The organism is Microbacterium sp. MYb54, from assembly GCF_002979515.1.
Lineage (GTDB): Bacteria > Actinomycetota > Actinomycetes > Actinomycetales > Microbacteriaceae > Microbacterium.
Window position 1 is genome coordinate 1 of sequence record NZ_PCPA01000022.1, and the last position, 55,032, is coordinate 55,032.

The 55,032-nt window shown below is 67.7% G+C and carries 58 protein-coding genes, 1 tRNA gene and 1 riboswitch; of the genes, 13 read left to right on the plus strand and 46 right to left on the minus strand.

Going from position 1 to position 55,032, the window contains the following annotated elements; genetic code table 11:
• Nucleotides 1-415 precede the first annotated feature (415 nt).
• Nucleotides 416-1,804 carry a CoA transferase gene (locus CQ040_RS17275; protein ID WP_105528076.1) on the plus strand — a complete coding sequence of 463 codons (1,389 nt, stop codon included), beginning with the start codon at nucleotides 416-418 and terminating at the stop codon, nucleotides 1,802-1,804.
• Here the strand turns inward: CQ040_RS17275 and CQ040_RS17280 are convergent.
• From CQ040_RS17280 to CQ040_RS17295, 4 genes are read right to left on the minus strand one after another with little or no spacing between them, the layout of a single operon-like run.
• Entirely contained in the window at nucleotides 1,789-2,583 is a 795-nt protein-coding gene (locus CQ040_RS17280; protein ID WP_105528077.1) for a DUF4184 family protein, read from the minus strand. The two genes, CQ040_RS17275 and CQ040_RS17280, sit on opposite strands and share 16 nt — an antisense overlap.
• Before the next feature lie 12 nt (nucleotides 2,584-2,595).
• The gene (tyrS, locus tag CQ040_RS17285; RefSeq protein WP_181157000.1) at nucleotides 2,596-3,897 is read right to left on the minus strand and encodes a tyrosine--tRNA ligase; all 1,302 of its coding nucleotides are present in this window, start codon (nucleotides 3,895-3,897) and stop codon (nucleotides 2,596-2,598) included.
• 28 nt (nucleotides 3,898-3,925) lie between these two features.
• The gene (locus CQ040_RS17290) at nucleotides 3,926-4,774 is read right to left on the minus strand and encodes a hypothetical protein (protein WP_105528079.1); all 849 of its coding nucleotides are present in this window, start codon (nucleotides 4,772-4,774) and stop codon (nucleotides 3,926-3,928) included.
• Nucleotides 4,771-5,415 carry a SatD family protein gene (locus CQ040_RS17295; RefSeq protein ID WP_105528080.1) on the minus strand — a complete coding sequence of 215 codons (645 nt, stop codon included), beginning with the start codon at nucleotides 5,413-5,415 and terminating at the stop codon, nucleotides 4,771-4,773. Before CQ040_RS17295 ends, CQ040_RS17290 begins: the two co-directional genes overlap by 4 nt.
• Before the next feature lie 60 nt (nucleotides 5,416-5,475).
• Here CQ040_RS17295 and CQ040_RS17300 point away from each other — a divergent pair, with 60 nt between their 5' ends.
• The gene (locus CQ040_RS17300; protein WP_105528081.1) at nucleotides 5,476-6,072 is read left to right on the plus strand and encodes a DUF1349 domain-containing protein; all 597 of its coding nucleotides are present in this window, start codon (nucleotides 5,476-5,478) and stop codon (nucleotides 6,070-6,072) included.
• Nucleotides 6,073-6,137: 65 nt separating this feature from the next.
• On the opposite strand, the gene argH is transcribed toward CQ040_RS17300, so the two are convergent.
• The 20 genes from argH to CQ040_RS17405 all read right to left on the minus strand — a co-directional run bounded on the left by argH (nucleotide 6,138) and on the right by CQ040_RS17405 (nucleotide 28,997).
• Nucleotides 6,138-7,568 (minus strand): argininosuccinate lyase, encoded by a 1,431-nt coding sequence (gene argH / locus CQ040_RS17305; protein ID WP_028503598.1) that lies wholly within the window; start codon nucleotides 7,566-7,568, stop codon nucleotides 6,138-6,140.
• Nucleotides 7,568-8,497: an ornithine carbamoyltransferase gene (gene argF, locus CQ040_RS17310; protein ID WP_105528082.1), complete on the minus strand. Its 930-nt coding sequence runs from the start codon at nucleotides 8,495-8,497 to the stop codon at nucleotides 7,568-7,570. Before argF ends, argH begins: the two co-directional genes overlap by 1 nt.
• On the minus strand, nucleotides 8,494-9,699 hold the full coding sequence (locus tag CQ040_RS17315) for an acetylornithine transaminase (protein WP_105528083.1): 1,206 nt from the start codon (nucleotides 9,697-9,699) through the stop codon (nucleotides 8,494-8,496). The genes argF and CQ040_RS17315 overlap by 4 nt, the downstream gene beginning before the upstream one ends.
• Nucleotides 9,696-10,613: an acetylglutamate kinase gene (gene argB / locus CQ040_RS17320; protein ID WP_105528084.1), complete on the minus strand. Its 918-nt coding sequence runs from the start codon at nucleotides 10,611-10,613 to the stop codon at nucleotides 9,696-9,698. The genes CQ040_RS17315 and argB overlap by 4 nt, the downstream gene beginning before the upstream one ends.
• Complete coding sequence (argJ, locus tag CQ040_RS17325) at nucleotides 10,610-11,767, minus strand: bifunctional glutamate N-acetyltransferase/amino-acid acetyltransferase ArgJ (RefSeq protein ID WP_105528085.1); 1,158 nt, start codon at nucleotides 11,765-11,767, stop codon at nucleotides 10,610-10,612. The genes argB and argJ overlap by 4 nt, the downstream gene beginning before the upstream one ends.
• Entirely contained in the window at nucleotides 11,764-12,816 is a 1,053-nt protein-coding gene (argC, locus tag CQ040_RS17330; protein WP_105528086.1) for an N-acetyl-gamma-glutamyl-phosphate reductase, read from the minus strand. Before argC ends, argJ begins: the two co-directional genes overlap by 4 nt.
• A gap of 239 nt (nucleotides 12,817-13,055) precedes the next feature.
• A complete protein-coding gene (locus tag CQ040_RS17335) occupies nucleotides 13,056-15,206 on the minus strand; it encodes a bifunctional hydroxymethylpyrimidine kinase/phosphomethylpyrimidine kinase (RefSeq protein WP_105528087.1) in 2,151 nt (716 codons plus the stop codon).
• On the minus strand, nucleotides 15,203-16,051 hold the full coding sequence (thiM, locus tag CQ040_RS17340) for a hydroxyethylthiazole kinase (RefSeq protein WP_105528115.1): 849 nt from the start codon (nucleotides 16,049-16,051) through the stop codon (nucleotides 15,203-15,205). Before thiM ends, CQ040_RS17335 begins: the two co-directional genes overlap by 4 nt.
• Nucleotides 16,042-16,136: riboswitch (TPP riboswitch) on the minus strand. Its footprint overlaps the gene before it by 10 nt.
• Before the next feature lie 6 nt (nucleotides 16,137-16,142).
• Nucleotides 16,143-17,105 carry an NAD-dependent epimerase/dehydratase family protein gene (locus tag CQ040_RS17345; RefSeq protein ID WP_105528088.1) on the minus strand — a complete coding sequence of 321 codons (963 nt, stop codon included), beginning with the start codon at nucleotides 17,103-17,105 and terminating at the stop codon, nucleotides 16,143-16,145.
• 45 nt (nucleotides 17,106-17,150) lie between these two features.
• Nucleotides 17,151-17,402, minus strand: a complete 252-nt coding sequence (locus CQ040_RS17350; RefSeq protein ID WP_105528089.1) for a hypothetical protein — start codon at nucleotides 17,400-17,402, stop codon at nucleotides 17,151-17,153.
• A 552-nt stretch (nucleotides 17,403-17,954) separates the two neighbouring features.
• A complete protein-coding gene (gene pheT, locus CQ040_RS17360; RefSeq protein ID WP_105528091.1) occupies nucleotides 17,955-20,465 on the minus strand; it encodes a phenylalanine--tRNA ligase subunit beta in 2,511 nt (836 codons plus the stop codon).
• On the minus strand, nucleotides 20,465-21,505 hold the full coding sequence (gene pheS, locus CQ040_RS17365) for a phenylalanine--tRNA ligase subunit alpha (protein ID WP_105528092.1): 1,041 nt from the start codon (nucleotides 21,503-21,505) through the stop codon (nucleotides 20,465-20,467). The genes pheT and pheS overlap by 1 nt, the downstream gene beginning before the upstream one ends.
• 42 nt (nucleotides 21,506-21,547) lie before the next feature.
• The gene (locus CQ040_RS17370; RefSeq protein WP_028503587.1) at nucleotides 21,548-22,450 is read right to left on the minus strand and encodes an amino acid ABC transporter permease; all 903 of its coding nucleotides are present in this window, start codon (nucleotides 22,448-22,450) and stop codon (nucleotides 21,548-21,550) included.
• A complete protein-coding gene (locus CQ040_RS17375; RefSeq protein WP_028503586.1) occupies nucleotides 22,447-23,094 on the minus strand; it encodes an amino acid ABC transporter permease in 648 nt (215 codons plus the stop codon). The genes CQ040_RS17370 and CQ040_RS17375 overlap by 4 nt, the downstream gene beginning before the upstream one ends.
• Before the next feature lie 81 nt (nucleotides 23,095-23,175).
• On the minus strand, nucleotides 23,176-24,087 hold the full coding sequence (locus CQ040_RS17380; protein WP_028503585.1) for a glutamate ABC transporter substrate-binding protein: 912 nt from the start codon (nucleotides 24,085-24,087) through the stop codon (nucleotides 23,176-23,178).
• A 49-nt stretch (nucleotides 24,088-24,136) separates the two neighbouring features.
• Nucleotides 24,137-24,883, minus strand: a complete 747-nt coding sequence (locus CQ040_RS17385; RefSeq protein WP_105528116.1) for an amino acid ABC transporter ATP-binding protein — start codon at nucleotides 24,881-24,883, stop codon at nucleotides 24,137-24,139.
• A 254-nt stretch (nucleotides 24,884-25,137) separates the two neighbouring features.
• Entirely contained in the window at nucleotides 25,138-26,088 is a 951-nt protein-coding gene (locus tag CQ040_RS17390) for a TAXI family TRAP transporter solute-binding subunit (RefSeq protein WP_105528117.1), read from the minus strand.
• Nucleotides 26,089-26,096: 8 nt separating this feature from the next.
• On the minus strand, nucleotides 26,097-27,473 hold the full coding sequence (locus CQ040_RS17395; protein WP_105528093.1) for a HAMP domain-containing sensor histidine kinase: 1,377 nt from the start codon (nucleotides 27,471-27,473) through the stop codon (nucleotides 26,097-26,099).
• A gap of 3 nt (nucleotides 27,474-27,476) precedes the next feature.
• The gene (locus tag CQ040_RS17400) at nucleotides 27,477-28,148 is read right to left on the minus strand and encodes a response regulator transcription factor (protein WP_105528094.1); all 672 of its coding nucleotides are present in this window, start codon (nucleotides 28,146-28,148) and stop codon (nucleotides 27,477-27,479) included.
• Between the two features lie 36 nt (nucleotides 28,149-28,184).
• Nucleotides 28,185-28,997, minus strand: coding sequence for an RNA methyltransferase (locus CQ040_RS17405; protein ID WP_105528118.1), 813 nt, complete (start codon nucleotides 28,995-28,997; stop codon nucleotides 28,185-28,187).
• A gap of 57 nt (nucleotides 28,998-29,054) precedes the next feature.
• Between CQ040_RS17405 and CQ040_RS17410 the strand changes: the two genes are divergently transcribed.
• Nucleotides 29,055-29,519, plus strand: a complete 465-nt coding sequence (locus tag CQ040_RS17410; protein ID WP_105528095.1) for a DUF2809 domain-containing protein — start codon at nucleotides 29,055-29,057, stop codon at nucleotides 29,517-29,519.
• Nucleotides 29,520-29,527: 8 nt separating this feature from the next.
• Here CQ040_RS17410 and rplT read toward each other — a convergent pair whose 3' ends face one another.
• The 3 genes from rplT to infC form a co-directional block, all read right to left on the minus strand.
• On the minus strand, nucleotides 29,528-29,914 hold the full coding sequence (gene rplT, locus CQ040_RS17415) for a 50S ribosomal protein L20 (RefSeq protein WP_028503579.1): 387 nt from the start codon (nucleotides 29,912-29,914) through the stop codon (nucleotides 29,528-29,530).
• Between the two features lie 35 nt (nucleotides 29,915-29,949).
• On the minus strand, nucleotides 29,950-30,144 hold the full coding sequence (rpmI, locus tag CQ040_RS17420) for a 50S ribosomal protein L35 (protein ID WP_017828564.1): 195 nt from the start codon (nucleotides 30,142-30,144) through the stop codon (nucleotides 29,950-29,952).
• 72 nt (nucleotides 30,145-30,216) lie between these two features.
• A complete protein-coding gene (gene infC, locus CQ040_RS17425) occupies nucleotides 30,217-30,843 on the minus strand; it encodes a translation initiation factor IF-3 (protein ID WP_105528096.1) in 627 nt (208 codons plus the stop codon).
• Nucleotides 30,844-31,097: 254 nt separating this feature from the next.
• On the opposite strand from infC, the gene CQ040_RS17430 reads away from it, so the two are divergent.
• On the plus strand, nucleotides 31,098-31,496 hold the full coding sequence (locus CQ040_RS17430; protein WP_105528097.1) for a DUF1844 domain-containing protein: 399 nt from the start codon (nucleotides 31,098-31,100) through the stop codon (nucleotides 31,494-31,496).
• 150 nt (nucleotides 31,497-31,646) lie between these two features.
• Here CQ040_RS17430 and CQ040_RS17435 read toward each other — a convergent pair whose 3' ends face one another.
• The 7 genes from CQ040_RS17435 to CQ040_RS17465 form a co-directional block, all read right to left on the minus strand.
• Nucleotides 31,647-32,060, minus strand: a complete 414-nt coding sequence (locus CQ040_RS17435) for a hypothetical protein (RefSeq protein WP_105528098.1) — start codon at nucleotides 32,058-32,060, stop codon at nucleotides 31,647-31,649.
• Between the two features lie 22 nt (nucleotides 32,061-32,082).
• A complete protein-coding gene (locus tag CQ040_RS17440) occupies nucleotides 32,083-32,880 on the minus strand; it encodes an SseB family protein (RefSeq protein ID WP_105528099.1) in 798 nt (265 codons plus the stop codon).
• A complete protein-coding gene (gene priA / locus CQ040_RS17445; RefSeq protein WP_017828559.1) occupies nucleotides 32,864-33,610 on the minus strand; it encodes a bifunctional 1-(5-phosphoribosyl)-5-((5-phosphoribosylamino)methylideneamino)imidazole-4-carboxamide isomerase/phosphoribosylanthranilate isomerase PriA in 747 nt (248 codons plus the stop codon). Before priA ends, CQ040_RS17440 begins: the two co-directional genes overlap by 17 nt.
• Before the next feature lie 103 nt (nucleotides 33,611-33,713).
• Complete coding sequence (gene hisH / locus CQ040_RS17450; RefSeq protein WP_105528100.1) at nucleotides 33,714-34,349, minus strand: imidazole glycerol phosphate synthase subunit HisH; 636 nt, start codon at nucleotides 34,347-34,349, stop codon at nucleotides 33,714-33,716.
• Nucleotides 34,346-34,963, minus strand: coding sequence for an imidazoleglycerol-phosphate dehydratase HisB (gene hisB, locus CQ040_RS17455; protein ID WP_105528101.1), 618 nt, complete (start codon nucleotides 34,961-34,963; stop codon nucleotides 34,346-34,348). The genes hisH and hisB overlap by 4 nt, the downstream gene beginning before the upstream one ends.
• A complete protein-coding gene (locus CQ040_RS17460; RefSeq protein WP_105528102.1) occupies nucleotides 34,960-36,045 on the minus strand; it encodes a histidinol-phosphate transaminase in 1,086 nt (361 codons plus the stop codon). Before CQ040_RS17460 ends, hisB begins: the two co-directional genes overlap by 4 nt.
• 55 nt (nucleotides 36,046-36,100) lie before the next feature.
• On the minus strand, nucleotides 36,101-36,469 hold the full coding sequence (locus CQ040_RS17465) for a LysM peptidoglycan-binding domain-containing protein (protein WP_105528103.1): 369 nt from the start codon (nucleotides 36,467-36,469) through the stop codon (nucleotides 36,101-36,103).
• A gap of 290 nt (nucleotides 36,470-36,759) precedes the next feature.
• On the opposite strand from CQ040_RS17465, the gene lexA reads away from it, so the two are divergent.
• Both lexA and CQ040_RS17475 read left to right on the plus strand, forming a co-directional pair.
• Nucleotides 36,760-37,446 carry a transcriptional repressor LexA gene (lexA, locus tag CQ040_RS17470; protein ID WP_028503570.1) on the plus strand — a complete coding sequence of 229 codons (687 nt, stop codon included), beginning with the start codon at nucleotides 36,760-36,762 and terminating at the stop codon, nucleotides 37,444-37,446.
• Between the two features lie 179 nt (nucleotides 37,447-37,625).
• Entirely contained in the window at nucleotides 37,626-39,494 is a 1,869-nt protein-coding gene (locus tag CQ040_RS17475; RefSeq protein ID WP_105528104.1) for a prolyl oligopeptidase family serine peptidase, read from the plus strand.
• A gap of 10 nt (nucleotides 39,495-39,504) precedes the next feature.
• Here CQ040_RS17475 and smpB read toward each other — a convergent pair whose 3' ends face one another.
• The 3 genes from smpB to ftsE form a co-directional block, all read right to left on the minus strand.
• Nucleotides 39,505-39,981 (minus strand): SsrA-binding protein SmpB, encoded by a 477-nt coding sequence (gene smpB / locus CQ040_RS17480; RefSeq protein ID WP_028503568.1) that lies wholly within the window; start codon nucleotides 39,979-39,981, stop codon nucleotides 39,505-39,507.
• A 62-nt stretch (nucleotides 39,982-40,043) separates the two neighbouring features.
• Nucleotides 40,044-40,958 carry a permease-like cell division protein FtsX gene (gene ftsX / locus CQ040_RS17485; RefSeq protein ID WP_105528105.1) on the minus strand — a complete coding sequence of 305 codons (915 nt, stop codon included), beginning with the start codon at nucleotides 40,956-40,958 and terminating at the stop codon, nucleotides 40,044-40,046.
• Complete coding sequence (gene ftsE / locus CQ040_RS17490) at nucleotides 40,955-42,058, minus strand: cell division ATP-binding protein FtsE (protein WP_105528106.1); 1,104 nt, start codon at nucleotides 42,056-42,058, stop codon at nucleotides 40,955-40,957. Before ftsE ends, ftsX begins: the two co-directional genes overlap by 4 nt.
• A gap of 183 nt (nucleotides 42,059-42,241) precedes the next feature.
• On the opposite strand from ftsE, the gene CQ040_RS17495 reads away from it, so the two are divergent.
• Both CQ040_RS17495 and CQ040_RS17500 read left to right on the plus strand, forming a co-directional pair.
• The gene (locus CQ040_RS17495; protein ID WP_105528107.1) at nucleotides 42,242-43,186 is read left to right on the plus strand and encodes a DUF2510 domain-containing protein; all 945 of its coding nucleotides are present in this window, start codon (nucleotides 42,242-42,244) and stop codon (nucleotides 43,184-43,186) included.
• A 212-nt stretch (nucleotides 43,187-43,398) separates the two neighbouring features.
• Nucleotides 43,399-44,508: a DUF2510 domain-containing protein gene (locus CQ040_RS17500; RefSeq protein WP_105528108.1), complete on the plus strand. Its 1,110-nt coding sequence runs from the start codon at nucleotides 43,399-43,401 to the stop codon at nucleotides 44,506-44,508.
• Between the two features lie 54 nt (nucleotides 44,509-44,562).
• Here the strand turns inward: CQ040_RS17500 and prfB are convergent, their stop codons facing one another.
• Complete coding sequence (prfB, locus tag CQ040_RS17505; RefSeq protein WP_028503564.1) at nucleotides 44,563-45,672, minus strand: peptide chain release factor 2; 1,110 nt, start codon at nucleotides 45,670-45,672, stop codon at nucleotides 44,563-44,565.
• A gap of 121 nt (nucleotides 45,673-45,793) precedes the next feature.
• Here prfB and CQ040_RS17510 point away from each other — a divergent pair, with 121 nt between their 5' ends.
• Nucleotides 45,794-47,053: an MFS transporter gene (locus CQ040_RS17510; RefSeq protein ID WP_105528119.1), complete on the plus strand. Its 1,260-nt coding sequence runs from the start codon at nucleotides 45,794-45,796 to the stop codon at nucleotides 47,051-47,053.
• On the plus strand, nucleotides 47,050-47,610 hold the full coding sequence (locus tag CQ040_RS17515; RefSeq protein WP_105528109.1) for an NUDIX hydrolase: 561 nt from the start codon (nucleotides 47,050-47,052) through the stop codon (nucleotides 47,608-47,610). The genes CQ040_RS17510 and CQ040_RS17515 overlap by 4 nt, the downstream gene beginning before the upstream one ends.
• Before the next feature lie 11 nt (nucleotides 47,611-47,621).
• Here the strand turns inward: CQ040_RS17515 and CQ040_RS17520 are convergent, their stop codons facing one another.
• Genes CQ040_RS17520 through CQ040_RS17550 form a run of 7 tightly spaced genes read right to left on the minus strand, consistent with a single transcriptional unit; the run spans nucleotide 47,622 to nucleotide 52,099 of the window.
• Nucleotides 47,622-48,041, minus strand: a complete 420-nt coding sequence (locus CQ040_RS17520) for a pilus assembly protein TadG-related protein (RefSeq protein ID WP_105528110.1) — start codon at nucleotides 48,039-48,041, stop codon at nucleotides 47,622-47,624.
• Between the two features lie 17 nt (nucleotides 48,042-48,058).
• Nucleotides 48,059-48,490: a TadE family protein gene (locus CQ040_RS17525; protein ID WP_258131548.1), complete on the minus strand. Its 432-nt coding sequence runs from the start codon at nucleotides 48,488-48,490 to the stop codon at nucleotides 48,059-48,061.
• On the minus strand, nucleotides 48,483-48,881 hold the full coding sequence (locus CQ040_RS17530) for a TadE/TadG family type IV pilus assembly protein (protein ID WP_258131547.1): 399 nt from the start codon (nucleotides 48,879-48,881) through the stop codon (nucleotides 48,483-48,485). The genes CQ040_RS17525 and CQ040_RS17530 overlap by 8 nt, the downstream gene beginning before the upstream one ends.
• 1 nt (nucleotide 48,882) lies before the next feature.
• Complete coding sequence (locus CQ040_RS17535; RefSeq protein ID WP_105528112.1) at nucleotides 48,883-49,095, minus strand: hypothetical protein; 213 nt, start codon at nucleotides 49,093-49,095, stop codon at nucleotides 48,883-48,885.
• A 21-nt stretch (nucleotides 49,096-49,116) separates the two neighbouring features.
• Complete coding sequence (locus CQ040_RS17540) at nucleotides 49,117-50,055, minus strand: type II secretion system F family protein (RefSeq protein ID WP_105528113.1); 939 nt, start codon at nucleotides 50,053-50,055, stop codon at nucleotides 49,117-49,119.
• Entirely contained in the window at nucleotides 50,052-50,906 is an 855-nt protein-coding gene (locus tag CQ040_RS17545; protein WP_105528114.1) for a type II secretion system F family protein, read from the minus strand. Before CQ040_RS17545 ends, CQ040_RS17540 begins: the two co-directional genes overlap by 4 nt.
• Nucleotides 50,903-52,099 carry a CpaF family protein gene (locus tag CQ040_RS17550; RefSeq protein ID WP_258131545.1) on the minus strand — a complete coding sequence of 399 codons (1,197 nt, stop codon included), beginning with the start codon at nucleotides 52,097-52,099 and terminating at the stop codon, nucleotides 50,903-50,905. The genes CQ040_RS17545 and CQ040_RS17550 overlap by 4 nt, the downstream gene beginning before the upstream one ends.
• Nucleotides 52,100-52,210: 111 nt before the next feature.
• Between CQ040_RS17550 and CQ040_RS17555 the strand changes: the two genes are divergently transcribed.
• Nucleotides 52,211-52,292 (plus strand) — tRNA-Leu (locus tag CQ040_RS17555).
• A 95-nt stretch (nucleotides 52,293-52,387) separates the two neighbouring features.
• A complete protein-coding gene (locus tag CQ040_RS17560) occupies nucleotides 52,388-53,167 on the plus strand; it encodes a DedA family protein (protein ID WP_181157005.1) in 780 nt (259 codons plus the stop codon).
• A gap of 37 nt (nucleotides 53,168-53,204) precedes the next feature.
• Here the strand turns inward: CQ040_RS17560 and CQ040_RS17565 are convergent, their stop codons facing one another.
• Nucleotides 53,205-54,014 (minus strand): Ku protein, encoded by an 810-nt coding sequence (locus CQ040_RS17565; protein ID WP_028503543.1) that lies wholly within the window; start codon nucleotides 54,012-54,014, stop codon nucleotides 53,205-53,207.
• Between the two features lie 74 nt (nucleotides 54,015-54,088).
• Between CQ040_RS17565 and ligD the strand changes: the two genes are divergently transcribed.
• The coding region (gene ligD / locus CQ040_RS17570) for a non-homologous end-joining DNA ligase (RefSeq protein WP_219844767.1) at nucleotides 54,089-55,032 on the plus strand (944 nt) is incomplete at its 3' end.

Sequence of the window (55,032 nt, forward strand, 5' to 3'; positions counted from 1 at the left end):
TGTTGAGTTCTCAAGGATCGGATGCTCCCACGACCCAGCCATCACAGCCAGGCCCGCAGGGCAACTTCTCTATCTTAGCCACCCTGTCTCGCTTGTCAAATCGGCGCGCCGTGCGAATCTTCGATCCGCTGCGCAGCTGATGACAGCCGCAGATGGGGTGGATCTCCCATCCTAGACGCAAGCGTCTGAACTCTCAAGTGAGAGAGGATCGGGAGGTGGTTCTCCGCTTGAGGGGGGTGAAGCTCTTGGCTCCTCCGCTTCCCTGTGGGGCGAACAAGTAATAAGTTACGCGGATCCCAGGGTTCTGGCAAATCGGGCCACACCCCCCGGGCGTGTCGTCACGACCTACGTCGTGGTTTCCTCCGGATCAGAGCTGGTTTTCACCGCTACGGACCGCTCGGAGTACGATCGCGCCATGCAGTCGCCCGCGGATCGCCCCCTTTCACGCCGCTATCCCGTACGCACCGAGAGCAACGATCTCGAACGAGCTCGCGCCGGGACATTCGTGCTCGATCGTGTCCGGAGCGAACTCGGGTTCTCCACCGAGCATGGATCCTCACCGGAGCATCCTGCCGTCCCACTTCCCTCACACCTGGCCACGGGCGAGCTCGCCTGGGCGAGCGTCGGCGCCGTCGCTCTCGCCATCGGGCGCTCCCCCGCATCCGTCGACCCCGAGCGGATCGCCACGGCGTACCGTAGCGACAGGTTTCTGACTATCGACGGCGCCGCTCCCCCGGTATGGTCTCCGTTCTCCGGCTTCTGGCGCACCTCAGACGGGTGGGTGCGCACTCACGGCAACTATCCGCACCATGCAGCCGGTCTCCGCAAGGGCCTGCACCTGCGTGACGATGCCGACGCCTCGTCCGTCCGCGATGCACTCGCCGAGCAGAGCACCGCGGAGTCGGTCTCCTCGATCACGGCGGCCGGTGGCCTGGCGGTGCCGGTCGCGCCCGAGGACCCCGCAGCCGACGAGTCGCTCCGCGAGCGACCACTGCTCGAGATCAGCCGAGTCGATGTGCCGATTGGTGCACGCTCGCGATCTGCCGCTGCGGCTACTCGGCATCAAACGCCCCTCCCCCTCGACGGCATCCGCGTTCTAGACCTGACCAGGGTCATCGCCGGCCCCGTCTGTTCGCGGACGCTCGCGCTCCTCGGAGCCGACGTCCTGCGCATCGATCCGCCTCATCTGCCGGAGCCGGAATGGCAGCATCTGGACACCGGGCACGGCAAGCGGTCGGCGCTGCTGGATGCTCATTCGTCCCGACTGCAGGAGTTGCTCGCCGACGCCGACGTGGTCGTGCTCGGGTACCGTCCCGCTGCGCTCGAGCGTCTGGGGCTGCACCCGGTCGACCTCGCGCGTCGATATCCGGGCCTGATCGTCGCGCAGCTCAGCGCCTGGGGCACCGAGCATCCCGATCGCGCCGGATTCGACAGCCTCGTGCAAGCCGCATCCGGAATCTCGCTCATCGAGTCGCCGGACGGCGAGACCCCGGGTGCTCTTCCCGCACAGGCACTGGACCACAGCGCCGGGTATCTGCTGGCCGCTGCGGTGACGTCGCTGGTGAGTCGTCGTTCCCGAGAAGGCGGATCCTGGTACGTCAGCACCTCACTCCGCCGAGTCGCTGCGGAGCTTCTCGGCATGCCGCGTCGGACAGAGCCCGGAGCCGGCGCCGAGTTCGACACCGGACGGCATCTCGCACGATTCGACGTCGGTGGGAAGGTCCTCGTGACCGCGCGACCGGCACTGCCCGGCTACGAGTTCGGCGCGCCGCACGCCTGGGCGTCGGATCAACCCGTCTGGTGACGGCGTCCGCGCACGGTGAGCACGATGCAGAGCACCAAAGTGATCGCTCCCCACAGAGCGCACGCGGGAGGAAGCACCCGGTAGGCGAGGTGCTGAAGGGTGAACTCCGCATCGAGCGGTCCGAACGCGATGAGTCCCCCGACCCATGCGCCGACGAGGAGCACCGGAAGCGACACCCACCACGCGACACGGATCGCCGGCGCAAGTGACTGCGTGACACCGGGGCGCGGTTCGCTCCGGCGGAGCCAGAGCAGCGCCCAGATGCCGATGATGACGAGACCGATCACGCTCGAGCCATGCTGAAGCCATTTGAAGCCGGGCATCGGCCCCCACATCGCATCGAGACCCGGGACCAGCTGCACGCCTGAGCGGCCCTCATGCGTGAAGAGGTCCCAGACGATGTGCGAAAGCACTCCGATCACGAACGACACCGCGAGCAGGACCGGATACATGCGCTTCTGCCCCACACCGACCGCGGCGCCCGCCGCTGCGACACCGCCGTCGTTCCAGTCCTTCGGAAGACGTCGCGCCAGCCACAGCGGAGCGAGCTCGGGAATCGCCGGGCGCAGCACGACTCTCCAGAGCAGGAACAGGACGAAGGCGATCAGCGCCGTCCAGACGACGTTGCCGAACGTGTGGGTGAACGAGTAGTTCAGACCGACACCCCGCACGAACAGCGGCAGATCCGGCGCCATCGCACCGATCGCGATCGCCGCAGGTACCAGCGGCGTCCGGATGAACGGCAGCGCGAGGACTGCGTGACTCGGAGTGAACGGCATCCGTCTGGAACGTCAGCCGAGGAAGACGCCGGCAAGGGTCTTCTTGCCACGGCGGAGCACGGAGACTCCCCCGGGAAGAGTCCCCTGAACCGTGGCCGCCTCATCTTCGACGCGTGCCCCGTCGAGCCTGACACCGCCCTGCGAGATCGCGCGCCGCGCCTCGGACAGACTCGCCACCAGTCCCGTCGCGACCAGGGCATCGACCACCGGGCTTCCGGCGGCGACCTTCGCGTTCGGAAGCTCTTCGAGCGCCGTGCGGAGCGTATCCGCATCGAGCGCGGTCAGATCTCCCTGACCGAACAGGGCCTCGGATGCCGCGATCACGGCAGCAGTCGCATCGATGCCGTGCACGGTCGCGACCACTTCGAGCGCGAGACGCTTCTGAGCGGCTCGACGGAACGGCTCGGTGGCCACCAGTTCTGCGTACTCGTCGATCTCAGACCTGCTGAGGAACGTGAAGACCTTCAGACGTTCGACGACGTCGGCATCCGTCGTGCTCAACCAGAACTGGTACATCCGGTACGGGCTGCACATCTCGGCGTCGAGCCAGATGGCGTTGCCCTCGCTCTTGCCGAACTTGGTGCCGTCGCTGTTCGTGATCAGCGGGGTGCCGATCGCGTGCGCGGCCACGCCCTCGGCGCGACGGATGAGGTCGGTACCGCTGGTGAGGTTGCCCCACTGGTCCGACCCGCCGGTCTGCAGCACACAGTCGTACTGGCGGTACAGCTCGAGGTAGTCCATGCCCTGCAGGATCTGGTAACTGAACTCGGTGTAGCTGATGCCCTCGTCGGAGTTCAACCGTGCAGCGACGGCATCTTTCTTGAGCATCGTGCCGACCCGGTAGTACTTGCCGATCTCACGCAGGAAGTCGATCGCCGACATCGGCGCCGTCCAGTCGAGGTTGTTCACCATGCGCGCGGCGTTGTCGCCTTCGAAACTCAGGTAGCGCTCGACCTGGGTGCGCAGGCGACCGACCCACTCCTCGACGGTCTCGCGCGTGTTCAGGGTGCGCTCGGCAGTGGGGCGCGGATCGCCGATGAGGCCGGTCGACCCGCCGACCAGCCCGAGCGGCTTGTGTCCGGCGAGCTGGAGCCGACGCATCGTGAGCAGCTGCACGAGGTTTCCCAGGTGCAGACTCGCCGCCGTCGGATCGAACCCGCAGTAGTACGTGATCGGGTCTCCCGCGAGCAGGGCGCGCAGCGCCTCCTGGTCGGTGGACACATGGACCAGGCCACGCCACACGAGTTCGTCCCACACGTTCTCGAACGTGGGATCGATCGCCTGGGGTGCGGTCGTCAGATCGGGAGTTGACACGCGTTCCAGGCTATCAGCGCGTCGTGGCTCAGCTGTGCGCAGCCCACCACACGAGGAAGGCGGCGCCGAGGGCGATCACCCAGCTCACCAGACTGCCGACGAGGAAGTACTCGGCACGGGCTCCGGTCTCGCCGTCGCGGGATATCTCGGGGAATCGGACGATGCCCTTGGCCGCGAGCATCGCAGCCAGAATCGGGTAGGCCGCGGCGAGCGTGAGGATCAGCACGAGGATGCGCTCCAGCGGCCCGATCAGTCGACCACCCTTGAACCCGTTGCGCTGTTCGCGCGGCGAGGGGTTCGGCTCGGGGCCGACCTCGGACCCGGCGGAATCGACCGCGTCTGGTGCCGCGTTCGTCTCGGGCACCACTGCCGCCGTCGGCGTCTCGGCCGCTGTGCCGGTCGGCGTCTCGGCCGCTGTGCCTGTCGGCGCCGGGTCGGCGGGACGCCAGGTGTGTTCTCCGTCGAGCGCCGCGCGCACCACGAGGTTCCCGGATTCGAGGAGGAAGACGCCGGCCCCCAGTGCGAGCATCGCGAGGTCGAACGGGACCTCGCCGAACGGCGAACGGATGCTCCAGACAGCGCCGATCAGGCCTGAGTCCGTGCGGGCGCCGAGCCACACGACGGCGCCGACGCTCACGACCGCCAGCAGCACGGCGGGCCAGAACCCCAGCCGGGCCGACCGCTCGGTGGGCATGGACCACACCCACAGGGCTCCGGCGACGAGCGCGAGCGCCATCGGCACGAGTGCGTCACTGACGCTGCCGAGCAGAAGCAGGATGACGGCAACGCAGAGGTAGCCGATCCAGCGTCGTGGCGCGAACTGGCGCACCAGATCGGCGGCACCCACCGCAAGGAGGATGAAGCCGGCGACGATCATGCCCGTTCCCCCCGAAGTGCGGCGACCCCTTCGATGAGGGCCGCAGTGCCCGCGTTGCGCAGAGACTTCGAGACACTCGGCTGAGTGATGCCCTCTTGTGCCGCGAGTTCCTGCTGCGAACGCCCGAGGAGACGACCGTAGGTGAGGCGCCGCTCGCGCTCGTTCATCGCTCCGACCAGCTCGTCGCGAACGAGGAGGTAGGCGTTCGACGCGGCGATCGTGCTCTGCATGACCTCATCCTGCCCCGGGGATCCGACAATCCACGTCCGCGTGCGCGGCACGGCGCGCCCCTCGCGCACATGCACGGTCTCGATCGCCGCACGGGCGGCATACCAGCCGGGACCGTCGGCGAGCTCGCCGTGCACGGATTCGACCGGCCGCACCTCACCCACCCCGATGCCGAAGCGGAAGGCGATCCCATCAGGCAATCGGAGCTGGATCATCAGGAGCGAGACCAACGCGTCGCCGAGCTCGGCGTAGACGCCCTGCTGCTCGTCACCCACGGTGGGAGTGAGCGGCTGACTCGCCAGCGGGAGATCGGTCTCGACCCTGGCTATGGTCTCATCGAGCACGCGTTGCGCGGCCGTGCGATCGTCGAGCTTGCGAGAGCCCACGATGTCGGCGAGTACCGCGATGACCATGGCATAACCGTAGCACGAATAACTCTCGACTTATGCGTTTTATGGCTATATCTTGAGAACATGCCTGAATCGCACATCATCCCGTGGTCCGACGGAACCTGGACGAACGCCCCCGCCTCCCCCTCAGTCCTGCCTCACGACTCCGAGCATCTCGACGTCACGGCCGTAGAAGGCAGCGACGCCTGGCGGCACACCGCCTACGGCTTCGTGCACGACACCGAGCACGCGCTTCTCGCCCCGCTCGCCGTGGGCGAGGCGATGGAGGTGTCGTTCCGCGCACCGTGGGACGACCAGTTCGATCAGGCCGGCGTCTTCGTCCACATCGACGACGAGCACTGGGTCAAGACGGGCCTCGAGTACGCCGACGATCACCTCGGACTCGGTGCCGTGGTCACCGCCGGGGGCTCGGACTGGTCTGTCGGACACGTCGACGAATGGCTCGAGAGCGAGATCACGGTGCGGGTGAGCCGCTGGGCGGATTCCGTGATCGTGCGCGCCCGCGCCGATGACGGCCCGTGGCGACTGGTGAGGGTCGCCCCCTTCGACGAAGAGGCCGCGGCATCTGCCGGACCCTTCCTCGCCGCACCGACCCGCGCCGGACTCACCGTGCGGTTCACCCGATGGGAGCGGTCGGCGGCCGACACCGAGCTGCACTGAGCAACTCCGAGCTGCACTGAGCAACTCTGAGCAGCTGGGGCTGCGAGCCGCCGACCGCTGTCGACCTACAGGCCGAGAGCGTGCGCCGCGGCCTGTGCGCGGGCGACGAGCTCAGCGCGCTGCTCGGCGACCCGGACGGGAGCTGTGCCTCCGACACCGGTCCGGGATGCGACCGACCCCTCGATCGTGAGCACCTCGCGCACCTCCGGCACCAGATGCGGGGACACCGAGAGCAGCAGCTCGTCGGACGCGTCCTCCAGTCCGATCCCCTGTTCCTCGCACGCACGCACCAGCGCACCCGAGATCTCGTGCGCATCGCGGAACGGCACCCGGCGCTTCACGAGCCACTCCGCCACATCCGTCGCGAGGGAGAAGCCCTGCGGCGCCAGGGCCGCCATCCGCTCGGTGTCGAAACGCAGGGTCGCGATCATTCCGGCGAAGGCGGGGAGCACGACCTCGAGAGTCTGCACCGAGTCGAAGACCGGCTCCTTGTCCTCCTGAAGATCGCGGTTGTACGCGAGCGGCAGGCCTTTGAGCGTGGCCAGCAGACCGGAGAGGTTGCCGATGAGCCGCCCGGACTTGCCGCGGGCGAGCTCGGCGATGTCGGGATTCTTCTTCTGCGGCATGATGCTCGACCCCGTCGAGTAGCCGTCGTCGAGAGTGACGAAGCCGAATTCGCGCGTGTTCCAGAGGATGATCTCCTCCGACAGACGCGAGATGTCGACCCCCGTCATGGCCGTGATGAAGGCGAACTCCGCCACGACGTCGCGGGCAGCGGTGCCGTCGAGTGAGTTCTCGGACGGACGGTCAAGACCCAGCTCCGTCGCCACGAGTGCGGGGTCGAGACCGAGCGTGGAACCAGCCAGCGCTCCCCCGCCGTAGGGCGAGACACCGGCGCGTCGACGCCAGTCGACGAGCCGTTCGAGCTCGCGCACCAGCGGCCAGCCGTGCGCCTGCAGGTGATGGGCGAGCAGCACCGGCTGCGCATGCTGCAGGTGCGTGCGTCCGGGGAGAATCGCTGCGGGATGCGCCTCGGACTGGGCGACCAGGGCATCGATCACGCGCAGGATGTCGCGGGCGATCACCCGAGCGTGGTCGATCAGGTACATGCGCACGAGGGTGGCGATCTGGTCGTTGCGGCTGCGACCGGCGCGGAGGCGCCCGCCCAGCTCAGGCCCGAGCTCGGCGATCAGCGCCTGCTCGAGCGCGCCATGCACGTCCTCGTCCGTCGGCACCGGGCGCAGGGTTCCATCGGCGACCTTGCGCGCCACGGCATCCAGCCCCTCGTGCATGCGCTGTGCCTCGTCGGGTTCGAGATACCCGGCCGCCGCGAGCGCGGTGGCATGCGCGTGGGAGCCGGCGATGTCGTACGGCGCGAGGATCCAGTCGAAGTGCGTGGAGCGGCTGAGCTCTACCAGCTCGGGCGAGGGGCCCGTGGCGAAGCGAGCGCCCCACAGCGCGCCCTCGTTGGTGCCTTCGTGCGTCGAGTCGGTCATCACGCGTCCTTCTTGCCGAGCAGCCAGACCAGGAGGGCCTTCTGCGCATGCAGCCGGTTCTCGGCCTCATCCCAGACCACGCTCTGCGGACCGTCGATGACCGAGGAGTCCACCTCGTAGCCGCGGTCGGCGGGAAGGCAGTGGATGAAGATCGCCTCGGAGTCGGCGAGCGTCATCGTCTCGGGCGTGACCTTGAAGTCGCCGAGGTCGCGGATGCGCGCGAGCTTCTCCTCTTCCTTGCCCATCGACACCCACGTGTCGGTGACCACGACATCGGCGCCTGCTGCCGCCTCGACCGGGTCGGTGTAGAGCGTGATCGACCCACCGGTCTCGGCAGCGCGGCGATCAGCGGCCTCGATCACGTCGGCTCGCGGCGCGTAGTCCGCTGGGGAGGTGATGCGCACGTGCATTCCCGCCGTGACACAGGCGAGCGCGTACGAGTGCGCCATGTTGCTCTGACCATCGCCGAAGAACGTGAGGGTGAGCCCCTTGAGCTCGCCCTTGTGCTCGCGGATCGTGAGCAGGTCGGCCAGAAGCTGGCACGGGTGGAAGTCATCCGAGAGAGCGTTGATGACCGGGACACGGGTGCCTTCGGCCATCTCCTCGAGGCCCGACTGTGCATACGTGCGCCAGACGATCGCCGCGACCTGACGCTCGAGCACCCGGGCGGTGTCGGAGGGTGTCTCCTTGCCCCCGAGCTGGCTGTTCGCGGTCGAGATGATCAAGGGCGAGCCGCCGAGGTCGGCGATTCCCACCGCGAACGAGACACGGGTGCGGGTGGAGGACTTGTCGAAGATCACAGCGACCGTCTGCGGGCCGGCGAGGCTCTTGTCGGCCCAGCGGTCCTTCTTGAGCTCGAGGGCGAGATCGAGGATCTCGGCCTGCTCGGCGGGGGTCAGATCGTCGTCGCGCAGCAGGTGGCGGGTCATGCGGATACCTTTCCGGAAACAGAGGCCTGGACATCGGCGAGCGCGGCGACGAAGAGGTCGCGGAACTCGGCCAGCTCGGCGTCGCCGATGTTGAGAGCCGGAGCGATGCGCACGGTCTCGGGGTTGGCGGCGTTGACGATGAGGCCGCGCTCCTGGGCGGCCTCGACGACCGCGCCGGCGACCGGAGCGGACAGCGCCACCCCGATGAGGAGGCCGCGTCCGCGCACTCCGGCGATCAGCGGGGAGTCGATGCCGAGCAGGATCTCGCGCAGCTCGGCGCCGCGACGAGCGGCGTTCTCGACCAGACCCGCGCTCTCGATCTCGGCGAGCACCGCATCGGCGACCGCGGTCGCGAGCGGGTTCCCCCCGAAGGTGGAGCCATGCGACCCCGGGGTGAACAGCGAACTGGCAGCGCCGTAGGTGACCAGCGCGCCGATCGGGAAGCCTCCGCCGATACCCTTCGCGAGGGTGATGGCGTCGGGAGTGATGCCCTCGTGGGTGAAGCCGAACCACTCGCCCGTGCGGCCCGCACCGGTCTGAATCTCGTCCACGATCAGCAGCGCACCGTGCGCGAGGGTCAGTGAGCGCGCCGCAGCGAGATACCCTTCCGGCAGCTCGACGACTCCGGCTTCGCCCTGAATCGGTTCGACGATGATGGCGGCGACACGGTCGTCGATCGCCGCTTCCAGAGCCTCGATCGTGGCCGGGATGTGCTCGACTCCCGCCGGCATCGGCTCGAACGGCGCGCGCATGGATGCCTTCGCCGTCAGCGCGAGCGACCCCATCGTGCGACCGTGGAAGCCGTTCTCGAGCGCGAGGATGCGGGGGCGCTCCGCGCCGCCGTGCAGGCGGGCGAGCTTGAAAGCCGCTTCGTTGGCCTCGGCACCCGAGTTCGAGAAGAACACCCGGCCGTCGATGCCGGCACCGGCGAGGCGCTTGAGCCGTGCGGCGAGAGCCAGCTGAGGCGGCGTGGCGAAGTAGTTCGACACATGCGCGAGCGTGGCCGCCTGGGCCGAGACGGCCGCGACGAAGGTCGGGTGCGCGTGACCGAGTGAGGTCACAGCGATCCCGGCGAGGAAATCGAGGTGGCGTCGACCATCGGCATCCCACAGGTACGAGCCTTCGCCGCGGACCAGCATCGCCAGTCGGTCTCCCGCATTGAGCACCAGATCGCGTGCCGCATCGTCCTGCCAGACGGTCATGCCGTCACCTCCGTCTTTCCCAGAACCACTTCGGTCCCGATTCCCTTGCTGGTGAAAAGTTCGACGAGCACCGAGTGCGGCACCCGGCCGTCGATGATCGCCGCAGCGTCGACGCCGCCCTCGACGGCATCGAGGCATGCGCGCATCTTGGGGATCATCCCCGACTCGAGCTTCGGCAGCATCTCGATGAGGTCGTCCGAGGTCAGGTGCGAGACGAGCGAGTCGCGATTGGGCCAGTCGGCGTAGAGCCCGGGCACATCCGTGAGGATCACGAGTTTGCGTGCGTTCAGCGACACCGCGAGCGCAGCGGCTGCGGCATCCGCGTTGACGTTCAGGGACTGGCCGGGGTGGTCGAGGTCGGGCGCGATGCTCGACACCACCGGGATGCGACCGGCCGCGAGGTGATCGAGCACCGGAGTGGGATCGACCTCCACGACATCGCCGACGCGGCCGAGGTCCACCTCTTCCCCATCGATCACGACGCCGCGTCGACGGCCGCCGAAGAGCCCGGCGTCCTCACCGCTGAGTCCGGTCGCGATCGGTCCGTGCGAGTTGATCCGGGTGACGAGCTGCGGGTTCACCTGCCCGGTGAGCACCATGCGCACGACGCCGATCGCCTCGGTGTTCGTGACGCGGTATCCGCCCTTGAACTCGCTGGGGATCTCGAGCCGCTGCAGCATGTCGGAGATCTGCGGGCCGCCGCCGTGCACGACGACGGGCAGCACTCCGACGTAACGGAGATACGCGATGTCCTGGGCGAAAGCCTCCTGGAGCTCGTCCGACACCATGGCGTTGCCGCCGTACTTGACGACCACGATCTGGTCGCGGAACTTCTTGAGCCACGGCAGCGACTCGATGAGGGTCGTCGCTTTCAGCGCGGCGATGTCGGGAGTGGTGTCCTGGATATCGGTCATGAGGCGTAGGCGCTGTTCTCGTGCACGTAGTCATGGGTGAGATCGTTGGTGAGCACGGTCGCCGCCTGGTCTCCGACCTTCAGGTCGATGACCAGGTGGGTCGCCCGCGGGGTCAGGTCGACCTCCTCACGGGGGCGGTCTGGTCCCCCCTCGGTGCAGACCCGCACACCGTTCATCCACACATCGACGTCGTAGGGGTCGAACTGTGCGTTGGTCGTGCCGATCGCCGCGAGCACTCGCCCCCAGTTCGGGTCGTTGCCGAAGATGGCGGCCTTGAAGAGGTTGTTGCGGGCGACCGAGCGGCCGACCTCGACAGCGTCCTGCTCGGACACCGCGTGCTGCACCTCGATCGTGATGTCGTGGCTCGCGCCCTCGGCGTCGCCCTGCAGCTTGACCGCGAGCTCCTGGCACAGCTCCGTGAGGGCTGCCACGAAGTCATCGAGATCGGGGGCGACCTCGGAAGCACCGTTGGCGAGGAGCGTGACCTGATCGTTCGTCGACATACAGCCGTCGGAGTCGAGACGATCGAACGTCTTTGCCGTCGCGCGCCGCAGCGCCTCATCAGCCTGGAGCGGTTCGAGGAGCGCGTCGGTCGTGATCACCACGAGCATCGTGGCGAGGCCAGGCGCGAGCATGCCAGCGCCCTTCGCCATGCCGCCGATCGTCCAGCCGTCGCGGCTGATCACGGCGGTCTTCGCGACCGTGTCAGTGGTCATGATGGCGTGCGCGGCACTCTCTCCGCCGCTGGCACTGAGCTCGGCGATCGCCTGTTCGGTGCCGGCGAGCACCCGGGCGCGGAACGTCTCGTCTCCGGTTCCGATGAGTCCGGTGGAGCAGATCAGCACGTCGCCGGCGCTGACGCCGAGGAGCTCGGCCGCCTTCTCGGCGGTCTGGTGCGTGGTCTGGAACCCGAACGCGCCGGTGAAGCAGTTGGCCCCGCCGGAGTTGAGCACGACGGCTTCGACGATGCGATCGGCGACGGCTTGCTGCGACCAGATGATCGGGTTGGCCTTGGCGCGGTTGCTCGTGAAGACGGCAGCGCCGACCTTGCGGGGTCCGCGGTTGACGACGACGGCGACATCCGGCTTGCCGGTGGACTTGAGCCCAGCGGCGACACCGGCCGCCTCGAATCCTGCGGGGGCGGTGACGCTCACGGCGCGACTCCGTTCACTGAGAGGGCGCGGTTCTCGGGAAGTCCCAGCGCGATGTTCATGGACTGGATGGCTGCTCCTGCAGTGCCCTTGACGAGGTTGTCGACCGCGGTGACCACGGTGACCCGGTTCGCGGCACGATCGATCGCGAGGCCGATCAGCGCGGTGTTCGCGCCGAGCACGTCAGCTGTACGCGGGAAGCGTCCCTCCGGCAGCAGCTGCACGAAGGTCTCGTCGCCGTAGGCGTTCTGCCACGCATCGCGGATCTGTTCGTCGGTCACGCCCTCGACGATCGGCGCGGTCGATGTGGCGAGGATTCCCCGCGACATCGGGACCAGTACCGGCGTGAACGAGATCCGGATGCCATCGGCGTCAGCACCGGAAGCCGCGGCGAGCGCCTGGCGGATCTCCGGGATGTGCCGATGTGATCCGCCGACCGCATACGGGTTCGCGGTACCGAGGATCTCGCTGCCGAGCAGGTTGGTCTTGAGGCTCTTGCCTGCGCCGGAGGGGCCGACGGCCAACACCGACACGATGTCTGAGGGGTCGATCACTCCGGCGGCGACACCCGGCGCGAGGCTGAGGCTCACCGTCGAGGCGTTGCAGCCGGGAGCGGCGATACGCGTCGCCCCGTGGAGGTTCTCACGCTGCTTCCCCCCACCCACCAGGAGCTCAGGGACACCGTAGGTCCACGGCTCGTGGAATGTCCCGCCGTAGAACGCCTCCCAAGCCGACGCCGACGTGAGCCGGTGATCGGCCCCCGCGTCGATCACGAGTGCAGTGTCGCCCAGGGCATCGGTGTACTGCCCCGACTGACCGTGCGGGAGCGCGAGGAACACGATGTCATGGCCGGCGAGAATCTCGGGCGTCGTGTCCTGCAGGGTGAGATGTGCGAGCGAGCGCAGATGCGGCTGGTGATCGATGAGAGGCTGTCCGGCGTTCGAATGCGCCGTGACGGTGCGGATCTCGATGTCGGGATGATCGGCCAGGATGCGCAGAATCTCGCCGCCTGCGTAGCCGGATGCGCCGGAGACGGCGACGGAATACGTCATGCTTCTACCTTAACGGTCGGGCCCACGATGAAACCGGGACCAGGGACGGGGCCGGAGGCGGCGACACCGGCTCTCGACCGCCGTGCGTGCGCAGGCAGGAGGGCGGGGTCGCCTACAGTCGGCGGCCGCGGCGTCGGCGCACAGCGATGACGCTCGGAGCGAGCGTCGAAGAAGCGGTGGCGGCCGAAGGCATGTCGCGACAGTAGCGCGGCCGCGGCTGCCACCGCAAATCCGATCCGTCATCCGACATGGTGCGACTCCAGCGGCGCGGCGAAGAAGGTGAGCTCGTGCGCGCTCGACACCTCGAACGCCCGCCGCATCCGCGCCCGCGTTCCGGCATCCGCTCGCGCCGCTGCCTCGGTGGCGTAGACGATCGCCTTCTCCGTAGCGTCCTCGAAGGCCGGATCCGCGTACGTCGACAGCCAGGAGGCGAAGGGATGCTCCGGATCCCGCGCGAACGCCCCGAACTCCCCCGAGTGCAGGCGTCGGCCGAGGTCGGTGTAGAGCCAGAAGCACGGAAGCACGGCGGCGACGGTCTCCGCATAGTCGCCGCCGAACGCGACGGAGCGCAGATGGTCGAGGTAGGCAGTGGTCGCGGGTGCCGGTTCAGCCGCGAACGTCGCCGCGGTGACGCCCTGTGCCGGAGTCAGCCACGAGGCATGCAGTTCGAGCTCGCCAACGATAGATCCGTGCGCGGAGTCCGCCCAGAACGCCCGCTCGGCCGACGTGGGCGCGAGCCGCGCGGCCTCGGCGAGGACGCGCGCGTACTCACGCAGGTACAGCGCATCCTGCGCGAGGTAGAACAGGAACGGGGCACGCGCCAGGGAGCCGTCAGCGAGCGCGCGGATGAACGGCAGCTCGTCGATCCCCGCCCTGATGCCGGAGATCTGCTGCCACCAGTCGGCGGCGATGTCGCTCGCTTCCGGCCTGGGATCGGCACCCGCGCGCCCCCAGAGTCCTGCGAAATGGCTGATCGGACCGTGACCACGCCCGACCCGCAGCGACTCCCCCGCGCGGAGCGACTCACGCAGCCACGTCCTGGCGGCGAGCACCGCGTCGGCCGGTTCCTCTCCGCGCGCGAGCAACGTGGCGAGGGCCGAGGACAGCGAGCAGCCGGTGCCGTGCGTGTTGCCGGTCGGGATGCGGGATCCGCTGAACTCCTCCCGCAGTCCTCGACGGGCATCGACCAGTGCATCCGGAGCATCGTCGCCCGTGAGATGACCACCCTTGACCAGGATGGCGGCCCCGACCTCGGCCGACAGCTCCTCCGCGGCGGAGATCGCGTCGTTCCAGTCCACGATCTCGCGGCCCGACAGCACAGTGAGCTCCGCAAGGTTCGGGGTGACCAGGGTCGCGCGGCTGAGGAGCTCGCGCAGTGCACGCTCTGCATCCGGAGCGAGCAGCCTGTCGCCGGAGGTCGCGACCATGACGGGGTCGAGCACCACGATCGGCGGGCGCACGGCTTCGAGCCACTCGCCGACGGTGCGGATGACCTCCGCATCCGCCAGCATCCCGAGCTTCACGGCGTCGATCACGATGTCGTCCGACAAGGCGTCGAGCTGGGCGCGGAGGAAGTCGGCCGGCGGGACATGCACCGCGCGCACTCCCCGCGTGTTCTGCGCGGTCAGCGCGGTGAGCACGGCCATGCCGTAGCCGCCGTTCGCGGCGATGGACTTGAGGTCGGCCTGGATACCGGCACCTCCGGACGGATCACTCCCGGCGATGCTGAGAACCCTCGGCACGGATGCCGCGAGCCACCGACGCCGGAACGCCCCGGCCATCACCTCAGGGTCGTCGGCGGCGCACAATGCCGAGACCACCGCGAGTCCGACCGCACCGGCTTCGCGCAGGGACTCGGTGTCGTCGATGCCAACGCCGCCGATCGCCACGCACGGGAGCGGACTGCTTGCCACGAAGGCAGCGAAGCCGTCGACACCGAGCGGTGCAGGATGGTCCGCTTTGGTGGTCGTCGGCCTGATCACCCCGACCCCGAGGTAGTCCACGGTTCCGGCCGGAAGCGCACGAACCGCCTCGAGGTGCGCCGGGCTGTTCGCGGTGAGACCGATCAACGCGTCGGGTCCCAGCGCTTCGCGCGCCCGCAGCACCGACGCGTCGCCCTGCCCGAGGTGCACACCATCGACCCGCGCGCCGCGTCCACGGGCTGTGACAGCAGCATCCAGCCGGTCGTTCACGACGAGCAGCGCCCGTCCGTCGATCACCCGCGACAGGGCGATCAACTGCTCGACCGTCTCCGCATCGGTCGCAGCCTTGGCACGCAGCTGGACTATGCGCACCCCGCCGTCGACCGCCAGACGCACGGTCTCGACGACGCCGCGGTCTCCGCAGAGCGCTTCATCCGTGACGAGGTAGAGGGACAGATCCGCGTTCACAGGGTGCCGCCTTCGACGCGCGCACCGGCTCTGATGTCGTCAGGGCCCACCGCGGCGAGAGCGTCCAGCAGCGCGACGGCAAAGCTGCCCGGTCCGGTCGCACTCGCTGCGGCCCGCTCGGCAGCGATCGTGTAGACGAGGCTCGCAGCCGCGACGGCGGTGAGCGCATCGTGCTCGGTCTCCCTGGCGGCCCCGAGGAAGGCGGCCATCACCGCCCCGAGGGCACACCCTCCGCCGGTGACGCGCGTCAGAAGCTCATGGCCGTTCGCCAAGCGCAGCACTCGAAACCCGTCGGTGATGAGATCGATCGGGCCCGACACCGCGACAACGCTGCCCGTCCGTTGAGCGAGAGCGACGGCGGCATCGGCCGCCGCATCCGTGCTGTCGGTCGCGTCCACCCCGCGACCTCCGGCGCTGAGCCCGGCGACGGCGAGGATCTCGGAGGCATTTCCGCGAATCGCGGTCGGACGCTGCTCGATCAGCCGGTGCGCGAGAGCCGTGCGCACCGGGAGAGCGCCGACGGCGACCGGGTCGAGCACCCAGGGCGTCCCGGATGCCGTGGCGCCGGCGACGGCTTCCAGACTCGCCGCCCGCTGCTCGGGAGTGGGCGTGCCCAGGTTGATCAGCACTCCCGAGGCGATCCCGGCGAACATCCCCGCCTCATCGACGATGTCGACCATCGCGGGGGCGGCGCCGAGAGCCAGCAGCACGTTGGCGGTGAAGCCCGTGACCACCGCGTTGGTGATGCAGTGCGTCAACGGGGGCGCTTCGCGAAGCACCCCCAGCAGGGCCGCGGCGGAACCGGCGAGGTCGATGGTGGAATCAGGACGCAGAAGATCGCTCATCGCGACATCCCTTCGCTAGTACGAACTAGATCAGGTTCGACGGGTCTGTTCTCAGCCGCGGATTGCGGCACCCCGTGTCACTGCTCGAAGTCTAGCGATCGGCCAGCAGTTCCCACTCCTCCGCTCGCGTGAGTCCGGCGCTGCGATCCCGGTCGACACCGCGCTCCCGTTCATCCGCGACGATGCGCTCTACGGTGTCGGCGAGGGGACGGAGCCGCCCGCCGCTCGCGTGAAATGCGCTGTTCGAGCGGGTCATCCAGCCCGTCATCTCGGCCGGAAGCCACATCGGCAGCGAACGAGGCCCCGCCCAGTAGTCGACCTCGTGGGCGAGAAGCCACTCCTCTTCGGCGACGACCGTGTCACCGGTGTGCCCGGCCGCGACACGAACCGCCTCCAGCAGAACGGCGAGAGGATGCTCATCCCCCACGGCGTTGACAGCTCCGCTGCGGGTGGCCGTGACGACGTAGGCGGCGAGGTCGTCGACGTCGATGACCTGCGCGCTTCTGCCTGCAAGCGGCGGCAGCAGCACGGGCTCCGAGCCCGCTCGCGCGAACGCAGCACCCCAGTAGCCGAACCGGTCGCTGGGATCTCCGTCGCCCACGATGAGCCCAGGGCGCACAACGAGGGCCCGCTCGCCCAGTCGTCCGACAGCATCTTCGGACGCAGCCTTCTGCGCGCCGTACTCGTACTCGTCGCCGGGGCCGGCGGCCGGATGACGTGGGGCCGACTCATCCGCTCCAGTCGTAGCGTCGTCGGCGTAGACCGACACCGACGACACGTACGTCCAGCGCGCGGCACGGTCTCCGAGAGCGTCGACCGCACGCTCGACGTGTGCCGCCTGCGACGAGATGTCGACGACCTGATCCCAGTCGCGTCGTGCGAGGTCGGCGTACACGCCGGAATCGTCGCGGTCGCCGCGCACGAGGACGGTGCCCTCTGGCGCCGGGCGCGTGCCGCGAGCGAGGCAGGTCACCGTGGCGCCTTCGTCGAGCCATCGCCGGGCGATGCGTCCGGAGAGCCAGCCCGTGCCGCCGAGGATCAGAACATCTGTCATGGCTCCATGTCATCAGGTACCGATCTCCTGCGGAACCGCTTCCGCTCAGAGCAGATCGGCTCTCGGCCCCAGTTGGTCCAGACCCGCGAGCACCGGAACGGTCCACACCGGGTCAGGCTGCCAGTGCCGCCACTCGGCATCGAACGGCCAGTCGTCGGCCTCGAATGAGGCGATCGCCGCGTCCGCATGCCGCTCGATCTGCGCGGCCTGTTCGGGGCTGAGCCGCCCTTGCTCGATCGCAGCGACGAGCTCATCCTCGTCCTTGAGGTGGATGCCGCCGTCCGCATCGATCTCCACATCGAGGATGTGGTCGGACGAGTACGTGTCGTGGTCGGTGCGCAGGTGCGCAGGTGCGCATTCTCGAGGTTGATGTACCAGCCGGCGAACTCCCAGTCCTCCCCCGTGGTGTCGCTCCAGAACAACCAGACCGACCACGGCATTCCCGCGGGCGCGATGCACAGCACCCCGTTGCCTCGCCAGCGCTCGATGATGCGCGTCCGGGGCTCGATCCAACGCCGGTCGAGCGGTACCTCGCGCACACGCTGTCCGTCGAGAGACCCCGGTGCCTCCTGCAGCGTCCCGGGTGCGAGCCATGCCACGAGCCCGTGCTCGTCGTCCCGCACCACGCGCATCGGGGAGATCCTCGATGGCTCCCCCGGCTGCCACCCCGGCTTCCGGTAGTGCCAGTCGATCTGCGCACCGGGCTCGAGGAACGGTCCCTCTCCGAGCGGTCGCGCATCGTCCGGAACGGCGGCCGGAGTGCCCTGGGGGAGGATGCTCATCCCGCCACGGTACTCCGGCGCCGTCCCCGATCGCCCGAAGAGCGACGCAGTTCGTCCGAGGGTGTGTTCAGTCGCGCAGTGCTGCTCCGAAACGCTCCGCTGCGACCGCGACACCGGCGAGCTTGGCCGCGGTGGCCTCCGCTGCGGTGAGCGTGCGGTCGTCGGCGCGGAACCGCAGCGCGAAGGTCAGGCTCTTCGAGCCCTCCGGAACGCCCTCACCGCGGTAGTCGTCCACGAGGCGCACCGACTCGAGCAGCGCACCGGCGCCCTCGGCAAGAGCTGCCTGCACGTCTGCGGCCGGCACCTCGGCCGGCACAGTGAGCGAGACGTCCTGCGTCGCCGCGGGGAACGTCGACAGCGACGCGGCGACCACACGCCCGCCTGCGAGAGACAGGATGAGGTCGAGGTCGATCTCCAGCACAGTGGCGCGACCGGGAAGATCGGCGCCTTCGGCCACTGCCGGGTGCAGCTCGCCGACGTAGCCGACCTCTTCCCCTGCGACCAGGAGCGACCCCGTGCGACCGGGGTGGAGCGCCGCGCGCTCAGCCTGGACCACATCGATCTCGACACCGGCTGCAGCCGCGATGACACGGACGGCATCCAGCGCCTCGACCAGCCCTGCCACCTCTGCCGGACGGCCGGGCTGACGCGGCGCCACGTACCCGGTCAGCAGCGCGGCGATGAAGCGGTGCTGTGGCGGGATGGAGGCGTACAGCGCTGCGAGAGTCTCGTCGGACGGACGCTCACCGAGCGGCGGCACCTCGTCTGTGCCGTACTCGACGCCCGGCTCCGGCAGGAACACGGCACCGGTCTCGAAGATCGCGAGGTCGGTCAGACCGCGCGAGATGTTGCGGTGCGCGGTCAGCAGCAGACCCGGGATGAGCGATCGCCGCAGAAACGGCGCCTGTCCGTCGAGCGGGTTCGCCAGGCGGATGCTCGGCAGGTGCTCGCCCGAGGCCGACCCGTGCAGGTCGTTCTGCACGTCTGTGGTGAACGGGAACGCCGGCGTCTCGACGAGCCCCGCGGCGGCCAGAGCGTCAGCCACGCGGCGACGGCCCTGCTGGTGCGCCGTGAGCCCGCGGCCGGACGGCGGGGTGGGCAGCACCGAGGGGATGCGGTCGAGCCCGTGGATGCGGGCGACCTCCTCGGCGAGCGTCCACTTGTCGGTGAGGTCGGGTCGCCAGGTCGGCGGGATCACCGTCCAACCGGAACTCCCGTCGGATGCGCTGACATCGGCGCCGATGGTGGTCAGAGCGCCGACGATCTCATAATCGGTGTAGTCGACGCCGATGAGACCCTGCACGAAGCCGGCAGGCAGTTCGATCTCGCCCACGAAGACCTCGGCGAAGAGCGCACCGCCCTCTTCGGTCAGCGTGCCACCGGCGAGCTCGACCATGAGGTCGGCCGCGCGACGGGCAGCCACGAACGGGATCAGCGGGTCGACACCGCGCTCGAAGCGCTTGGACGCTTCACTGGGCAGCTTGTGTCGACGAGCGGTGCGGGCGATCGTCGTGGGGTCGAAGCTCGCGGCCTCGATCAGCACGTTCGTCGTGGTCTCACTCATCTCGGTCGTGCCGCCGCCCATGACGCCGGCGAGACCGATCGGGCCGGAGCCGTCGGTGATGAGCAGGTCCTCGACGTGGAGCGCGCGCTCCTGGCCGTCGAGCGTCGTCATCTTCTCACCCGGCGTCGCGCGACGGACCGTGATGCCGCCATCGAGCTTGTCGAGGTCGTAGCCGTGCAGCGGCTGGCCGAGTTCGAGCATCACATAGTTGGTGATGTCGATCAGCACGCCCAGTGAGCGCATGCCGGCGAGGCTGAGCCGCGCGATCATCCACGGCGGGGTGGGACGCGAGGGGTCGACGCCGCGCACGACACGGGTCACGAACTCGCTCGCGCCGACGCGTCCGCGCACGGGAGCGGCGTCATCGACGATCGTGGTGTGACCGCTGCCCGGCTGCAGTTCGGCGAAGTCACGCTCTGCGGGATCACGGAAAGTCGCGCCGGTGGCGTGCGAGTACTCGCGAGCCACGCCACGCAACGAGAAGGCGTAGCCGCGGTCGGGCGTGACGTTGATCTCGACCGCCACGTCATCCAGACCCAGCAGCGCGATCGCATCGGTGCCGACGGGTGCGTCGATGCCGAGGTCGGAGAGCACCACGATGCCGTTGTGCTCATCGCCGAGGCCCAGCTCGCGCGCCGAGGCGATCATGCCGTCCGAGACATGACCGTAGGTCTTGCGGGCGGCGATCGGGAACGGCCCTGGCAGCACGGCGCCCGGCAGAGTCACGACGACCTTGTCCCCCACGCCGAAGTTGTGCGCACCGCAGACGATCCCGCGGATGCCACCGTTCTCCTCGCCCACGTCGACCTGGCACCAGTTGATGGTCTTGCCGTTGGACTGCGGCTCGGGTTCGATCGAGACGACCTGGCCGACGACCACGGGGCCAGTGATGTCGAAGCGGTGCACGTCTTCTTCCTCGAAGCCGACGGTCACCAGGGCCTCGAGGACGTCCTCGGGCGTGGCATCCGCTGCCAGATCGACGTACTCACGCAGCCACGAAAGCGGGACGCGCATCACACCACCATCCCGTACTGCTCGCTGAATCGGACATCGCCCTCGGCCATGTCGCGCATGTCCTGGACGTCACTGCGGAACATCAGACCTCGCTCGATACCCATGCCGAACGCGAAGCCGCTGTACACCTCCGGGTCGATCCCGGCCGCGCGCAGCACGTTCGGGTTGACCATGCCGCAACCGCCCCACTCGATCCAGCGCGCGCCGCCCTTGAAGGTCGGGTGCCACAGGTCGAGCTCGGCGGAGGGCTCGGTGAAGGGGAAGTAGTTGGTGCGGAAGCGCGTCTTGGCCTCGGGGCCGAAGAGCTGCTTCGCGAAGTGGTCGAGCGTGCCCTTGAGGTGCGCCATCGTGATGCCCTTGTCGATCACGAGACCCTCGAACTGGGTGAAGACCGGCAGGTGCGTGGCGTCGAACTCGTCGGTGCGGTAGACACGGCCGGGACACAGCACGTAGATCGGCACCTCACGGTCGAGCATCGACCGCACCTGCACCGGGCTCGTGTGCGTGCGCATCACCAGGTGACGCGAGGTCGGATCGACGTAGAACGTGTCCTGCTCCTGGCGGGCGGGGTGGTCGACGTCGAAGTTCAGGGCGTCGAAGTTGAACCACTCGTGCTCGAGCTCCGGGCCCTCCGCGATCTCCCAGCCCATGCCGACGAAGATGTCGCAGACCTGGTCCTGGAGGAGGGTGAGCGGGTGCCGGGCACCGACGCGCGTGCGCGAGGGCACAGCCGTGATGTCGATCCGCTCGGCTTCGAGACGCGCGGTGACCTCTGCGGCGGCAAGCTCCGCCTCCTTGGCGGCGAGGGCCTGTGTCACCTGCCCACGTCCCTGACCGACGAGCTTGCCGAAAGCGGCTTTGTTCTCTGGCGCGACCTGTCGCATCGAGGCGTTCAGGACCGCGAGCGGCGATCCGTCGGCGACGTGGGCGGCACGAGCCGCTTTCAGCTCGGCGGTGTCGGTTGCTGCAGCGATCGCCGCGAGGGCGTCGGCGACAGCGGCTTCGACCGCTTCCGGGGTGATTTCAGGAGACTCTGACACGAGAATCGAGTCTACCGGGGGCGCGTGGGTCGCTTTCGCGGATCAGCGCTGTGCCTCGGATCCATCGCCCTGCAGGACGATGAGCGAGGTGTTCGTCTCGCCTCCGTGCTGACGGGGATCCGGCACCGCAGGCCCCGCCTTCGGCGAGCGCTTCGCCCGACGCTGCAGACGGTAGGCGATGTAGGAGAGGAGGAGACACACGGCCACGTACATTGAACCGCCGACGATCGCCGCGGGGATCAGCGGGGAGCCGTAGGGCGCCTGGTTGCCGATCTGATTGATGACGTAGAGGAGCTCCTGGTACGTGATGATGAACCCGAGCGCGGTGTCCTTCAGCGCGACGACGAGCTGCGCGATGATCACCGGCATCATGGCCCGCACGGCCTGCGGGATCAGGATGAAATACATCACCCCGGTCTTTCGCAGTCCGATCGCGTAGCCGGCCTCCTGCTGTCCGCGAGGGAGCGATTCGATGCCGGCACGCAGCACCTCGGCGAGCACCGAGCCGTTGTAGACGATCAGTGCGATCACGACTGCCCAGTACGGCGGCATCTTCACGCCGATCACGGGAAGGCCGTAGTACAGCAGCATCATGAGGATGAGCACGGGCACCGCTCGCAGCACCTCGATGATCCACCGGACGGGCTCACGCACCCAGGCGTGCTCCGACAGGCGCCCGATGCCGAGGACGAAGCCGAGGACGATGGATCCGACGCCGGCAGCCGCGAATGCGGCCAGCGTGGCCAGCAGTCCCTCACCGAAACGCACCCAGACGGCGGAGAACGTGAAGATGTTCCACTTCTCCGCGGAGAACTGCCCGGTGGCGTAGAGCCTCCACACGACCCAGCCGAGCACGGCGAGGACGACCAGTACCGTGACGGCTCCGATGAGCCTGTTGCGGACGATGGCACGGGGGCCGGGGACGTCGAAAAGGACGGAACTCATCGCGCGATCCTCCACTTGTTCTCGAGAACGCGCTGCACCCAGGCGAGCAGCAGCACCAGCACCACGAAGATGACCATGACCCACAGCAGAACGACCAGTGCGTTCTCACCGCGCTCGCTCAGCGCCGCCCGGATCGTGCCGAGGTTGACGACGGAGAAGCCCGCCGCCACCGTGGTGTTCTTCATGAGGGCGATGAGGACGCTCATCATCGGCGGGACGACGGAGCGCGTCGCCTGCGGCAGCACCACGTAGCGCATGACCTGACCGAAGTTCAGACCGATCGCGCGGGCGGCCTCTGCCTGTCCGACCGGCACGGTGTTGATGCCGGCCCGCAGCGCTTCGGCGACGTAGGTCGCCGTGTAGAGCCCGAGGGCGATGACCGCCAGCAGCAGCGAGTTCACCCGCTCCCCCAGCAGGATCGGCAGGCAGAACGCGAAGAAGAACATGACGAGGGTCAGCGGGGTGTTGCGGATCCAGTTCACATAGATGCCGCCGACGGCGCGTGCGATCGGAACCGGCGATACTCTCGCTGCCCCGACGATGAGTCCGAGAACCAGCGCGATGATGCCGCCGCCCAGGAACAGCACGATGGTTCCCCACAGTGCTTGACCCCAGAGGTCGAGGTGGTCAGTGATGACGCCCACTGCTGCTCCTGTCGATTCGAGTTCTCGGATGGTTCCTGCCGATGAGCGGGGCGGTCGATGGTGTCGACCGCCCCGCGGGAATCAACCGATCGGGTCGACCTCAGGCTGAGTCGCCTTGACGCCGGATGCACCGAGGTTGTTGTCGAAGATCTGCTGCCAGATGTCGCCGCCATCGGTCAGCTGCGTGTTGAAGTACTCGGCCAGCGCGTCATCGCCCTTGGCGATACCGATGCCGTAGCGCTCCTCGCTGAACGGCTCCCCGACGACCTTGAGGTTGTCCGGGTCCTGGGCCGCGTAGCCGATGAGGATGGCCTCGTCGGTCGTGACGGCATCCACCTGACCGTTCTTCAGGTCCTCGACGCACTTGGAGTACGTGTCGTACTCCTTGGTCGGCACCTCGGGGTAGTTCGTCTTGATGTTCTGGATCGGCGTCGAGCCGGTCGCGGAACAGACGGTCGTCTCAGCGCTCAGGTCGTCAACGCTCTTGATGTCGCTGTCAGCGCCGACGAGAAGGCCCTGTCCCGTGAGGAAGTAGGGACCTGCGAAGGAGATCTGCTCCTTGCGCTTGTCGGTGATCGAATAGGTGCCGACGTAGTAGTCGATGTCGCCGTTCACGATGGCCTGCTCGCGGTTCGCCGAAGCGATCGCCGTGAACTCGATCTTCTCCGGGTCGACCCCGAGCGATGCCGCCATCCAGCGGGCGATGTCGACGTCGAAACCGGTGCGGTCACCCGTCACCGGGTCGAGGTAGCCGAGACCCGGCTGATCTTCCTTGACGCCGACCTTGATCGTGCCGGCGGATTCGATCCGGTCGAACGTCGGGCTGCCGTCGATGGTGACATCGGTCAGCACCGTCCACGGCGTGCTGCTCGAGGTCTCCTCGCCACCTTCCGGGGCTCCTGTGCTCGACGGGGTGCCGCTGTTGCAGGCCGTCAGCGCCAGCAGTGCTGTCGCAGCGATTCCGATGCCTGCCAGTGTCCGTGTGCGTCGCATGTGCGTCTCCTTCGTGTGCTGTGTGTGCAGGGTCTGTGGGGCTGGTGCGTCAGTGCGTGAGGAGCTTCGAGAGGAAGTCCTTGGCGCGGTCGCTCTTCGGGTGCGTGAAGAACTCCTCGGGAGTCGCCTCCTCCACGATCTTTCCGTCGGCCATGAAGACGACCCGATCGGCCGCCTTCCTCGCGAAGCCCATCTCGTGGGTGACGACGATCATCGTCATGCCCTCATGGGCGAGTCCGACCATCACATCGAGGACTTCGTTGATCATCTCGGGGTCGAGTGCACTGGTGGGCTCGTCGAACAGCATCACCTTGGGCTGCATCGCCAGAGCGCGGGCGATCGCGACGCGCTGCTGCTGACCGCCGGAGAGCTGAGCCGGGAGCTTCGAGGCCTGCTGTGCCACGCCGACGCGCTCGAGCAGGATCATCGCCTCCTTCTCGGCGTCCGCCTTCTTGAGGCCACGGACCCTGATCGGCCCCAGAGTCACGTTCTCGAGGATCGTGAGGTGGGCGAAGAGGTTGAACGACTGGAACACCATGCCCACATCAGCACGAAGGTGGGCGAGGCCCTTGCCCTCAGCCGGCAGCTCTTTGCCATCGATGCGGATGCTGCCGCTGGTGATCGTCTCGAGTCGGTTGATCGTGCGACACAGCGTCGACTTGCCGGAGCCGGACGGGCCGATCACGACGACGACCTCACCCGAGTTGACGGTCAGATCGATGTCGGTGAGTGCCTGGAAGTCGCCATAGTGCTTCTGGACGTTCTCGACCACGACGAGCGGGGTATCAGAGGTCATCATTTCTCCAAACTAGCCACGTCGGACGCGGGTCTCCAGGCACCTCGGTGAGATTTACACGTTCGTAATCACCTGATCGCGGCACCAATGCTGCTGTGCATGGGTACCCCGCGGCCCGCCCCCACGGGCCGCGGGATCGTCCTGCTGCTGCACCACAAAGACGGTTGAGCACCAGGCGACGATCGTGCGCGATCGACCTCACAATGGCAGAGCGTCGCCCCCGGTGTCAGACTTCTTGAGGATTTCTTGAGCAGTCAGCCGCGCAGATCCCGGTAGTAGTCCACAGCCCCGGGGTGCAGCGGAACCGGGCCGGTGAAGATCGCCGAGCGGCGGTCCAGGAGGGCGGCCGTCGGCACGTCTGCGGCGATCCGCAGGCGCGCATCGAACAGCCCTGCCAGTACATCGCGCACGATGCCCTCGGGAGTGGAAGAAGCCGTGACGAGATAGTTCGGCACCGCCATCGTCGGCGCCGAAGTCGCGAGACCGTACGTGCCCGCAGGAACGTCGGCTGGACGGTAGGCGTGCGAGTACCGTTCGTTCACCTCGTCGACCCAGTCCTGCTCGATCGGCAGCAGACGCACCGATGACCTCTCGGCCAGCTCAGTGACACCAGGAGTGGGGAGCCCCCCGACCCAGAAGAAGCCGTCGATCTCGCCGCGCTCCATCGCGCCGATCGACTCACCGAGGTCGAGCTGAGGATTACGGACAGACCCGATGCCGACGCCCGCCGCATCGAGGACGCGCGCCGCGATCACGTTCACCCCGGAATTCTCCGCGCCGAGGGAGATCGTGCGACCGGCCAGGTCGCCGATGTCCTCGATCGCCGAATCCCCGCGCACCACGACCTGCACGTACTCGTCGTACAGGCGAGCGAGGGCCTGCACCTCGAGCGGCTCGTCGAAGGCGCCGGTTCCCGACACAGCGTCCGCTGCCGCATCGCCCTGCGCGAATCCGATCAGGGCCTCCCCGGAGCTCACGCGCAGCAGGTTGTCGACGGAGCCCGCCGTCTCCTGCGCGACCATCCTGATATCCAGCGATGCCGACAGCTCATCGGCCAGGTGGCTCCCGTATCCGTAGTAGACGCCGGTGGATCCTCCACTGGCGATCGTGTACTCCGCATCCGTCCATTCACTCGCGCGCTGACTGCACGCCGCCAGCGCGCCCACCAGCACGAGCGAGAGGACTCCGGCCATGAGCCGCCGCATGCCGACCCTCACGGAGTCGACCCGTCTCGGAGCAGAAGTTCGACGACCAGCCCGCCACCTTCGGCCGATGCCACAGCCAGATCTCCGCCGACCGTCGCAAGCAGCTCACTCGCGATCGCCAGGCCGAGCCCCGATCCCGGCGTGTCTGCGCTCTCGGCACTGCGCCAGAAACGGTCCGTCGCAGCCGCTGCCTGCTGTTCGGTCAGCCCCGGACCATGATCGCGCACCGTGATGCGGCATTCCTGGCCATCGCGATGCGCGCCGACCTCGATCTGGGCACTGTCGGGTGAGAACTTCACGGCGTTGTCGATGACGGCATCCAGCGCGCTCTCCACGATCGTCCGGTCGGTCACGCTCATCACCGACCGCTCCCCCGTGGAGCGCAACGCGATCCCCCGCTCCGCGGCGACGTCCCGCCACGCATCGAGACGGCGAGCGGCGAGAGTCGCCAGGTCGACGGCGGACATCGTCGAATCCCCGCGACCGCCTCTGGCCAGACCCAGCAGCGTTTCGAGGATCCGCGTCATCCGACGCCCCTCCTCCCTCGTCTCCTCGACATCGTCGCGCCACTCACGGCCGAGCCCCGTCGCCAGGTGCTCGACGCGCAGGAGCAGGGCATTGAGCGGATTGCGCAGCTCGTGGGAGGCGTTCAGGGCGAACTCCTGCTGCCTCGTCATCACCCGTTCGATCTGATCGGCCATCCCGTTGAACACCGTCGCCATGCGACGCAGCTCAGGCGGACCGGCATCCTCCGCGACCCGCGCATCCATCTCGCCCCGCTCGATCGCCACCATCGCCTCGTCGAGCCGCCTGACGGGTGAGAGCACCCATCGTGCGAGCCGGAAGACGAGCAGCACCCCGAGCGCGATCAGCACCAGTGCGATCGCGAAGATCAGCAGAAGCTGCTGCAGGATCGCGGCGCGCGGCGCCTCCACGTCGCCCGCGACCAACACGGCGCCGATGACATCGCCGTCGTCGAACACGGGTTCGGCCAGTGCGGCATCCGCGACCGTCCAGGGAAACACGACCGCCGGCTGTTCGGCACGACGTCCCGAGAGAGCCAGCTTCACCCGCTCGGCATCGCCCTCCGGAAGCACTGCGGCTGCCTGATCACTCGAGGCCCAGACGCCACCCGCGAGGTCGAACACGGTGACCTCGATCCCGTACACCTCCTGGAACCGCGCCACCTCGGCGTCGATCACAGCACCACTGCCGGAGCGCAGCGCCTGGCGCGCACTCGTGGCGAAGTATCCGAGATCGCCGATCTGCTGCGCATAGAACGCCTGCTGGACGCTGTGTGCGGCGCTCCACCCCGCGGCACCGCCGAGTGCGACGAGAATCGCCACGAGCGGCACGAGGAAGACGATGATCAGACGCCTGCGCATGGTTCAGGAACCCGCAAGCCGATAGCCGACCCCACGGACGGTCTCGATGACGCCACGGGTTCCGGTCTTCTTGCGAATCGCACCGACGTGCACCTCGAGCGAGTGGCCGAAACCTCGCCAGTCGGTGTTCCACACTTCACGGATGAGGCGCTCCTTCGGAACCGCCACCCCCGGGTAGCGCGCGAGCACGGCGATGATGTCGAACTCCTTGCGGGTGAGTTCGATAGGCGTTCCATCCACGAGCATCTGGCGTGCCACGAGGTCGATCTCGAGGTCGCCGCCGTGGAGCAGCACCCGCGCGTCGGACTCCGGGCGCATCGGACGTGAACGTCTGGTCACCGCCTCGATCCGTGCGAGGAGCTCATGGACGTCGTAGGGCTTCACCACGAAGTCGTCTGCCCCCGCGCGGAGCCCCTTGATTCTCTCAGCGACCTGATTGCGTGCGGTCACGATCACGATCGGAACCTCTGACCGCCCGCGGATACGACGGCACAGGTCGACACCGTCGATGTCGGGGAGTCCGAGGTCGAGGAGCACGACCTCGGTGTCCGCCCCCAGAAGCTCCAGCGCCGCAGCCCCATCGGCCGCACGCGCGGTGGCATAGCCCGATCGAGCGAGGAAGGCTTCGAGCGCGCCCGCGACACGGTCGTCATCCTCGACGATCAGAATCCTCATCGACTCCGCTTCCTGCTTCGTTCGTCGGCTGAAGGCTCAGCCGAGCGACGTCGCCCGCTGCGCGAAGGCGCTCTCGTAGAGGCAGACGCTTGCGGCCGTCGCAAGGTTCAAGGACTCGGCCCGGCCGAAGATCGGCAGCCGGAGCACCTGGTCGGCGAGAGCGAGGGCATCGTCTTCGAGCCCGCGCGCCTCGTTGCCGAAGAGCCAGCCGGTCGGCTCGGCGAGCACGCCCTCCGCGCGCGCCTTCAGCAGATCATCACCCTTCACGTCAGCCGCGAGGATGCGCAAGCCGCTCGCGTGCGCGCGCTTCACGACATCAGCGAGGTCTCCCCCGACCGACACCGGAAGGTGGAACAGAGAACCGGTCGTGGCACGCACGACCTTCGGGTTGTACGGGTCGACCGTACGCCCGGTCAGCACGACGGCATCCGCGCCGGCCGCGTCCGCAGCTCTGATGATCGTGCCGAGGTTGCCCGGGTCGCGAACCTCCTCGCAGATCGCCACCAGACGCGGAGACGCATCGAAGATGTCGCGCACCGAGGTCGGGGTCTGCTGGACCACAGCGACGAGTCCCTGCGGGGTGACGGTGTCGGCCATCGCATTGAGCACGTACTCGGTCACATACTCGACATCGATGTCGGCCTCAGTGGCCTTCGCCCGGATATCTGGGTGCTTCTCCCAGCCGTTCGGAGTAGCGAACAGCTCGACGATCGCCTCCGGTCGGTACGTGAGCGCCTCACGGACGGACTGCGGACCTTCGAGAAGGAACAGGCCCGTCTCGGTTCGCGCACTGCGCTTGGTCAGCTTCGCGACAGCACGGACTCGGGGCGAACGGGGGTTCTCCAGCACGATCACAGTCTAGGGAACGCACGGCCCGTTCCTGCACCATCGGGATATGGTGCGTCCATGACGAATGATCCCGTGGCGAAGACGGTTCGCCGGCGGATCGTCCTCGCGGTCCTCGCAGCCACCACGGTCGGGCTCGGATTCCTCGTCCATCGCAACAGCAGCGGAGCACTCGGCGACATCACGGGAGACGCCCTGTACGCCGTGCTCATCTACCTGCTCGCGGCGTTCGTCGCGCCGCGGTGGCCTCGTCCGGCAGTGGCGCTCTTCGCATTCGCCGTGTGCGCCGGCGTCGAGCTGCTTCAGCTCACCGGGCTTCCTCGGGATTGGGCATCCGCCTTCCCGCCGATCGAACTCGTCCTCGGAACCGGCTTCGATCTGCGCGACATCGTCGTCTACGCGGCGGCCGTCGCCGCCGCTTCTCTCACCGACGTCGTCCTCACCCGTGCTCTCACCCCTGCTCTCGCCGGAGCAGGGCCCGGAAACGCCACAGGGCGCCCTCCCGAAGGAGAGCGCCCTGTGTGAAGAGATGCTTACGCAGCCGACTTCGGTGCGTTGACGTCGGAGGGCAGAGCCTTCTTCGCCGTCTCGACCAGCGTCGTGAACGTCGCCGCGTCGTTGACCGCGAGGTCGGCGAGCATGCGACGGTCGACCGTGACACCCGCGAGGCCGAGGCCCTGGATGAGACGGTTGTAGGTCATGCCGTTCTGGCGCGCCGCAGCGTTGATGCGCTGGATCCAGAGGCGGCGGAAGTCGCCCTTGCGCTTGCGACGGTCACGGTACGAGTAGACCAGCGAGTGGATGACCTGCTCTTTGGCCTTGCGGTAGAGGCGCGAACGCTGACCGCGGTAACCCTTTGCGCGCTCGAGGATGACCCGGCGCTTCTTGTGGGCGTTTACTGCCCGCTTGACTCTTGCCATTTTCCTGTGTTCCTATTCGTGCGTTCGGGCGCGCGTCAGCGGCCGAGAAGCTTCTTGGCGACCTTGGTGTCAGCCTTCGAGAGCACCTGGTCCTGGTTCAGACGACGGGTGCGACGGCTCGACTTGTGCTCGAGGTTGTGGCGCATCCCGGCCTGCTGCTTCTTCAGCTTGCCGCTGCCGGTGATCTTGAAGCGCTTCTTAGCACCCGAGTGGGTCTTCTGCTTCGGCATCTTCTCTTCCTTCGTATGGCGCCTTCTCAGGCGACGGTGTCAACCCGCGGTGCGGGAGTTCTGGGGCGGTGGTTACTCCGCCGGAGCCTCAGCCGGAACGTCGGTATCGCTCTTCGCTTCGCGGGCGGCCTGCTTGTTCGCGGCTCGCTGCGCATCGCGGACGGCGTTCTGTTCCTGCTTCGCCTCGGACTTGCTCTTGAGCGGAGCCACGATCATGACCATGTTGCGACCATCGATGGTCGGGTTCGACTCGACCGTTCCGAGCTCGGCCACGTCTTCCGCGAACTTGCGCAGCAGACGCACACCCTGCTCGGGGCGCGACTGCTCGCGACCGCGGAACAGGATCATGGCCTTGACCTTGTCGCCCGCCTTGAGGAACCCCTCGGCGCGCTTGAGCTTGGTCGTGTAGTCGTGCGCCTCGATCTTCAGACGGAAGCGGACTTCCTTGAGGATCGTGTTCGCCTGATTGCGGCGAGCTTCCTTGTCCTTCTGGGCGGCCTCGTACTTGAACTTGCCGTAGTCCATGATCTTGACGACGGGCGGCTTCGAGTTGGGGGCGACCTCGACGAGGTCGAGATCGGCTTCCTGCGCGAGGCGCAGCGCTGCCTCGATGCGGACGACGCCGATCTGCTCACCCGCGGGGCCGACGAGGCGGACCTCGGGGACGCGGATGCGCTCATTGGTACGGGGATCGCTGATGCGGAACTCCTTAGACGATGTGATTCGGCCACCGCGACGCTCTCTGCATCACGGGCGAAATCGGAATCGTCCCACCCACCGGCATTCAGACGCCGGCTCCACACCCTGTCTGCCGGGTCCGTCTTGCGGACGGAGCCGGTGGAGTGCAAGACCCGGTAGCCTTGAACGGCAAGCGCGGGTGGGAAGTGAATCCTCTTTCGATCCGGAGCATGACGCTCCGGAGCCCGCCAAAGTCTAACAGAAAGCAAGGCGAAGTGACGAACCAGGCATCGGACGAGGCTGCACGAGAGCGCGAAGAGCGCTGGGCACGTCAGGAGGAGGCCGCGTCGTCGGCCACCCGAGACATCGCCGATGTCCCCTCCGTCGAGGTGATCACCACCGCCGCCGTGCACCTCATGAGTGCGGCAGCCGTCAAACTCGGCCTCGCAGACGATCCCGACGCAGCAGCTCAGCTCGACCTCGACGAGGCACGCAAGCTCATCAACGCCTTGGCCGGGCTCATCACCGCCGGCGCCCCCGAGATCAGCGACATGCACGCACGGTCGTTGCGCGACGGCCTCCGCTCGCTGCAGCTCGCCTTCCGGGAAGCATCCACGATCCCCGACCCGATCGGCAAGGGGCCTGGCGAGAAGTGGACGGGGCCCGTCAACTAGTACGTGGGGCGGGCGCTGCGGTTCCCGCCTTCGCTCGCAGAGCGGGTTCCCTCCCGCTTCGCGGGCCCCTCCCGATGCTCGCGCCGGCGGGAACCGCGGCGCCCTCACGTCGCATTGACTTCGGACGAGGAGTATGGGGCACTCCTGCCGTCAAGGTGTGAGGACGAGGGGTTCTGCGGTCGAGGGGCCAGGGCAGGCGCCTCCGGTGCGGGTCCAGGCGATCGACTCTTCGGACTCGTGGATGAGGGTTCCCTGCGCGTCGAAGAGACGGATCTCGACGGTGTCCGGCGTGGCCATGTCGAATGCCAGGCTCCACGTACCGTCGTCTTGAGGCGTCGCCGCATACAGATTGGCCGCGGAGGTCGCATCTTCGCCCGGTGCTGGTGAGCATTTCGCCTCCACGCAGAACTGGATGGCCGCGACGTCCGGGAACGCGCTCACATCGAGGGCCACCGCGCTGAGGTAGGCGATAGCCGGACATGCTGTGTAGCAGCCCGTCGTCCCGGTCGTGACGCCTCCGAGGAGCGCGACGACGGCGAGGGCGCGCAGCTGACGGCGGGACATGGCCCGATCGTAGCGAACGGAGTCAGAGGCTGCGGCGAAGCTTCACGGTCAGCGAATCCGCGAGCACGGCGATGCGGTCATCGGATGCCCAGCGCTGAGCGAGACGCGAGAGCACGGCGTCGAGCACCTCACGCTCCAAACCGTCCACGAGTTCGAGGATCACGATCAGCTCCGGTCCGCGCAGGCGCGCATCGGGATCGCCGGATGCCACGGCCACATCGATCACCGCCAGTTCGTGGGCCACGCTCTCCTGCAGCGCGGTGAAGACCTCGGTCGACAAGAAGCTCGGCTCCCAGCGGTGGCCCTGGGCGATCGCCCAGACGGCAGGACGCCGGATGACGAACTCGGTCTCGGACGTCGGGTCGAGCACGATGAGGTCGGTGTCGTCCGCCGACGCTGCCAGTGCCGCCCGAAGAGCTTCGACGGGAATCGGCCTAGCGGTGGGATCCCACCTCTGCATAGCCTCGACCGAGGAGAAGACGGGCTGTACGCGACGGCCGTCGGGAGCAGCCACCGTCACGATCGACAGCTCCTGTGTCTTGTCGACAGCGAGACCGCTCGGCGCGACGCCCTCTTCGCCCTTCTCGGCGATGAGGGGAATCAGCACCCGCGCAGCGCGGAAGGCGTCGACGACCTCGACCTGGCCACCCTCGCCGGCCCGGAAGCTGAGCAGGGCCGCCAGCAGGGCCGGGTCGGCCGAGCCGTCGTCTGCGGCATGCGGGTTCGGCTCGAAGCTGCGCCCCTCCCACGGAACCCCGGCCGAATCGCCATGGTTGTGCGGCTCGGGTCCGCAGGAGTGCGCGTCAGTCTCCTGCGACATCCAGGGCCTCAGCCAGCGTGAATGCGCCAGCGTAGAGTGCCTTGCCGACGATCGCACCCTCGACGCCCAGCGGCACGAGCTCGCGGAGAGCCGCGATGTCGTCCAGGCTCGAGATGCCACCGGATGCGACGACCGGCTTCGGAGTGCGCGAGGTCACCTCGCGCAGGAGTTCGAGGTTCGGGCCGCGAAGCGTGCCGTCCTTCGTGACATCCGTGACGACGTAGCGGCTGCAGCCCGCGTCTTCCAGGCGTTCGAGCACCTCCCAGAGGTCCCCGCCCTCCTTGGTCCAGCCGCGGGCGGCGAGCGTCGTGCCCCGCACATCGAGGCCGACCGCGATCGCCTCACCGTAGCGGCCGATCACATCTGCCGCCCACTCGGGGTTCTCCAGCGCTGCGGTGCCCAGGTTGATCCGGGTCGCACCGCTCTCCAGAGCCGCCTCCAGCGTCGCGTCATCGCGGATGCCGCCGGAGAGTTCGATGTTCACGCCCTTGAACTGCTTGATCACCTTACGCAGGATCGGTGCGTTGCTGCCCCGCCCGAAAGCGGCGTCGAGATCGACGAGGTGGATCCACTTCGCACCCTGTGCAGCCCACTCCCCTGCAGCGTCCAGCGGGTCGCCGTAGCTCGTCTCGGTCCCGGCCTCGCCCTGGGTCAGACGAACAGCCTTGCCGCCGGCGACATCGACCGCGGGAAGGAGCGTGAGCGAGGGGGACTGCGCGAAGTCGTTCATGGGTTCCTTGGATCGGGAAGCTCTACGGCCCGGAGCGGGCACGAGAACCGAGGGTAGTCCGCCCGAGGGCGGGGGACAAAACGGGTGACGCCTGTCGGCGTTGTCAGAGGCTCTCGACCCAGTTGCGCAGCAGCTGGATGCCCGCGTCTCCGGACTTCTCCGGGTGGAACTGGGTCGCCGAAAGCGGACCGTTCTCGACCGCGGCGAGGAAGGGGTCGCCGTAGGTCGTCCAGGTGAGGACGGGCTCGGGGAACGGGGGGATGACATCGAGCTCCCAGGACTGCGCGGCGTAAGAGTGCACGAAGTAGAAGCGCTCCTGCTCGATGCCCTTGAAGAGGACGCTGTTCGGGCCCGACTCGACCGTGTTCCAGCCCATGTGCGGCAACACCGGTGCGTTGAGCTCGGTGACGGCGCCCGGCCACTCGCCGAGCCCCGCGGTGTCGTGACCGCGCTCGACGCCATGCTCGAACAGCACCTGCATGCCGACGCAGATGCCGAGCACCGGACGACCACCGGCCAGGCGACGGTCGATGATCTCATCTCCGCCGTGCGCGCGGAGTGCGTCGCGGACGGCTTGGAACGCTCCGACACCCGGGACGACGAGTCCGTCGGCCTCGAGAGCCGTGGCACGGTCGCGGGTCAACACCGCATCCGCGCCAGCGGCGACGAGCGCCTTGACCGCTGAGTGGACGTTGCCCGACTCGTAGTCGAACACCGCGATGCGAGGTGCTCCGCTCACAGTGCGCCCTTGGTGGAGGGGATGCCGTCGACCAAGGGGTCCAGCGCCTTGGCCTGACGGAATGCGCGGGCGAATGCCTTGTACTCCGCCTCGGCGATGTGGTGCGGGTCACGGCCTCCGAGCACGCGTACGTGCACCGTCAGAGCGGCGTTAAAGGTGATGGCTTCGAACGAGTGACGCACCAGCGAGCCCGTGAAGTGTCCGCCGATGAGGTGGTGCTCGAACCCTGCGGGCTCCCCCGTGTGCACGAGGTACGGACGCCCGGAGATGTCGACGACCGCCTGCGCGAGCGCCTCATCGAGCGGTACGAGCGCATCGCCGTAGCGGGAGATGCCGGACTTGTCGCCGAGAGCTTCGAGGATGGCCTGGCCGAGCACGATCGAGACGTCTTCGACGGTGTGGTGCGCGTCGATGTGGGTGTCGCCCGATGCACGCACCGTCAGGTCGGTGAGCGAGTGCTTCGCGAAGGCGGTGAGCATGTGGTCGAAGAACGGCACCGAGGTGTCGATATGGCTCACACCTGTGCCATCGAGGTTCAGCTCGAGCTCGACGGTGGACTCCGACGTGCTGCGGACGCGTCTCGCGGTGCGCGGGGTCGATACGGGGGTGCTCATGAAGCCGATCCTATCGAGGCCAGCGCGTCGAGGAACGCGGTGGTCTCGGCCTCGGTTCCCGCGCTCACCCTGAGGTGCCCCGGGATGCCGACGTCGCGCACCAGCACGCCTCGGTCGTACAGCTGCTGCCAGATGGCCTTGGGGTCGGCTACGCCACCGAACAGCACGAAGTTCGACCACGACTCGTGCGGCTGGTATCCGAGCGCTTCGAGGGTCGCTGTGATCCGGTCGCGCTGCTCGACGATCTCCTCGACCATGCCGAGCATCACGTCGGAGTTGCGCAGCGCAGCCACGGCCGCCGCCTGGGTGAGGCTGCTCAGGTGATAGGGCAGCCGCACCAGACGCAGCGCATCGATGAAGGCCGGGTCTGCCGCGAGATAGCCGACCCGAGCCCCGGCGAAGGCGAATGCCTTGCTCATCGTGCGGGAGACGGCGAGTCGAGGGCGACCTTCGAGCAGGGTCAACGCGGATGCCGCATCGTGGGGGGCGAACTCCTGGTACGCCTCATCGACGACGACGATGCCCCGCGACGCCTCATAGACCGCTTCGACGACATCCAGACCGAGCGGTGTACCGGTGGGGTTGTTGGGCGAGCAGAGGATGATCACGTCGGGGTCGGCAGCGCGCACCTGCTCCGCAGCCTCATCGGCGGTGATCGTGTAGTCGGGCTGACGGGTACCGGCAATCCATCGCGCTCCGGTCCCCTGCGCGATAAGCGGGTACATCGAGTACGTCGGGGCGAAGCCGAACGCCGTACGCCCCGGGCCTGCGAACGCCTGCAGGATGTGCTGCAGCACCTCGTTGGAACCGTTGCCGGCCCAGATCTGCTCGGCAGTGAGACCGTGGCCCAGGTACTCCGCGAACGACTCCCGGAGGGTGGTGAATTCCCGGTCCGGATAACGGTTGACCTCGTGGATCGCCACAGCGATGCCGTCGAGGATGTCACTCGCCACTGCATCCGGAATCGGATGGGTGTTCTCGTTCACATTGAGCGCGATCGGAAGAGGCGCTTGCGGAGCACCGTACGGAGTCAGTCCGCGAAGATCGTCTCGAAGTGGGAGATCGTTGAGGGAGAGGGTCACCCTTCCCATGTTAAGCCGCCCGCTGAGCGGATGACGAAACGTTGCGGCGACCTGCTCAGTTCGCGTACTGCGCAGGAATCGCGAGAGTCTGGCCGATCTGGAGCTCGCCGCCTCGCAGCAGGTTCATCCGACTGATCTCGCCGATGACGTCGCGCGGATCGGCGTCGGGTGCAACCCCGGTCGCGATCGACCAGAGCGTGTCACCCGGCATGACCGTCACGGTCTCGACGCTCACTGCAGCCGTGTCTGCCCCTGAGGCGATGGCGCTGCCTCCGCTGAGTGCCGCGAAGGCGATGCCGAGTGCCAGGGGTACCGACGCGAGCGCCAGCAGCACACCACGACCACGCGTCGTCAGCCGCAGTCGCGTCGACGGACGCGAGGATGCCGGGATGACTGCTGCGGTGCTGAAGCTGATGCTGCTCATGTCGTGCTCCTTATCCTGTTCCGGAGCCGTCAGGCTGCCGGGGGAAGTTGGCGTAGCGTTCGCATTCGCGTCTCGGCCGGGAGCCGTGAATGCGAAGCTACGTACCGAAGATATCTTCGAGTTCGAACATCTGTCAAGTATTCTTCGAAACCACAACCGGAAATTGACCGACACGCTCGAACAGATCTTCCAGATCAGCCGGTTTCTCGGATACGGTTTCGATAGGGATACCCCACCACGGGCCTCCGACATTCGAAGAGCGAAGTCGGATCACGCACTTAAGGAGCACCATGAGCGAGAACTCTGCCCCCGAGTCGGAGGCACCACGGACGCGCCGCCGCAAGAGCCTCAGCCCGAAGCAGATGGCGATCCTCGAGGTCATCCAGAACTCGATCGCACACCACGGCTACCCGCCGAGCATGCGGGAGATCGGCGACGCAGTCGGCCTCAAGTCGCTCTCCAGCGTGACTCACCAGCTCGGTCAGCTCGAGCTCAGCGGCTACCTCAGGCGCGACCCCGGCAAGACCAGGGCGATGGAGGTTCTCATCGACCTCCCGGGCAGCGGTACCGAGAACCCGGCCGACGTCGCGACCCCGGTCGGTGACGCCGCTCTCGTCCCTCTGGTCGGCCGCATCGCTGCCGGCGTGCCGATCACCGCGGATCAGCAGGTCGAGGAGATCTTCCCCCTCCCCCGCCAGCTGGTGGGCAAGGGCGACCTGTTCATGCTCAAGGTCTCCGGCGAGTCGATGATCGACGCCGCCATCTGCGACGGCGACTGGGTCGTCGTGCGCTCGCAGAACAGTGCGGAGAACGGCGAGATCGTGGCCGCGATGCTCGACGGCGAGGCGACGGTCAAGGTACTGCGCCGCCGCGACGGTCACACCTGGCTGCTCCCCCGCAACTCGGCTTTCGAGCCCATCCTCGGCGATGAGGCCGTCGTCCTCGGCAAGATCGTGGCAGTCCTCCGCGCAGTCTGACGCTACTCAGCACGACGAAGGCCCTCCCGGTTTCCCGGGAGGGCCTTCGAACATTCTCCGCCGGTAAGGCCACAGTCCTGGTTCACTCGAAGACCCCCATCACCTCGAAGACCCCGATCGCCTCGACGAGTCAGCGCACTCGTGCGACGCCGGGTGTCGTCGGCCCATAGGCTCGAAGCATGTCGTCGTCCCCGTACGGTTCCTGGCCATCGCCCTACTCCGCCGCGTCGGTTGCGGCATCGTCCCCCCGCATCGACGGCGCACGCTTCGTCGGAACGGAGATCTGGTGGGGCGAGTCGGTACCGACCGAGAAGGGACGTGTGACGGTACGGAGTTCCTCCGGCGCCGAGATTCTCGCTGCGCCCTGGAGCGCCCGTTCGCGCGTTCACGAGTACGGCGGAGGAGCCTGGACGGCCGATGACCAGGGCAGCCTGTACTTCGTCGATGCCGGAGACCAGCGAGTCCGTCGTCTGACGGCGGGAGGGGCACTCGTCCCCCTCACAGCTCCGGGCCCCTCGCACGGAGGCCTGCGTCTGCAGAACGGACGCCTGTTGGCCGTGCGCGAAGATCTCTCGACCACGCCGCATCTCCGCTCGATCGTCGAGATCCCGCTCGACGGCTCCGCCGCCGATGATGCGTCCGCGATCAGGGTGGTCGCGGAGGGAGAAGGCTTCTTCGCCCACTCCGCCCTCTCCCCCGACGGAACCCGTGTCGCATGGGTCGCCTGGAACCAGGGGCGGATGCCGTGGGAAGAAGCGCGCGTGCAGATCGCAGAGGTCGACGGCGGGACCCCGCAGACGATCCCCGCGCGGGCGGCGCTGCAGCCGGAATGGCGCAGCGACACGGAACTGGTCTTCGCCGATGACCCCGACGGTCGCTGGGCTCTGCAGCGCGTCACCCTCGACGGAGTTGCTCCCGTCGGCGCTGCGGAACCCCTCGCCCGCTCTGACGCCGACACGGGCTACGGGCTCTGGGTGCTCGGCAACCGCTGGTATCAGCCGCTCGATGACGGCCGCATCGTCGCTGTGCGTACGAACGGACGCGACGAGGTCGTCGTGATCGATGCCGACGGCGGCGCGAGCGTGATCGAGTTCCCGGGCGACGGCCATGTGAGCATCGACGCCGTCGACGGCACCCGTGTGCTTCTCTCCGGCAACGGCTCGCGTGTGAACCCGGGGCTGTGGTGCATCGATGTCGACTCCGGCGAGGTCATCTCGGTCCGCGGTGGCGAGCCCGTCGATGCGCAGTGGATGCCACCCGCTGTGTCCATCGAGGTCGACGGCCCGCACGGCGCAGTTCACGCCTTCGCCTATCCCCCGGCGAACCCAGATGTCTCTACCCCTGATGGCGAGCTCCCGCCCTATGTCGTGCTGGTCCACGGCGGGCCTACGGCGCACGTCACCGGAGCGGCCTCGACGTCCGTCGCCTTCTACACGAGCCGCGGCATCGGCGTGCTCGACGTGAACTACGGCGGCTCCACCGGCTACGGCCGCGCCTACCGGGAACGCCTCGACCGGCAGTGGGGAGTCGTCGATGTCGACGACGTGATCGCCGCAGCACGCGGACTCGCCGACGCCGGACTCGCTGATCCCGCCCGCATCGCGATCCGCGGCGGCTCGGCCGGTGGATGGACCGTGCTCTCCGCGCTGGTCCGCGGCGGTGCCTTCGCGGCAGGAATCAGCCGTTACGGAGTGGCCGACCTGCGGATGCTGGTCGCGGAGACGCACGACTTCGAGGCGTCGTATGTCGACGGACTGGTCGGGCCGCTCCCCGAGTACGAACACCTCTATGTCGAGCGCTCGCCCCTCACGCATGCCGAACGCATCGGGGTGCCGGTGCTGCTGCAGCAGGGCGGGGAGGACCGGGTCGTGCCCCCGTCGCAGTCCGAGGCCATCCGCGACGCGCTTGCGGCGCGCGGCATCGACCACGAGTACGTGCTCTACCCCGGGGAGGGACACGGTTTCCGTAGCGCCGAGACGATCATCGACGCACTCGAGCGCGAACTGATCTTCCTCGGCCGCGTGTTCGGCTTCGAACCCCGCCTGTGACCGTCGTGGGCTATTCGCCGACGCGGTTGCGCAGACGCATCGCACGGTCTGCTTCGCGGGTGTCCTGCCGCTCGCGCAGGGTCTGACGCTTGTCGTACTCGCGCTTGCCCTTTGCGAGCGCGATCTCGACCTTGGCACGGCCATCCGAGAAGTAGAGCTTCAGCGGGATCAGCGTGTAGCCGCCTGCGGAGACGGCGTGCGCGATCTTCTCGATCTCCGCGCGGTGCAGCAGCAGCTTGCGGATGCGCTTGGCCGAATGGTTCGTCCAGTGCCCCTGCGAATACTCGGGGATGTGCACGGAGTCGAGGAAGACCTCGTTCCCCTTGACGAATGCATAGCCGTCGCTGAGGTTGGCTCGTCCCTGACGCAGTGACTTGACCTCGGTGCCGGTGAGCACCATCCCCGCCTCGTACGACTTCTCGATCGTGTAGTCGTGACGTGCGCGACGATTGGTCGCGACGACCTTCTCTCCGCGTTCCCTGGGCATGATGCTCTCCTGTTGCCGTGATGAGCTCGACCATCATCCCGGCCGAGCAGCCTTTCAGGCTATCAGGTACGGAGCCAGCGTCTGATCGCGAAGCCTGCCGAGAGGGCGGCCAGCAGCACGCCGATGCCGATCAGCACAGGGACGACGAACGCGGCATCCTGCATCGTCACCCAGGTCGTGATGAAAGGCACCCTCCCTCGCAGGTAGCCGTTCACTCCGAAGTGCACACCCGCCACGACAGCGGCGCTCGCCAACGCCGAGCCGAGGAATGCCGCGAACACGCCCTCGAGGACGAACGGCGTCTGGATGAAGCGGTTGGAGGCTCCGACCAGGCGCATGATGCCGATCTCCTTGCGCCTCGCGTACGCCGACAATCGGATGGTCGTGCCGATCAGGAGCGTCGCCGCGATGAGCATCAGTACCGCGATGCCGACCGCGATGTACGTCGCCACCGTCAACGCGGAGAACAGCGGTTCGAGGTACTGGAGTTGATCTTTGACCTGTTCGACGCCGTTCTGCCCGCTGAAGGCCTCAGCGAGCACCTGCGACTGCCCTGGATCCTTCATCGTGACGAAGAACACTTCGAATGCCTGGTCAGGTGTGAGCACGCTCGCCTGGTCTGCTCCGAGCTGGTCGACGAGCTTCGCGTACGTCTCTTCCTTGGTGTCGAACGACATCGAGCTGATGAGGGGCTTGAGCGCATCACCCTCGAGCTGTGCTCGTACGGCGGCGACCTGTTCCTCGCTCGCGGCGCCGTCGAGGCACGTGTCGGATTCCGAGACGGCGGAGCACATGTACACCGCCACCTGGGCGCGTTCCGCCCAGTAGCCGCGCATGACGCCGATCTGCCCCTGCATCAGGATCGCTGCGCCGACGAAGGTCAGGGAGACGAACGTGACGAGCACGACGGAGATCACCATCGAGATGTTTCGCCGAAGCCCACCAAGAGCTTCGGTCAGGATGAGGCCGATTCTCATGAGGTCGGGCCCACTTCCTCGTCGTCTTCGTCGGAGAGTCCGAGGCGATCAGCGACTCCGAGTTCTGCGACGTCGACCGTCGGCAGCGTGATCGGGTGCGTTCGCGGCCGGATGGGTGCCGGCGGCTCGACGACGGCGGGAGGCTCCACGACGTTCGCGGCGTCGGGCTCAGGCGAGCGGGCGGGCTCAGGAGGCTCGACGGTGCGCGGGGCCGGCGGGATCACCGTCTCCCCGTCGCGGTCGACGGTCGGGGCTGCGCTGGCTGCGGCTTTGCGCTGCGTGCTGAGTTCCTCCGCGAGAGCGGCGCGGACCACGGAGAGGTCCGCCGTCTGTCGTTGCACTTCCTGCACGGCGGTGAGCGCGGCCGCGGCAGCCGCACCGCGCACCTCTTCCGGCACGAGTCGTGGGATGTTCGAGGTGTCGCCGTAACCGCCGTGCACCTCGTCGCGAACCATCTCACCATCGCGCAGCTCGATCACGCGACGCTGCATCTGGTCGACGAAGCCGGCTTCGTGGGTGGCCATCAGGACCGTGGTGCCACCGGCGTTGATGCGGGCGAGCAGTTGCATGATGTCCACGGAGGTGGCGGGGTCGAGGTTTCCCGTCGGCTCGTCGGCGAGCAGCACCTGCGGGCGATTGACGAGGGCGCGCGCGATCGCGACGCGCTGCTGCTCACCTCCGGAGAGCTCGTGCGGCATCCGCTTCTGCTTGCCGTCGAGGCCGACCAGGGCGAGGGCCTCCGGCACGGCCTGCTGGATGAACCCGCGTGATGATCCGGTGACCTGCAGCGTGAATGCCACGTTCTGGTACACGGTCTTCGACGGCAGCAGCCGGAAGTCCTGGAACACCGAGCCGATGTGGCGTCGAAAGTACGGCACCTTGCGGTTGGCGAGCGCGCGCAGGTCTCTCCCGAGGACGGCGACTCGTCCTGACGTCGGCACGTCTTCACGCAGGATGAGGCGCAGACAGGAGGACTTGCCGGAACCCGAGGCGCCGACCAGGAAGACGAACTCCCCGCGCTGCACCTCGAAGTCGACACTGGAGAGCGCGGGCTTCGACGTTCCGCGGTAGCGTTTCGTGACGTTCTCGAACCGAATCATGGCGCTACGAGCCTAAGCGCGCGGCTCTCGCCTGGCCGCGAGCGACACCCCGCGTGGCGCTTCCGCCTCCGGATCCGATGGGGATTGCTCCCCATGCGGTAGGCCCTGTCCGGTCACCGCCCACTGCTATACATGAATATGCCGGTTGCACACAGTAGCCGCCGCATTCTTCAAGGGGGACCCATGACGACACCTGCAGGTTGGTACGACGACGGATCGGGTCGTCAGCGCTGGTGGGATGGCCAGCAGTGGACCGAGCACTTCGCCCCGGAGACCGCGGCTTCCGCCGGCGTCTCCGACGAGGCTGTCGGCCCCGAGACACCGTCCGTCGATGCGAGCCTCGACGAGCCGAGCGCGTTCGACGCTCCGGGAGCGACAGCAGCGACGACTCCCCTGAGCGACGACCTCGGCGCCTATGCAGCACCGGCGTACGCGGCCGCCACCCCGGCACAGCCTGCGGAGGGATACCCCGGCACGCCGGTGTATCCGACGACCGAGCAGGGCTATCCGGCCGCCGCGCCGTACGGACAGCCCGGCCCGGAGGCCCCGAAGAAGCTGTCGGTCCTGGGGCTGGTCGGCCTCGGCCTGTCCGCACTCGGAACGATCCTGGTGTTCATCCCGCTGATCGGATTCGTCGGCTTCATCCTGCTCGCCGCCGGATTCGTCGTCTCCCTCATCTCGCTCTTCCTCAAGGGCAAGAAGTGGCCGGGCATCACCGGACTCATCCTCGCCGTCGTCGGCACGATCATCGGCATCGTGATGTCGTTCGTGTTCCTCTTCGCGATCGCACAGGGCGTGAGCAGCGAGATCGACGACCTGCCCACCTCGTCTCCGTCGATCGAGGCCACCGCGCCGAGCGAGACCGAGGGAACCGATGTCGGCGTTCGCCCGACCTCTGCCGAGGTAGCCGTCGGCCTGACGACGATCCTGTCCGAGACCGGTACCGAGGGCTACACGGAGCCGCAGATCACCTGCCTCTCGGACGTGCTGGTGGCATCCGACCTCGACAACGCGACGCTGCGCGCGATCGCAGACAGCGATGGGACGCTCACCGATGCCGACGCCGCCTATGGTCTGGCCGAAGCGCTCGGAGACACCGAAGCCATCTCTGCGTGCTTCGTTCCCTGACACGACCACGTCGTGAATAAGGCCTCGGGAGTGGTTCACTCCCGAGGCCTTCTTTCATTCTTCGCCGGAGCATCCGGCACCGTGTCGGTCGACATCCCGACCTCAGCGCCGCTACCGTCATCATGACGGCCTAACTTCTGCGATTCGGCCGGCGTAGCGAGAATGACCTCACCACGCATTCAACGACCGAGAAAGACACACGGGAACGCCTGATGACGATACCTGCCGGCTGGTACGACGACGGCTCCGGGAACCGACGGTGGTGGGACGGGCTGCAGTGGACCGAGCATGTCGTCACCGACGTGCAGGGACCCGGCAGCGAGTCGACCGCAGCTGACACGACCGCAGCTGAGACGACGGTCTCCGAACCGACGCCGGCGCGGGAGACTCCTGTCGAGGCTGCCGTACCGGTCGCGCCCGGCGCCCCCGCCGCGCCAGTTCCCCCGTCCGCCGCTGCCGAGTCCGCCCCGTTCGTGCCGCCGTACACGCTCGCCGCCCAGATGCCCTCTGCCCGCGCCCAGGCATCGATCGCCGACGGCTCGACGTACCCGGCCTATGCCGGATCCGCTGCTGCCCCCTGGCCGGTCGCACCGTCGACGCCACCCGCGGCTGGCATACCGGTGGTCGGCATCATCGGACTGGTGGCCGTCGTCATCGGGGTCGTGTGCGCCAGCATCCCGGTGATCGCGATCGCCGGATGGGGCCTCCTCGCGATCGGTTTCGTGCTCTCGCTCGTCTCGCTTTTCCTGCGTGGACGCAAGTGGCCGGGGATCACCGGTCTGGCCGTCGCCGTGATCGGTGCCGTCCTGGCTGTCGCGATCTCATTCATCGTGATGGCGACGTCCTCGCTCTCGGAGAACGACGGTGGTCCGCTCGCCGTCCCCAGCGATCGTCCTCCGGCGGATGGCGGTTCTTCCTCCCAAGGCGAGGATCCCTCCTCGATCGAGGGAGCCGAGATGGTTCCCTTCGACGATCTCGAAGTGGGCGACTGCATCCCCCTGGTCGAGTACAGCGACGAAGACGTGATCTTCGAGCTGCCTGTGGTTCCCTGCGACCAGCCGCATACCGACGAGGTGTACCTGATCTTCGACGTCGACGACGGGGAGTTCCCCGGCGATGACGCGCTGGGTGTCGTGGCATCGGACGGCTGCCTGGCGGCTTTCGAGGCCTACGTCGGCGTCTCCTACGATGTGTCAGAGCTCGACTATTACTACTACCAGCCGACGAAGTCCTCCTGGGCGCGAGCGTCAGACCGTACCGTGCAGTGCATCCTCTTCAGTTACGAAGACGTGACGGGCACGCTCAAAGGCGCGAACCGCTGACGGATGGCACCAACGAAGAAGGCCCCGGAACTCTCCGGGGCCTTCTTCGTTGACTCAGTCCTCGATCTTGCGCTTTCGCCAGCGGATGCCCGCGGAGATGAAGTCGTCGAGGTCGCCGTCGAAAACTGCGGCCGGATTGCCGGATTCCTGCCCGGTGCGGAGATCCTTCACGAGTTGCTGACCGTAGAGGAAGTAGGAGCGCATCTGGTCGCCCCAGCTCGCCGTGATGTTGCCGGCGAGTTCCTTCTTCTTCGCTGCCTCCTGCTCCTTCTGCAGCAGGAGGAGGCGGGTCTGCAGCACGCGCATCGCGGCGGCACGGTTCTGGATCTGCGACTTCTCGTTCTGCATCGACACGACGATGCCGGTCGGGAGGTGCGTCAGGCGAACGGCGGAGTCGGTGGTGTTGACCGACTGTCCACCAGGACCGGACGAGCGGAAGACGTCGACCCGGATGTCGTTCTCCGGGATGTCGACCTCGGTCGCCTCTTCCATGAGCGGGATGACCTCGACCGCGGCGAACGACGTCTGGCGCTTGTCGGCGGAACCGAACGGACTGATGCGGGCAAGGCGGTGCGTTCCGGCCTCGACCGAGATGGTGCCGAAGGCGTAGGGCGCGTCGATCTCGAACGTGGCCGACTTGATGCCGGCTCCTTCGGCGTAGGACGTGTCCATCACCTTGACGGGGTACTTGTGCCGCTCGGCCCAGCGCAGGTACATGCGCATCAGCATCTCGGCGAAGTCGGTGGCGTCGTCGCCGCCGGCGCCGGAGCGGATCGTGATGATCGCGCTTCTCTCGTCGTATTCCCCGTCGAGAAGCGTCTGCACCTCGAGCTGATTGATCAGGTCGGTGAGTGCTGCGAGCTCGGTGCGGGCTTCCTGCGCGGAATCCTCATCACCCATCTCGTTGGCGAGGCCGACGAGCACCTCGAGGTCGTCGAGACGCTGGGCGATCCCGGTGACCCGGGCGAGCTCCGACTGACGGTGGCTGAGGGCGCTGGTCACCTTCTGCGCACGCTCGGTGTCGTCCCAGAGGTCGGGGGCGCCGGCCTCCTCGCTGAGCCTCGCGATCTCGTCGCGGAGGTGAGGGACATCGACGACCTCGCTGATGTCGCCGAAGGTGTGCCTGAGCGCCTGGATTTCGGCGGAGAGATCTAGTTCGAGCATGACACCTCAGCCTAACGTGCCGCCTGGCTGCGCGGGGACGTGGTCGTCTTCGAAGCCGAACGGCGGGGAGTAGCGTGAAGACGTGAGCAGTGCTTCGACGGTCCTTCGGCAGTTCGGGCCCATGGTGTATCTGCCGACGATTCTCTTCGCACTCGGCGAGGGCGCCGTGATCCCGCTCATCCCGGTGCTCGCGGTATCGATGGGCGCCGACGTGGCGTTCGCCGCGCTCGTGGCCTCCGCCCTCGTCATCGGCCAGCTGTGCGGAAATCTTCCCGCCGGATGGGCGGTCGGGCGCATCGGAGAGCGGTTCACGATGGTGATCGCCGGCGTGATCGCGATCATCGCCGGGGTCGGAATGGTCTTCGCCCCCTCCCTCGGTGTGCTCGCGGCGTCTGTCTTCCTCCTCGGAATCTGTGCAGCGGCCTTCGGTCTCGCTCGGCACGCGTTCATGACCACCCGCGTGCCGGTCGCCTTCCGTGCGCGCTCGCTCTCACTGCTCGGCGGCAGCTTCCGCCTCGGCATCTTCATCGGGCCCTTCGTGGCCGCGGGGCTTCTGCAGCTGTTCGGCAGCGAGAGCGCGGCGATCTGGTTCTTCCTCGGATGCCTGGTCGTCATGGTGCTGCTCGTCCTGTTCGGCCCCGACCCGGAGAAGATGATCCCTCCGGTGCCCTCGAGCACCCGAGAGCGCTACATCGAGGACTCCGGCGAAGCGGTCAGCGGGTCGATCCCGACGATCGAACGCGTCGGCATCTTCCAGACGATGTGGCGGCAGCGCGCAGTGCTCGGGCGCCTCGGAATCGCCGCCGCATCGCTCTCCGCCGTTCGCTCCGCGCGACAGGTCGTCCTTCCGCTGTGGGGGCTGTCGCTCGGGCTGGACGCTTCGACGATCGCCCTCGTCGTCGGTGTCTCCGGTGCCATCGACTTCGCACTCTTCTATGCGAGCGGTCAGGTGATGGACCGGTTCGGCAGGCTCTGGGCGGCGATGCCCGCGATGGTACTCATGGGCGCAGGCTTCCTCGCGCTGTCGTTCACGCACGATCTGGATGCTGCGGTGCTGTGGTTCGGCATGTTCGCGGCAGTCCTCGGCGTCGGAAACGGTCTGTCCAGCGGCATCCTGCTGACTCTCGGCGCTGACGTCGCCCCGAAACGGGAGCCCGCGGCCTTCCTCGGATCTTGGCGGACCTTGACCGATGCCGGTGGCGCGATCGCCCCGCTCCTCGTCTCGGCCATCACGGCAGTGGCAGCGCTGCCGTTCGCCGCGGCCACGATGGGGGTGGTCGGCCTCGTCGGTGCGCTCGGGTTCCTGCGCTGGATCCCACAGTTCGTCCCACGGGCGCGACCAGATTCCAGCGACGACTCGTCGGAGGGAGAACAGGAATGATCCCGAATCTGGAGGCCGATGCGCACCGCCTCGTCGCGACGTTCGTGCCGCGTTCGGAGCGAGACCGTGATGCGCAGGCAGATTTCGCCTCGTTCTTCAGCGCAGACGGCGGCCCGGTGCATCGGGACTCCGGTCCCGATCACCTCACCGCGTCGTGCGTCGTGTTCGATGCCTCGCTCCAGCACACGCTGCTCGTCTTCCACCGCAAGGGGCAGTTCTGGGTGCAGCCGGGCGGTCACGTCGAGGACGAGGATGCTTCTGTCGTGACCGGAGCGCTGCGGGAGCTCGGCGAGGAGACCGGCATCGTCGTGGAGCCGATGATCGCCCCGCTCGCCTACGACCTCGACCATCACGCCCTGTCGTCCCGCTTCGGCACCTGCGCCTCACACCTCGATATCGGGATCGCGGTCGTCGTCGGCCGCGAAGCCGAACTCACCGTGAGCGATGAGTCCGAAGACGTGAGGTGGTGGCCGGTCGATGCCCTGCCCACAGAGGTCCCGCCGCAGCTCCTACCCCGGCTCGAGAGACTACTAGCGCAGCTGCGCGATCCACGCTAGGGAGAATCCTGTCACCGCAGAGCCGTGCGGCTGGTGGCGGTCGACTCCAGCGGAACGCCGTCGGGCACGAACACGGACACCAACGGCGGATGCCACTCCGCGGCGACGGTGACCAGGGCTGTGACGCCGTCAGGCGTTCCTGCCGCGGTGATCGACGCCTCCCCCGGCAGTGCGGCCACCAGAGCGTCGGCCTGTTCCTCGACACCGGCATCCGTCAGCTCGGCCCGCACGCCGCCATCGCTCACGACCAGGGCGAACCCGTCCGCACCGGCGAGCGCGGCAGAATCGGCGAGCGCGTCCAGCCGTTTCTGGGCGATGTAGAGATCGGTGGCGCAGACGCAGACGAAGATCACGGCAAGAGCGAGCAGCACGTAACCGAGGGTGAGGAGCAACACGCTCCCTTCGTCATGCCCGCCGACGGGCCTGTCCATCGTTCGAGCGTGGACTGTCATTCCGAGCCCCACAGCCGCGACACCTTCTGCACCGCTTCCGCCTGTACAGGGACCGCGGTCGCACGATCGAGACCGAGCATCTCCGGCACCAGCGGAAGCTGCACGCGCGTGGCGACAGTGACGATGATCGTCGCCCCGGCCGATGGGCACTCGACCACCGCTCGAGTGCAGACGAGCGTCATCTCGACCGCATCAGCGTCGAGGCCGTACTCGTCAACGATCCCTGCGAGCACGGCGTCGCTCCGTTCTGCGGCCGTCACAGCATCAGGGGCTCGCGAGATCACGCGCGCGATGTGGCGAGCCGCAGCCTCCGCTCCGAGCGTCTGCTCCTGGATCGCTCCGAGCGCGATCACGAGATAGACCAGCGGAACCAGGAGGATGACGCCGACGGCGATGAACTCGAGCGCCGCCGAACCATCCTCATTCACCGAACGTCTCGGCCGGCGCATGCGCTTCCACCTCCATCGCGAGAGGGATTCCGATCAGCCCGAGCAACGGGAAGGTGGTGCGGACGCGCACGTCGACCGTGTCGTACGGTGCAGACCCAGAGGTGCCGATCCGGACGTCTTCGGCATAGGCCGCGCCGATCGTCCGGGAGATCACGTCCCTGGTGCGCTCGATGCCTTCTTCCGGTGCCGTATCGGCGAGTGCCGCGTAGTAGGCGCCTTCGACCGCCGCATCGTGGACCACGTTGCGCACGTAGACGGCGAACGCGACCTGAAGGACCGCGAGGGTCAAGGCCGTGAGCAGCGTCCCCACCAGCACGAACTCCACCGGACTGGAGCCGCGATCGTCACCGAATCGGAGCCCGTCGGACACCTCAGAGTCCCGAGACCCGTTGGATCGCCTGCTCGAACAGCGAGGTCAGCGCAGGACCCGCGACGGCCCAGATGAGCACCACCAGACCAGCCGTCATCAGTGTGACGAGGACCCAGCCAGGCACGTCGCCGGTATCGTCGCCCGCGAACGCGCGGAGTCGTGACGAGATGGCGCCTCGAGTGGTTCGCCGTCGGTCGGCTTGTCGTGCAGTCATGGTGGTCCTTTCGTTGGTGGATCAGCCGATGCCGAGCCTGAGGATGAAGAGTCCCGGATAGACGGCGAAGAGCACCGAGAGCGGGAGGATGAGGAAGACGAGAGGGAGGAGCATCAGGATCTCCTTGCGCCCCGCCTGCTCGATGAGCACCCGCTTCGCGTCTTCTCGCGCATCGCCCGCCTGCGCGTGCAGCACGGCGGCGAGGGGCGCACCGTGCTCGAGCGCCGCGATCACCTGGTCGACGGCCCGAGAGAGCCCGGGCAGCTGGAGACGTCTGGCCATCTCGCTCAGCGCATCGGCCAGGGGCGATCCGGTGCCGACCGCAAGCACGACCTGTCGGAGTTCGACGGTGAGTTCACCGGAGCCGACGTCGGCAACACGGCGCAAGGAGTCGAGGAATCCCTCACCGGCGGAGAGACACAGCGCGAGGAACTCCAGGGTCGTCGGAAGCTCGTCGGTGAGTCGCACCCGTCGGGCCTTGGCCCGCGCCGACAGCTGTGCGTCGTAGCCTGCAGCGGCCGCCGCACCGCAGAGCAGAGGCATCACGCTCGTCGGCACCGACATGCGTCCGGTCAGTGCGAGAACGGTCAGCGCGATCGCCCCCACACCTATCCCTGCGAGGCCCCATCCCAACTGCCGCCCCCGGAAGGACGCGGGATCCGTGCGCACCCCGGCTTGAGCGAGTCGCTGTCGAAGCGCTTCTCCCCCGCCGAGCATCCGCTCGAATCCGCTCCGGGCTCTCTCCCACAGCGTCCGGCCGCTCGCGGGGAGTGCTCCCGCTGCGGGAAGGATGCCGCGGGGCAGGCTCTCGTCAGGGACGACATCACGCACGTACAGCCCGATGCGAACGGCCAAGTTGAGCGCCCTCCAGCGCGGAAGCACCGAGAGCATGCTCAGCACTCCTGCGGCGAAAGCGCCGCCGATCAGCACGGCGCTGGCGAGCGCCGAGAGCCCGTTCATCCGAACCACCGCCGCGGCTCGGGAAGGCGCCCGATGCGGACCATGATGTGGAAGGCGAGGATCGAGACGGCAGCACCCGCGCAGATCACGAGCACGCCCTCGGGAGTGCCGTAGGCCGCTGCCCCTTCGGGGCGAAGCACGAGCAGGCCGAGGATCACCCACGGCGCGACAGCGCCGAGAACGGCGGCGCCGCGGATCCACGACTGTCGCGCTTCGACTTCGCCTCGCAGCGCGGCGTCTGCCCGCACCGAGCTCGAGAGCGCGCGAAGCACGCCGATCAGCTCGGTGCCACCGACCTGACGCGCCATGCGCAAGGTCTCGGCGATCCGGTCCCCGATGGGATCCGCCAAGGTGGACTTGAGCCGATCGAGACTCGTCTCGAACCTGCCACTCGCACGGAGGTCTCGCGCGAACACGACGAAGGCCGGGCGGAGCATCTTCGGCGCGGACTCGGCCAGACTCGCCACTGCGTCGGGAAGCGACAACCCGACGCGGATCGATGCGATCAGGAGGTCGCACACATCGGGCCACAGCTGGCGCCGCAACCGCCGCAAGCGCAGCCTCCGCCCACGGAGGAACATGACGGGTGCCGCGGCGCCCGCGAGTCCAGCCAGCAGTGCGAGCACAGCCAGTCCTGTGAGCAACCAGACCGTGGATGCCGCGACCAGCCCGGCGGCGACGATCACGGTCATGAGTGTGCGCTGCGAGAAATCGAGACCCGCCTCCTCGATGAGCCGCACGAGTCGGCCCTGCTTCGCGGTCGGCGCAGCCCCCTCCCGTCGGGGCCACATCCAGGGTGAGAGGCATAAGAGCACACCCGCCGCGAGGGCGGCGCCGACGAACACCGTCACGATGCGACCTCCACGGGGCGGAACTCTCTGCGTCCCGCCTGCACCGTGGCCTTCGATCGCGCGCTCGTGGAGAAGACCGTCTTCGTGCGGATACGCCCGTCGTCGACGTCGCCAGTGGGGGCGATGATCTCCTGCACACGACGTCGGCCGTCGTCTTCGCGGACGCAGTGGACCACCAGATCGATCGAGGCGGCGAGCGCGGGGGCGATGAAGGCTCGATCGATGTTCCGCCCCGCGAGGAGCGGCAGGATGCTCAGCTTCTCGATGGCCTCGATCGCGGAGTTCGCATGCACCGTGCAGGCCCCCGGCACACCTGTGTTGAGTGCGAGCACGAGATCGAGAGCCTCGGCCTCGCGTACCTCGCCGACGACCAGTCGGTCTGGTCGCATCCGCAACGCTTCTTTCACCAGCCGCCGCAGCGTGATCTCGCCGGTGCCTTCGAGACTGGCCTGACGCCCTTGGAGCGCGACCAGGTCGGAACCTTCGACGGCGAGTTCGAATGTCTCCTCGACGGTGACGATGCGTTGCGAGTCGGCGCAGGAGGCGAGCAGAGCACCGAGCATCGTGGTCTTGCCTGCATGTGTCGCCCCCGACACGATCACACTGCGGCCCTCGTTCATGGCCGTGCGCAGCAGCTCTGCGACTCCGCCTGTCACCATGCCCTGTGCTGTCAGCGCCTCGAGTGAGCGATACTTCGGGAGGAACTTACGGATGTTCACCGCCCATCCGCCCCGCACGACATCGGCGATGGCCACGTGCAGCCGCGAGCCGTCGGGAAGCGACGCGTCGACGAACGGCTGACTGATGTCCACCCGCCGGCCGGTGGACTGCAGCATCCGTTCTATGAGATCGCGCACCGCCACCTCGTCGAGGCGGAGCCTCGTGCGCTCGGCCATGCCTTCTCGCGCAATGTGCACCCTTCCGTCGCCGTTCAGCCAGATCTCCTCGATCTCCGGATCGTCGAGCAGCGGCTGCAGCGCCCCGAACCCGCCGAGCGATGCCAGAACCTCCCGCACGCACGCCGCCTCATCGTCGATCAGCGCCTCTCCGCGCGCCAGGGCGAGATCATCGTGGCGGCGCACCTCCGCGTGGGTGATGCGCCACGCGGCGTCCGGATCGATCGAGGGGTCGATGCCCTCGGCACGCAGTCGCGACCGCACGCGCTCGGCGACAAGGGCGGACGGTTGATTCACTCAGGCATCCTCGCAACAATCCGCATCCGGCCTCCGAAGTTATCCACAGACGCGAACTGCGGGCTGATCCCCAGACAGAGGTTTCAGCGGTCAGTAGACTGTTTCCACCGCGCGGGAGTGGTGGAATTGGCAGACACGCAGGATTTAGGTTCCTGTGCCCCAGGGCGTGTGGGTTCAAGTCCCACCTTCCGCACGAGCACGATGGCACCCTTCTCAGGCCGCTACGTCGTCGCTCAGCTTCACCGCCGACCATTCACGACCGACGGGACTCCCCCAGTGCTCGAAACCATGTTGCACGCACCGACCGCCCTCATCCCCTGGCTCGACCCCGCCACGATCATCGGGACCGCTGGGCCATGGGCGCTGCTCGTCGTGTGCTTCATCATCTTCGCGGAGACCGGTCTGCTCGTCGGATTCCTGCTTCCCGGAGACACTCTCCTGGTGATCGCTGGTCTTCTCTCACACCCGATCGCGGGGTCGGAGCACGGCGTCTTCGGCATCAGCGTCTGGTGGGTCGCCCTGCTCATCGGCCTTGCGGCGTTCGTGGGTGGTGAGGTCGGATACGTCATCGGCCACAAGGGCGGACCTGCGGTGTTCGAGCGCAAGGAGTCGGGTCTCTTCAGCAAGAAGAACGTCGAGCGCACGAATGCGTTCTTCGAGCGCTTCGGCGGTATCACCGTGATCCTCGCGCGCTTCGTGCCGATCGTGCGCACGTTCGCCCCGGTCGCTGCCGGCGTCGGCCACATGCCGTGGCGCAAGTACACGCTCTACAACCTGATCGGTGCGATCCTGTGGGGCTTCGGGCTCACGATGTTCGGCTACCTCATCGGGTTCATCCCGCCGGTCGCCGAGTTCGTGGAGAGCTACATCGACCTCATCCTCCTCGCTGCGGTCGGCGGCACCGCCCTCGTGACGCTGTGGCACTACCTCTCCGAGCGTCACAAGGCGAAGAAGGCCGCAGCTGCAGGCGAAGACGTGGTCACCGACGCCGAAGAGGCGCAGGAACTCGTGCTCGATGCGGATGTCTTCGACCGCGCCCCTGACCTGGACGGCGACGGCAAGCACTGATCTGCTCGTCCGGCTTCGATTGCTCGGTGCCGGACGCTCAGCCCGCGTTCTTGGCGCGTTCTTCTTTCGAGCGCGCAACGCTCGCCCTGAGCGCCTCCATCAGATCGATGACCTCGCCCCCTTCGGCCGCCTTCTCGGCCTCTCCGAAGGTCTCGGCGACGTCGAAGGTGTCGCCCGCCTCGATCTTCGCGTCGATGAGCGTACGGAGCTCCTTCTGGTACTCGTCGACGAACGCTTCAGGGTCGAAGTCGGCCGAGTAGCTGTCGACGAGCGACGCCGAGAGCTCGAGCTCCTTCTTGGAGATCCTCACGTCTTCATCCAGCGCTGGGAACGCGGCTTCGCGCACCTCGTCGGCCCACAGCAGCGTCTGCAGCACGAGCACCTTGCCGCGCACACGGAGGGCTGCGAGCCGCGTCTTCTGCCGGAGCGTGAACCGCACGATTGCGGTGCGATCCGTCTGCTCCAAGGTCTTGCGCAACAGCACGTACGCCTTCGGAGACTTCGAGTCCGGCTCCAGGTAGTACGGCTTGTCGAGTGTGAGCAGATCGACCTGGTCTGAGGGCACGAACTCGACGACATCGATCTCGCGGCTCTTCTCCGCAGGGAGCGCCGCAAGGTCGTCCTTGGTGAGCACCACGGTCTGACCTTCGTCGACGTAGGCGCGGTCGATGTCGGCGTACGCCACGGTCTCGCCGCACACCTCGCACGTGCGCTGGTAGCGGATCCGGCCGCCGTCCTTCTCGTGCACCTGATGCAGCGGCACGTCGTGGTCCTCGGTCGCGGAGTACACCTTGACCGGAACGTTCACGAGCCCGAACGTCAGTGCGCCCTTCCAGATCGTCCTCATGACACCAGTAGACACCAGCCACAGCCGTCACGACCAGTCCCTTGACTACGCCGGCCTTTGACTACGCTGGCCCCATGGTCGCAGAAGCGCAGATCGTGCAGGTCGACGGTCGGCGCCTGCGCGTGACGAACCTCGACAAGGTCGTCTACCCCGAATCCGGAACCACCAAGGGAGAGGTCATCGCCTACTACATGGCGATCGCCCCGCTTCTCCTCCCCCTCCTCGACGGGCGTCCCGTCACCCGCAAGCGGTGGGTGGAGGGCGTAGGGACGACCAACGCACCGGCCGACGCTTTCTTCACCAAGCAGTTGGAACCCGGCGCCCCGTCGTGGATCCCCCGCCAGGCGATCCATCACTCCGATGGCCCCAAGGAGTACCCCCTCGTCGAGGACGTGCCCGCCCTCGTCTGGCTCGCTCAGGTCGCCGCGATCGAGCTGCACGTGCCGCAGTGGCGCTTCTCCGCGGACGGTCTTCCCGGCAATCCCGATCGACTCGTCCTCGACTTGGACCCCGGCGACGGCGTTGGGCTCGCTCAGTGCGCCGCGGTCGCTCGCATCGCCCGCGCGATCCTGTCGGACATGGGGCTCGACCCCTTGCCGGTCACGAGCGGAAGCAAGGGCATTCATCTGTACGCCAACCTGCCCGGCGAGCAGACGAGCGACGAGGTTTCAGCCGTCGTCAAAGAGCTCGCACGGATGATCGAGAACGACCACCCCGATCTCGCCACCAGCGTCATGGCGAAGGCGGTCCGCGGTGGCAAGGTATTCCTCGACTGGAGCCAGAACAACGGGAAGAAGACGACCATCTCGCCGTACTCGCTCCGCGGCCGCGCGCAACCATGGGTCGCTGCTCCCCGCACCTGGGACGAACTCGACGACCCGGCTCTCGCCCAGCTCGACCTCGACGAGGTGCTCGCCCGCGCCGCCGCGGGTATCGATCCCCTGGCGATGCTCCGCGCGCCTTCAACGGCTCCGCTCCCGCAACCCGCGAAGACCCATCGCACGGATGCCGTCCCATT

Bases quoted from the DNA above. Each gene is read 5' to 3' on its own strand.
- CQ040_RS17440 (WP_105528099.1), bottom strand. From the start codon at position 32,880: ATGTCGCAGGAGACTGACGCGCACTCCTGCGGACCCGAGCCGCACAAC.
- rplT (WP_028503579.1), bottom strand. From the start codon at position 29,914: ATGGCAAGAGTCAAGCGGGCAGTAAACGCCCACAAGAAGCGCCGGGTC.
- CQ040_RS17520 (WP_105528110.1), bottom strand. From the start codon at position 48,041: ATGGACAGGCCCGTCGGCGGGCATGACGAAGGGAGCGTGTTGCTCCTC.
- CQ040_RS17385 (WP_105528116.1), bottom strand. From the start codon at position 24,883: ATGACCTCTGATACCCCGCTCGTCGTGGTCGAGAACGTCCAGAAGCAC.
- CQ040_RS17280 (WP_105528077.1), bottom strand. From the start codon at position 2,583: ATGCCGTTCACTCCGAGTCACGCAGTCCTCGCGCTGCCGTTCATCCGG.
- CQ040_RS17515 (WP_105528109.1), top strand. From the start codon at position 47,050: ATGATCCCGAATCTGGAGGCCGATGCGCACCGCCTCGTCGCGACGTTC.
- CQ040_RS17465 (WP_105528103.1), bottom strand. From the start codon at position 36,469: ATGAGCAGCATCAGCTTCAGCACCGCAGCAGTCATCCCGGCATCCTCG.
- CQ040_RS17300 (WP_105528081.1), top strand. From the start codon at position 5,476: ATGCCTGAATCGCACATCATCCCGTGGTCCGACGGAACCTGGACGAAC.
- CQ040_RS17345 (WP_105528088.1), bottom strand. From the start codon at position 17,105: ATGACAGATGTTCTGATCCTCGGCGGCACGGGCTGGCTCTCCGGACGC.
- CQ040_RS17395 (WP_105528093.1), bottom strand. From the start codon at position 27,473: ATGCGCAGGCGTCTGATCATCGTCTTCCTCGTGCCGCTCGTGGCGATT.
- CQ040_RS17380 (WP_028503585.1), bottom strand. From the start codon at position 24,087: ATGCGACGCACACGGACACTGGCAGGCATCGGAATCGCTGCGACAGCA.
- CQ040_RS17500 (WP_105528108.1), top strand. From the start codon at position 43,399: ATGACGATACCTGCCGGCTGGTACGACGACGGCTCCGGGAACCGACGG.
- CQ040_RS17495 (WP_105528107.1), top strand. From the start codon at position 42,242: ATGACGACACCTGCAGGTTGGTACGACGACGGATCGGGTCGTCAGCGC.
- hisB (WP_105528101.1), bottom strand. From the start codon at position 34,963: ATGAGCACCCCCGTATCGACCCCGCGCACCGCGAGACGCGTCCGCAGC.
- CQ040_RS17275 (WP_105528076.1), top strand. From the start codon at position 416: ATGCAGTCGCCCGCGGATCGCCCCCTTTCACGCCGCTATCCCGTACGC.
- ftsE (WP_105528106.1), bottom strand. From the start codon at position 42,058: ATGATTCGGTTCGAGAACGTCACGAAACGCTACCGCGGAACGTCGAAG.
- CQ040_RS17475 (WP_105528104.1), top strand. From the start codon at position 37,626: ATGTCGTCGTCCCCGTACGGTTCCTGGCCATCGCCCTACTCCGCCGCG.
- CQ040_RS17435 (WP_105528098.1), bottom strand. From the start codon at position 32,060: ATGTCCCGCCGTCAGCTGCGCGCCCTCGCCGTCGTCGCGCTCCTCGGA.
- CQ040_RS17290 (WP_105528079.1), bottom strand. From the start codon at position 4,774: ATGATCGTCGCCGGCTTCATCCTCCTTGCGGTGGGTGCCGCCGATCTG.
- CQ040_RS17510 (WP_105528119.1), top strand. From the start codon at position 45,794: ATGGTGTATCTGCCGACGATTCTCTTCGCACTCGGCGAGGGCGCCGTG.
- CQ040_RS17535 (WP_105528112.1), bottom strand. From the start codon at position 49,095: ATGACTGCACGACAAGCCGACCGACGGCGAACCACTCGAGGCGCCATC.
- thiM (WP_105528115.1), bottom strand. From the start codon at position 16,051: ATGAGCGATCTTCTGCGTCCTGATTCCACCATCGACCTCGCCGGTTCC.
- argC (WP_105528086.1), bottom strand. From the start codon at position 12,816: ATGACGTATTCCGTCGCCGTCTCCGGCGCATCCGGCTACGCAGGCGGC.
- CQ040_RS17315 (WP_105528083.1), bottom strand. From the start codon at position 9,699: ATGACCGTCTGGCAGGACGATGCGGCACGCGATCTGGTGCTCAATGCG.
- pheT (WP_105528091.1), bottom strand. From the start codon at position 20,465: ATGCGCGTCCCGCTTTCGTGGCTGCGTGAGTACGTCGATCTGGCAGCG.
- CQ040_RS17400 (WP_105528094.1), bottom strand. From the start codon at position 28,148: ATGAGGATTCTGATCGTCGAGGATGACGACCGTGTCGCGGGCGCGCTC.
- argH (WP_028503598.1), bottom strand. From the start codon at position 7,568: ATGACCGACTCGACGCACGAAGGCACCAACGAGGGCGCGCTGTGGGGC.
- argB (WP_105528084.1), bottom strand. From the start codon at position 10,613: ATGACCGATATCCAGGACACCACTCCCGACATCGCCGCGCTGAAAGCG.
- CQ040_RS17390 (WP_105528117.1), bottom strand. From the start codon at position 26,088: ATGCGGCGGCTCATGGCCGGAGTCCTCTCGCTCGTGCTGGTGGGCGCG.
- smpB (WP_028503568.1), bottom strand. From the start codon at position 39,981: ATGCCCAGGGAACGCGGAGAGAAGGTCGTCGCGACCAATCGTCGCGCA.
- priA (WP_017828559.1), bottom strand. From the start codon at position 33,610: ATGAACGACTTCGCGCAGTCCCCCTCGCTCACGCTCCTTCCCGCGGTC.
- CQ040_RS17540 (WP_105528113.1), bottom strand. From the start codon at position 50,055: ATGAACGGGCTCTCGGCGCTCGCCAGCGCCGTGCTGATCGGCGGCGCT.
- CQ040_RS17295 (WP_105528080.1), bottom strand. From the start codon at position 5,415: ATGGTCATCGCGGTACTCGCCGACATCGTGGGCTCTCGCAAGCTCGAC.
- prfB (WP_028503564.1), bottom strand. From the start codon at position 45,672: ATGCTCGAACTAGATCTCTCCGCCGAAATCCAGGCGCTCAGGCACACC.
- argF (WP_105528082.1), bottom strand. From the start codon at position 8,497: ATGACCCGCCACCTGCTGCGCGACGACGATCTGACCCCCGCCGAGCAG.
- ftsX (WP_105528105.1), bottom strand. From the start codon at position 40,958: ATGAGAATCGGCCTCATCCTGACCGAAGCTCTTGGTGGGCTTCGGCGA.
- rpmI (WP_017828564.1), bottom strand. From the start codon at position 30,144: ATGCCGAAGCAGAAGACCCACTCGGGTGCTAAGAAGCGCTTCAAGATC.
- CQ040_RS17410 (WP_105528095.1), top strand. From the start codon at position 29,055: ATGACGAATGATCCCGTGGCGAAGACGGTTCGCCGGCGGATCGTCCTC.
- CQ040_RS17560 (WP_181157005.1), top strand. From the start codon at position 52,388: ATGTTGCACGCACCGACCGCCCTCATCCCCTGGCTCGACCCCGCCACG.
- CQ040_RS17370 (WP_028503587.1), bottom strand. From the start codon at position 22,450: ATGAGTTCCGTCCTTTTCGACGTCCCCGGCCCCCGTGCCATCGTCCGC.
- lexA (WP_028503570.1), top strand. From the start codon at position 36,760: ATGAGCGAGAACTCTGCCCCCGAGTCGGAGGCACCACGGACGCGCCGC.
- CQ040_RS17565 (WP_028503543.1), bottom strand. From the start codon at position 54,014: ATGAGGACGATCTGGAAGGGCGCACTGACGTTCGGGCTCGTGAACGTT.